Annotated in this window: 59 protein-coding genes and 1 tRNA gene (2 of these 60 running past the window's edge); 23 read left to right on the top strand and 37 right to left on the bottom strand. The window is 64.0% G+C overall.

Annotated elements, in window-relative coordinates:
- From B8446_RS03455 to purB, 9 genes are all read right to left on the bottom strand, one after another.
- On the bottom strand, positions 1-220 hold the 5' portion of the coding sequence (locus B8446_RS03455) for a hypothetical protein (RefSeq protein WP_148505825.1). 95 nt of this gene lie to the left of the window's left edge; the window shows 220 of its 315 coding nt (coding positions 1-220); it begins with the start codon at positions 218-220; the stop codon falls past the left edge of the window.
- Between the two features lie 152 nt (positions 221-372).
- On the bottom strand, positions 373-708 hold the full coding sequence (gene grxD / locus B8446_RS03450) for a Grx4 family monothiol glutaredoxin (RefSeq protein ID WP_048847411.1): 336 nt from the start codon (positions 706-708) through the stop codon (positions 373-375).
- A gap of 96 nt (positions 709-804) precedes the next feature.
- Entirely contained in the window at positions 805-1,035 is a 231-nt protein-coding gene (locus tag B8446_RS03445; protein WP_048847217.1) for a BolA family protein, read from the bottom strand.
- A gap of 27 nt (positions 1,036-1,062) precedes the next feature.
- The gene (gene purL, locus B8446_RS03440) at positions 1,063-3,264 is read right to left on the bottom strand and encodes a phosphoribosylformylglycinamidine synthase subunit PurL (RefSeq protein ID WP_048847215.1); all 2,202 of its coding nucleotides are present in this window, start codon (positions 3,262-3,264) and stop codon (positions 1,063-1,065) included.
- Positions 3,261-3,962 (bottom strand): phosphoribosylformylglycinamidine synthase subunit PurQ, encoded by a 702-nt coding sequence (purQ, locus tag B8446_RS03435; protein WP_048847212.1) that lies wholly within the window; start codon positions 3,960-3,962, stop codon positions 3,261-3,263. The genes purL and purQ overlap by 4 nt, the downstream gene beginning before the upstream one ends.
- On the bottom strand, positions 3,959-4,336 hold the full coding sequence (locus tag B8446_RS03430) for a Rap1a/Tai family immunity protein (protein WP_048847211.1): 378 nt from the start codon (positions 4,334-4,336) through the stop codon (positions 3,959-3,961). The genes purQ and B8446_RS03430 overlap by 4 nt, the downstream gene beginning before the upstream one ends.
- A complete protein-coding gene (gene purS, locus B8446_RS03425) occupies positions 4,333-4,575 on the bottom strand; it encodes a phosphoribosylformylglycinamidine synthase subunit PurS (RefSeq protein ID WP_048847209.1) in 243 nt (80 codons plus the stop codon). Before purS ends, B8446_RS03430 begins: the two co-directional genes overlap by 4 nt.
- A 109-nt stretch (positions 4,576-4,684) precedes the next feature.
- On the bottom strand, positions 4,685-5,449 hold the full coding sequence (purC, locus tag B8446_RS03420; protein WP_048847208.1) for a phosphoribosylaminoimidazolesuccinocarboxamide synthase: 765 nt from the start codon (positions 5,447-5,449) through the stop codon (positions 4,685-4,687).
- 212 nt (positions 5,450-5,661) lie between these two features.
- Complete coding sequence (gene purB / locus B8446_RS03415; protein ID WP_048847206.1) at positions 5,662-6,999, bottom strand: adenylosuccinate lyase; 1,338 nt, start codon at positions 6,997-6,999, stop codon at positions 5,662-5,664.
- Positions 7,000-7,151: 152 nt separating this feature from the next.
- Here purB and B8446_RS03410 point away from each other — a divergent pair, with 152 nt between their 5' ends.
- From B8446_RS03410 to B8446_RS03400, 3 genes are read left to right on the top strand one after another with little or no spacing between them, the layout of a single operon-like run.
- Positions 7,152-7,751, top strand: coding sequence for a YjbE family putative metal transport protein (locus B8446_RS03410; protein ID WP_048847409.1), 600 nt, complete (start codon positions 7,152-7,154; stop codon positions 7,749-7,751).
- A gap of 7 nt (positions 7,752-7,758) precedes the next feature.
- Complete coding sequence (locus B8446_RS03405; protein WP_048847204.1) at positions 7,759-9,699, top strand: lytic transglycosylase domain-containing protein; 1,941 nt, start codon at positions 7,759-7,761, stop codon at positions 9,697-9,699.
- A gap of 6 nt (positions 9,700-9,705) precedes the next feature.
- On the top strand, positions 9,706-10,197 hold the full coding sequence (locus tag B8446_RS03400) for a CinA family protein (RefSeq protein WP_048847203.1): 492 nt from the start codon (positions 9,706-9,708) through the stop codon (positions 10,195-10,197).
- 63 nt (positions 10,198-10,260) lie between these two features.
- Here the strand turns inward: B8446_RS03400 and B8446_RS03395 are convergent, their stop codons facing one another.
- From B8446_RS03395 to B8446_RS03335, 13 genes are all read right to left on the bottom strand, one after another.
- Entirely contained in the window at positions 10,261-10,629 is a 369-nt protein-coding gene (locus B8446_RS03395; RefSeq protein WP_048847201.1) for a hypothetical protein, read from the bottom strand.
- 163 nt (positions 10,630-10,792) lie between these two features.
- Positions 10,793-11,263 carry a type II toxin-antitoxin system RatA family toxin gene (locus B8446_RS03390; protein WP_048847199.1) on the bottom strand — a complete coding sequence of 157 codons (471 nt, stop codon included), beginning with the start codon at positions 11,261-11,263 and terminating at the stop codon, positions 10,793-10,795.
- Positions 11,263-12,252 carry a lipoyl synthase gene (lipA, locus tag B8446_RS03385; protein WP_048847197.1) on the bottom strand — a complete coding sequence of 330 codons (990 nt, stop codon included), beginning with the start codon at positions 12,250-12,252 and terminating at the stop codon, positions 11,263-11,265. The genes B8446_RS03390 and lipA overlap by 1 nt, the downstream gene beginning before the upstream one ends.
- 6 nt (positions 12,253-12,258) lie before the next feature.
- Positions 12,259-13,665 (bottom strand): dihydrolipoyl dehydrogenase, encoded by a 1,407-nt coding sequence (lpdA, locus tag B8446_RS03380; RefSeq protein ID WP_048847196.1) that lies wholly within the window; start codon positions 13,663-13,665, stop codon positions 12,259-12,261.
- A gap of 71 nt (positions 13,666-13,736) precedes the next feature.
- Positions 13,737-14,981, bottom strand: a complete 1,245-nt coding sequence (locus B8446_RS03375; protein ID WP_048847194.1) for a pyruvate dehydrogenase complex dihydrolipoamide acetyltransferase — start codon at positions 14,979-14,981, stop codon at positions 13,737-13,739.
- 16 nt (positions 14,982-14,997) lie between these two features.
- A complete protein-coding gene (locus B8446_RS03370) occupies positions 14,998-16,359 on the bottom strand; it encodes a pyruvate dehydrogenase complex E1 component subunit beta (protein WP_048847192.1) in 1,362 nt (453 codons plus the stop codon).
- 6 nt (positions 16,360-16,365) lie between these two features.
- A complete protein-coding gene (gene pdhA, locus B8446_RS03365) occupies positions 16,366-17,325 on the bottom strand; it encodes a pyruvate dehydrogenase (acetyl-transferring) E1 component subunit alpha (RefSeq protein WP_048847406.1) in 960 nt (319 codons plus the stop codon).
- Between the two features lie 145 nt (positions 17,326-17,470).
- The gene (gene moaC / locus B8446_RS03360; protein ID WP_048847189.1) at positions 17,471-17,974 is read right to left on the bottom strand and encodes a cyclic pyranopterin monophosphate synthase MoaC; all 504 of its coding nucleotides are present in this window, start codon (positions 17,972-17,974) and stop codon (positions 17,471-17,473) included.
- 8 nt (positions 17,975-17,982) lie between these two features.
- Positions 17,983-18,873, bottom strand: coding sequence for an indole-3-glycerol phosphate synthase TrpC (gene trpC / locus B8446_RS03355; protein ID WP_048847186.1), 891 nt, complete (start codon positions 18,871-18,873; stop codon positions 17,983-17,985).
- 55 nt (positions 18,874-18,928) lie between these two features.
- Positions 18,929-20,002 (bottom strand): anthranilate phosphoribosyltransferase, encoded by a 1,074-nt coding sequence (gene trpD / locus B8446_RS03350; RefSeq protein WP_048847183.1) that lies wholly within the window; start codon positions 20,000-20,002, stop codon positions 18,929-18,931.
- On the bottom strand, positions 19,999-20,613 hold the full coding sequence (locus B8446_RS03345) for an anthranilate synthase component II (RefSeq protein ID WP_048847182.1): 615 nt from the start codon (positions 20,611-20,613) through the stop codon (positions 19,999-20,001). Before B8446_RS03345 ends, trpD begins: the two co-directional genes overlap by 4 nt.
- A 91-nt stretch (positions 20,614-20,704) precedes the next feature.
- The gene (gene trpE / locus B8446_RS03340) at positions 20,705-22,225 is read right to left on the bottom strand and encodes an anthranilate synthase component I (RefSeq protein WP_053053664.1); all 1,521 of its coding nucleotides are present in this window, start codon (positions 22,223-22,225) and stop codon (positions 20,705-20,707) included.
- Entirely contained in the window at positions 22,222-24,159 is a 1,938-nt protein-coding gene (locus B8446_RS03335) for a peptidylprolyl isomerase (RefSeq protein ID WP_048847180.1), read from the bottom strand. Before B8446_RS03335 ends, trpE begins: the two co-directional genes overlap by 4 nt.
- Positions 24,160-24,365: 206 nt before the next feature.
- Here B8446_RS03335 and tpiA point away from each other — a divergent pair, with 206 nt between their 5' ends.
- The 4 genes from tpiA (at position 24,366) to kdsA (ending at position 28,096) form a co-directional block, all read left to right on the top strand.
- Entirely contained in the window at positions 24,366-25,175 is an 810-nt protein-coding gene (tpiA, locus tag B8446_RS03330; protein WP_048847176.1) for a triose-phosphate isomerase, read from the top strand.
- An 81-nt stretch (positions 25,176-25,256) separates the two neighbouring features.
- A complete protein-coding gene (gene secG / locus B8446_RS03325; RefSeq protein ID WP_048847174.1) occupies positions 25,257-25,589 on the top strand; it encodes a preprotein translocase subunit SecG in 333 nt (110 codons plus the stop codon).
- 54 nt (positions 25,590-25,643) lie between these two features.
- Complete coding sequence (locus B8446_RS03320) at positions 25,644-27,275, top strand: CTP synthase (protein WP_048847172.1); 1,632 nt, start codon at positions 25,644-25,646, stop codon at positions 27,273-27,275.
- Positions 27,272-28,096 carry a 3-deoxy-8-phosphooctulonate synthase gene (kdsA, locus tag B8446_RS03315; protein ID WP_048847169.1) on the top strand — a complete coding sequence of 275 codons (825 nt, stop codon included), beginning with the start codon at positions 27,272-27,274 and terminating at the stop codon, positions 28,094-28,096. The genes B8446_RS03320 and kdsA overlap by 4 nt, the downstream gene beginning before the upstream one ends.
- 234 nt (positions 28,097-28,330) lie before the next feature.
- On the opposite strand, the gene B8446_RS03310 is transcribed toward kdsA, so the two are convergent.
- On the bottom strand, positions 28,331-28,813 hold the full coding sequence (locus tag B8446_RS03310) for a DUF3429 domain-containing protein (RefSeq protein ID WP_053053681.1): 483 nt from the start codon (positions 28,811-28,813) through the stop codon (positions 28,331-28,333).
- A 191-nt stretch (positions 28,814-29,004) separates the two neighbouring features.
- Between B8446_RS03310 and eno the strand changes: the two genes are divergently transcribed.
- On the top strand, positions 29,005-30,285 hold the full coding sequence (eno, locus tag B8446_RS03305) for a phosphopyruvate hydratase (protein ID WP_048847165.1): 1,281 nt from the start codon (positions 29,005-29,007) through the stop codon (positions 30,283-30,285).
- A gap of 43 nt (positions 30,286-30,328) precedes the next feature.
- Here eno and B8446_RS03300 read toward each other — a convergent pair whose 3' ends face one another.
- On the bottom strand, positions 30,329-31,177 hold the full coding sequence (locus B8446_RS03300; RefSeq protein ID WP_048847162.1) for a dimethylarginine dimethylaminohydrolase family protein: 849 nt from the start codon (positions 31,175-31,177) through the stop codon (positions 30,329-30,331).
- A gap of 194 nt (positions 31,178-31,371) precedes the next feature.
- Between B8446_RS03300 and B8446_RS03295 the strand changes: the two genes are divergently transcribed.
- The gene (locus B8446_RS03295; RefSeq protein WP_048847402.1) at positions 31,372-31,701 is read left to right on the top strand and encodes an FtsB family cell division protein; all 330 of its coding nucleotides are present in this window, start codon (positions 31,372-31,374) and stop codon (positions 31,699-31,701) included.
- A gap of 55 nt (positions 31,702-31,756) precedes the next feature.
- Here the strand turns inward: B8446_RS03295 and rpmG are convergent, their stop codons facing one another.
- Entirely contained in the window at positions 31,757-31,924 is a 168-nt protein-coding gene (gene rpmG / locus B8446_RS03290; RefSeq protein WP_048847160.1) for a 50S ribosomal protein L33, read from the bottom strand.
- 247 nt (positions 31,925-32,171) lie between these two features.
- Between rpmG and lexA the strand changes: the two genes are divergently transcribed.
- Positions 32,172-32,873, top strand: coding sequence for a transcriptional repressor LexA (gene lexA / locus B8446_RS03285; protein WP_048847157.1), 702 nt, complete (start codon positions 32,172-32,174; stop codon positions 32,871-32,873).
- A gap of 76 nt (positions 32,874-32,949) precedes the next feature.
- On the opposite strand, the gene B8446_RS03280 is transcribed toward lexA, so the two are convergent.
- The 6 genes from B8446_RS03280 to B8446_RS03255 form a co-directional block, all read right to left on the bottom strand.
- On the bottom strand, positions 32,950-33,408 hold the full coding sequence (locus B8446_RS03280; protein WP_048847155.1) for a molybdenum cofactor biosynthesis protein MoaE: 459 nt from the start codon (positions 33,406-33,408) through the stop codon (positions 32,950-32,952).
- Between the two features lie 4 nt (positions 33,409-33,412).
- Positions 33,413-33,667, bottom strand: a complete 255-nt coding sequence (locus B8446_RS03275; protein ID WP_048847151.1) for a MoaD/ThiS family protein — start codon at positions 33,665-33,667, stop codon at positions 33,413-33,415.
- Between the two features lie 17 nt (positions 33,668-33,684).
- The gene (locus B8446_RS03270) at positions 33,685-34,266 is read right to left on the bottom strand and encodes a hypothetical protein (RefSeq protein ID WP_048847149.1); all 582 of its coding nucleotides are present in this window, start codon (positions 34,264-34,266) and stop codon (positions 33,685-33,687) included.
- A 198-nt stretch (positions 34,267-34,464) separates the two neighbouring features.
- Entirely contained in the window at positions 34,465-35,079 is a 615-nt protein-coding gene (gene pgsA, locus B8446_RS03265; protein ID WP_048847147.1) for a CDP-diacylglycerol--glycerol-3-phosphate 3-phosphatidyltransferase, read from the bottom strand.
- A 90-nt stretch (positions 35,080-35,169) separates the two neighbouring features.
- Complete coding sequence (uvrC, locus tag B8446_RS03260) at positions 35,170-37,071, bottom strand: excinuclease ABC subunit UvrC (protein WP_048847145.1); 1,902 nt, start codon at positions 37,069-37,071, stop codon at positions 35,170-35,172.
- Positions 37,072-37,400: 329 nt separating this feature from the next.
- Complete coding sequence (locus B8446_RS03255) at positions 37,401-38,423, bottom strand: dipeptidase (RefSeq protein ID WP_048847143.1); 1,023 nt, start codon at positions 38,421-38,423, stop codon at positions 37,401-37,403.
- A 93-nt stretch (positions 38,424-38,516) separates the two neighbouring features.
- On the opposite strand from B8446_RS03255, the gene B8446_RS03250 reads away from it, so the two are divergent.
- Complete coding sequence (locus B8446_RS03250; protein WP_048847140.1) at positions 38,517-39,311, top strand: exodeoxyribonuclease III; 795 nt, start codon at positions 38,517-38,519, stop codon at positions 39,309-39,311.
- A 40-nt stretch (positions 39,312-39,351) separates the two neighbouring features.
- Here the strand turns inward: B8446_RS03250 and B8446_RS03245 are convergent, their stop codons facing one another.
- A complete protein-coding gene (locus B8446_RS03245) occupies positions 39,352-40,086 on the bottom strand; it encodes a response regulator transcription factor (protein WP_048847138.1) in 735 nt (244 codons plus the stop codon).
- A gap of 167 nt (positions 40,087-40,253) precedes the next feature.
- Here B8446_RS03245 and B8446_RS03240 point away from each other — a divergent pair, with 167 nt between their 5' ends.
- The 3 genes from B8446_RS03240 (at position 40,254) to B8446_RS03230 (ending at position 41,548) form a co-directional block, all read left to right on the top strand.
- Positions 40,254-40,790, top strand: a complete 537-nt coding sequence (locus B8446_RS03240) for a L,D-transpeptidase family protein (protein WP_084712030.1) — start codon at positions 40,254-40,256, stop codon at positions 40,788-40,790.
- Between the two features lie 106 nt (positions 40,791-40,896).
- The gene (locus B8446_RS03235) at positions 40,897-41,088 is read left to right on the top strand and encodes a hypothetical protein (protein WP_199484038.1); all 192 of its coding nucleotides are present in this window, start codon (positions 40,897-40,899) and stop codon (positions 41,086-41,088) included.
- Between the two features lie 103 nt (positions 41,089-41,191).
- Positions 41,192-41,548: a hypothetical protein gene (locus B8446_RS03230; RefSeq protein WP_048847136.1), complete on the top strand. Its 357-nt coding sequence runs from the start codon at positions 41,192-41,194 to the stop codon at positions 41,546-41,548.
- A 26-nt stretch (positions 41,549-41,574) separates the two neighbouring features.
- Here the strand turns inward: B8446_RS03230 and B8446_RS03225 are convergent, their stop codons facing one another.
- Together B8446_RS03225 and B8446_RS03220 are read right to left on the bottom strand one after the other, a co-directional pair.
- Positions 41,575-43,371, bottom strand: coding sequence for a cation:proton antiporter (locus B8446_RS03225; RefSeq protein ID WP_048847133.1), 1,797 nt, complete (start codon positions 43,369-43,371; stop codon positions 41,575-41,577).
- A gap of 43 nt (positions 43,372-43,414) precedes the next feature.
- Positions 43,415-44,725, bottom strand: a complete 1,311-nt coding sequence (locus B8446_RS03220) for an RsmB/NOP family class I SAM-dependent RNA methyltransferase (RefSeq protein WP_048847131.1) — start codon at positions 44,723-44,725, stop codon at positions 43,415-43,417.
- Between B8446_RS03220 and B8446_RS16215 the strand changes: the two genes are divergently transcribed.
- Together B8446_RS16215 and B8446_RS03215 are read left to right on the top strand one after the other, a co-directional pair.
- Positions 44,724-45,017 carry a hypothetical protein gene (locus B8446_RS16215; protein WP_158507518.1) on the top strand — a complete coding sequence of 98 codons (294 nt, stop codon included), beginning with the start codon at positions 44,724-44,726 and terminating at the stop codon, positions 45,015-45,017. The genes B8446_RS03220 and B8446_RS16215 overlap by 2 nt on opposite strands.
- Positions 44,980-46,581: a porin family protein gene (locus B8446_RS03215; RefSeq protein ID WP_148505824.1), complete on the top strand. Its 1,602-nt coding sequence runs from the start codon at positions 44,980-44,982 to the stop codon at positions 46,579-46,581. Before B8446_RS16215 ends, B8446_RS03215 begins: the two co-directional genes overlap by 38 nt.
- A 106-nt stretch (positions 46,582-46,687) precedes the next feature.
- Here the strand turns inward: B8446_RS03215 and guaB are convergent, their stop codons facing one another.
- Positions 46,688-48,217: an IMP dehydrogenase gene (gene guaB, locus B8446_RS03210; RefSeq protein WP_084712029.1), complete on the bottom strand. Its 1,530-nt coding sequence runs from the start codon at positions 48,215-48,217 to the stop codon at positions 46,688-46,690.
- A 173-nt stretch (positions 48,218-48,390) separates the two neighbouring features.
- Between guaB and B8446_RS03205 the strand changes: the two genes are divergently transcribed.
- Positions 48,391-48,978: a nucleoside 2-deoxyribosyltransferase gene (locus tag B8446_RS03205; protein WP_048847393.1), complete on the top strand. Its 588-nt coding sequence runs from the start codon at positions 48,391-48,393 to the stop codon at positions 48,976-48,978.
- A 286-nt stretch (positions 48,979-49,264) separates the two neighbouring features.
- Here the strand turns inward: B8446_RS03205 and B8446_RS03200 are convergent.
- A tRNA-Gln gene (locus B8446_RS03200) sits at positions 49,265-49,338 on the bottom strand.
- A 182-nt stretch (positions 49,339-49,520) separates the two neighbouring features.
- Here B8446_RS03200 and B8446_RS03195 point away from each other — a divergent pair.
- Both B8446_RS03195 and B8446_RS03190 read left to right on the top strand, forming a co-directional pair.
- Positions 49,521-50,654, top strand: coding sequence for a Ppx/GppA phosphatase family protein (locus B8446_RS03195; protein WP_084712028.1), 1,134 nt, complete (start codon positions 49,521-49,523; stop codon positions 50,652-50,654).
- The gene (locus tag B8446_RS03190; protein WP_084712027.1) at positions 50,651-51,451 is read left to right on the top strand and encodes an RlmE family RNA methyltransferase; all 801 of its coding nucleotides are present in this window, start codon (positions 50,651-50,653) and stop codon (positions 51,449-51,451) included. The genes B8446_RS03195 and B8446_RS03190 overlap by 4 nt, the downstream gene beginning before the upstream one ends.
- A gap of 683 nt (positions 51,452-52,134) precedes the next feature.
- On the opposite strand, the gene B8446_RS03185 is transcribed toward B8446_RS03190, so the two are convergent.
- Positions 52,135-53,037 carry an ROK family protein gene (locus B8446_RS03185; RefSeq protein WP_048847127.1) on the bottom strand — a complete coding sequence of 301 codons (903 nt, stop codon included), beginning with the start codon at positions 53,035-53,037 and terminating at the stop codon, positions 52,135-52,137.
- Positions 53,038-53,274: 237 nt separating this feature from the next.
- On the opposite strand from B8446_RS03185, the gene B8446_RS03180 reads away from it, so the two are divergent.
- The 4 genes from B8446_RS03180 to dxs all read left to right on the top strand — a co-directional run.
- Positions 53,275-53,532, top strand: a complete 258-nt coding sequence (locus B8446_RS03180; protein WP_241767611.1) for a sulfurtransferase TusA family protein — start codon at positions 53,275-53,277, stop codon at positions 53,530-53,532.
- A gap of 246 nt (positions 53,533-53,778) precedes the next feature.
- On the top strand, positions 53,779-54,021 hold the full coding sequence (locus tag B8446_RS03175) for an exodeoxyribonuclease VII small subunit (protein ID WP_048847125.1): 243 nt from the start codon (positions 53,779-53,781) through the stop codon (positions 54,019-54,021).
- Positions 54,018-54,941: a polyprenyl synthetase family protein gene (locus B8446_RS03170; protein ID WP_241767610.1), complete on the top strand. Its 924-nt coding sequence runs from the start codon at positions 54,018-54,020 to the stop codon at positions 54,939-54,941. Before B8446_RS03175 ends, B8446_RS03170 begins: the two co-directional genes overlap by 4 nt.
- Positions 54,942-54,948: 7 nt before the next feature.
- A protein-coding gene (gene dxs, locus B8446_RS03165) for a 1-deoxy-D-xylulose-5-phosphate synthase (RefSeq protein ID WP_048847123.1) crosses the window boundary here: on the top strand, positions 54,949-55,640 show its beginning. It continues 1,294 nt past the right edge of the window; 692 of the gene's 1,986 nt are visible here — the first part of the coding sequence; its start codon is at positions 54,949-54,951; its stop codon lies off the right edge, out of view.

Raw genomic sequence — 55,640 nt, 5'->3', positions numbered from 1 at the left:
TGATCACAGCCTCATGGCTCGAAACGCCGTGCCGTGACGCAACGCGTGTCACCCGATGATAGGTCACGTGGTGAACCACCGGCACCGATGTCAGCGCATCAAGCGTCAGCTTGCTGGCTTCATAGTCGGAAATGACGCGCTGGGCATGAGCCGCAGGCGCTGTAAGGGCCGCAGCCCCGATCATTGCACCGAGAACCCCGCCCGTCAGACCAAGACGCATCCGCAACCACCCCTGATTTCATGCCGCTACGCGCGATAACCTGAGAGCAGCCTAGGCAGATAAACTGGCCGGAAACAAGGTGTTACGGCAGGTTCAGGCAAAATAAAATCCATGCGTGATGCAGATGCATCACGCATGGCCGGCCGAAAGCATCATGCCGCAGTCGCGGCGATGCCCTTCTCAGAGAACAGCGCCTCGAGTTCGCCGCTCTGGAACATAGCGGTCACGATATCGCACCCGCCGATGAATTCGCCCTTGACGTAAAGCTGCGGGACCGTCGGCCACTGCGAGAAATCCTTAATTCCCTGTCGCAGTTCCGCGCTTTCGAGCACGTTCGCGGTCTGATACGGGACGTGAAGATGATCGAGGATCTGCACGACGCGCTGCGAGAAACCGCATTGCGGGAACATGCGATCGCCCTTCATGAACAGCATGACGGGATTGGCGTCGATCTGCGCCTGAATCTTCGTGAAGATGGCATCACTCATGGACATGTCCTCCAGATGGGAACGTCGGATCATACGATGCTAGTGGGCCGCACGCGACGTGCGCAAGCCCGACAAGCAAAACAGGGTCCGCCCCGCTTACGGTGTCTTGGTCTGTAGTGCGAGTGCGTGCAGCTCGGTACCCATGGCCCCGCCGAACGCATCATAGACCATCTTGTGCTGGCGAACGCGCGACAGGCCGGCAAAGGCCTGCGACGTTACCGTACAGGCATAATGGTCGCCGTCTCCGGCAAGATCCTCGATCTCGATCCGGGCGTCCGGCAATGCGGTCCGGATAATGGTCTCGATCTGCTGTGCCGTCATCGGCATGAAAACATACTCCCTTGGACCGCTCGCTCAGCGGTCCATCATCGCAGGCAGCGTCGCCTCGTTCACCGACCGCAAACGCTCGATCGCAACCGACATTCCGTCCGACAGCTTCAACGCGTCACCACCCGAGCGCCCCAGGCGTCGGACCGGCACATGCGCCTTTTCAGCCGCCGCGATCAATGCCGCGCCGTCGGTCGTCGCCGCCACATAGCAGGCCTGATCCTCCGCATAATAGAAAGCGTGCAGGCTCAGACCATGCGCCGGCGGCAGAAGCGTCGCACCGATACCGCCGGCCATCGCCATCTCGGCCACGGCGATCAGAAGCCCGCCGTCCGACACGTCATGGCAGGCAATAATATGACCCGAAAGGATCTGCGCCCGCACGAAATCACCGTTGCGCCGCTCGGCATGGAGATCGAGCACCGGTGGCGCCCCGTCTTCACGATGCGCGATCTCTCGTAGCCAGAGCGACTGCCCGAGATCGCCCCGCTGTGTTCCGATCAGGATCAGATCGCAGGATTCCGGCATCGCATAGCCGATCGCCTTCGAGACGTCATCGATCACGCCCAAGCCGCCAATGGCCGGTGTCGGGAGGATATCGACTGCCATGCCGCTCGCATGCTTCGTCTGATTATAGAGCGACACGTTGCCGCTCACGACCGGGAAATCGAGCACACGGCACGCGTCTCCCATTCCGGCAATCGCGGCGGCAAACTGCGCCATCACCTCGGGGTGTTCCGGATTGCCGAAGTTGAGATTGTCGGTCACGGCAAGCGGCAGCGCGCCCGTTGCCGTGATGTTGCGCCAGGCCTCCGCCACCGCCTGCGCGCCGCCGACCTTCGGATCGGCCTTGCAGAAGCGTGGCGTGCAGTCCGTCGTCAGTGCCAGGGCGCGGTTCGTTCCTTCGACGCGGACGATCGCCGCATCCGCCGTGCCGGGGCGACGAACGGTCTGGCCGCCGAGCGTGCTGTCGTACTGGTTCCAGATCCACGCGCGCGACGCGAGGTCCGGACACGCCAGCAGGTGAAGCAGCGCATGCTCGATGCCCTCCGGATCCGCCACCGAGCCCAGATGAGCAGGCGGATGAAGCAGCGCCATCGGACGATGATAGACCGGGGCCGCGTCCGCCAGCGGTGCGAGCGGGATATCCGCCTCGACCCTGCCCTGATGCTTCACCGTGATCCGCGCCGTGTCGGTCAGGACGCCGACCACCGCGAAATCCAGTTCCCACTTCTCGAAGATCGCGCGTGCGGCCTCGGTATGCTCCGGCTTGAGCACCATGAGCATCCGCTCCTGGCTCTCCGACAGCATCATCTCATAGGCCGTCATCCCCGTCTCGCGCTGCGGCACGGCATCGAGATCGAGCTCGATGCCGACACCGCCCTTGCCCGCCATCTCGACGGCGGACGACGTCAGACCGGCCGCACCCATGTCCTGGATCGCGACGATCGCATCCGTCGCCATCAGCTCGAGACAGGCTTCGATCAGCAGTTTCTCGGTGAACGGATCGCCGACCTGCACGGTCGGGCGCTTGGCCTGCGCGTTCTCGTCGAAGCCCGCCGACGACATGGTCGCGCCATGAATACCGTCACGGCCGGTCTTGGAACCGACGTAGACGACCGGGTTGCCGATCCCTGCAGCCGCCGAGAGGAAGATACGGTCCTGGCGCGCGATCCCGACCGTCATGGCATTGACGAGCGGATTGCCGTCATAGGCCGGATGGAAGTTGACCTCGCCACCGACAGTGGGAACGCCCACGCAGTTGCCGTAGCCGCCGATCCCGCGCACCACGCCATCGACGATCCGGCGCGTGCCCGCATGTCTGGGATCGCCGAACCGTAGCGCGTTCAGGTTCGCGATCGGGCGCGCACCCATGGTGAAGACATCGCGAAGGATGCCGCCGACACCAGTTGCAGCCCCTTGATAAGGCTCGATGAACGACGGGTGGTTGTGGCTCTCCATCTTGAAGATGGCAGCCATTCCGTCGCCGATATCGACCACGCCCGCATTCTCGCCCGGTCCATGAATGATCCAGGGAGCCGTCGTGGGCAGGGTGCGCAGATGCACGCGCGAGGATTTGTAGGAGCAGTGTTCCGACCACATGACCGAGAAGATGCCGAGCTCCGTCAGCGTCGGCACCCGGCCCATGATGCCCAGCAGGGTCTGATATTCGTCGCCCGTCAGGCCGTAGCGCGCGGCCAGATCCGCGTCGATGACAACGTTGCTCATGCGGCCAGCGCCTCGATCAGTCCTGTGAAAAGCGGTGCGCCATCCGTCCCGCCGATCGCGGGATCGACCAGGTTTTCAGGATGCGGCATCAGGCCGCACACGCGCCCGTTCTCGCTCGCAATCCCGGCGATCGCGCGCGCGCTTCCGTTGGGGTTGCACGTCCGGTCCTGCGGCAGCACCGCACCGTCGGCCGTGGCGTAACGGAATACAACGCGCCCTTCCCCTTCCAGCCGGTCGAGCGTGTCTTCCGATGCCGTATAGTTGCCGTCGCCATGTGCCATGGGCGCACGAAAGACCGCGCCGCTTGTCCATCTCCGCGTGAAGGCCAGACCGTCACGCTCCACCTTGAGATGACAGTCCTGGGACAGGAACCGCATCCCCGCATTACGCAGCAGCGCGCCCGGCAGCAGATGCGCTTCCGTCAGGATCTGGAATCCGTTGCAGACGCCCAGCACATAGCCGCCGCGCTCCGCAAAGCGCCGGACCTCGGCCATGATCGGCGAATGAGCGGCCATGGCGCCCGAACGGAGATAGTCTCCATGAGAAAACCCGCCCGGCAGGACGACCAGATCCAGCGACGGCAGGCTCGTCTCGCGATGCCAGATCATCTGCGGCGCGACACCGGACGTCAGGCGCAAGGCCTGTGCCATGTCGCGTTCCCGGTTGGTCCCGGGAAAGACGACGATCCCCGCCTTCACGGCGCGGACCCATGGCAGGGATACGAATCATGCAGCGCGGCAAAGACACCCTCGCCGACCGGCTTGCCGAGCACGTCCGCATGCGCACGCAGCCAAGCCGTGACCAGTCCGCGCATCTGGGGGCCAGTCTGACTGTCCGGGACACAGAAGCCAGCCTTGGCCGACTTGTCGCCTTCGTGGCTGGCATCGACCTTGCCGAGGGCCACGGCGTCCGTCATGCCCGTGATGTAGGCGTCGCACGCACCGACCAGGGCCGGGGTCGAGCACATCTGCATGAAACGGCCCGCTTTCAGCGGCGAGACACGCTGGGCGTGTGCCGTCCCGCCAAGTCCTGCTGCCGCCAGCAGGGTTGCCGCCAGAATTGCCCGCTTCATGACAGCGCCTCCACCGAGAAGTCCTCGATCACGTCATTGGCCAGCAGCGCGCGTGCCATGGCCTCGCCCTGCGTGACAGCCGCGCCGGCATCGTTCGCCGGCACGTCAAGGTCGATCACCTTGCCACAGCGAACCTCGCCGAGTTCGGCAAAGCCCAACGTTCCCAACGCGTGGCCGATCGCCTTGCCCTGGGGGTCGAGCACGCCTTCCTTCAACATGACGGTGACGCGCACTTTCATTGCATGACTTCCTGTCTTGTCTGTTCGATCGGGGCCTGATCCGGCTTCCGGCCGGTCCCGACCCGCTTCTCTCTCCGGCAGGTCATGACACGACCCGGCGCCGGAGCTGTCACTGCATGACCTCGGGGCCCTTCATGTCGCCGTTGGCGGCTTCCGGAAGGATGCCAAGGCGCCGCGCCACTTCCTGATAGGCTTCCTCGACCCGGCCGAGGTCGCGGCGGAAACGGTCCTTGTCGAGCTTCTCGCTCGTCTTGGCATCCCACAGGCGGCAATTGTCCGGCGAGATCTCGTCGGCCACCACGATGCGCATCTCCTCGCCTTCCCATAGCCGACCGAATTCCAGCTTGAAGTCGACCAGCTGGATGCCGACGCCCAGGAACACGCCCGACAGGAAGTCGTTGGCACGGAGCGCCAGCGACGTCATGTCGTCGAGATCATGCGAATTCGCCCATCCGAACGCCGTGATGTGCTCCTCGGAGACCATCGGGTCGTTCAGGCTGTCGTTCTTGTAATAATACTCGAGAATCGAGCGCGGCAGCCGCGTTCCTTCGGGAATGCCCAGCCGCTTGGCCAGCGAGCCCGCGGCAATGTTGCGGACCACGACTTCGAGCGGAATGATCTCGACTTCCCGGATCAGCTGCTCGCGCATGTTCAGGCGGCGCACGAAATGCGTCGGAATACCCATGTCATGCAGGCGGAGCATCAGATATTCGGAGATGCGATTGTTCAGGACGCCCTTGCCGGTAATGACCCCTTTTTTCGCACCGTTTCCGGCCGAGGCATCATCCTTGAAATACTGCACGAGCGTGCCGGGTTCCGGCCCCTCGAACAGAATTTTGGCTTTTCCCTCATAGAGCTGACGACGGCGGGCCATACCATTCCTTAGAATTGTCTTCGAGGATCCGGAACCGGCATCAGGAGCCGCGTCGTCCGGATCGTGTTCAGGCATATCGAGGCGCACCCATAGCACCCTGCGCCGCAGCCCGCGAGGGCTTCCACGGCGAATGATGTCACGGGACGATGCGACGTCGGCGAACGCGGCCGGTGCCCGACGATCCGGTCACCCTGCCGCAGACAGGCGGGCTGTCAGGCGTCGGCGAATACGCGCGCGAAGATCCGTTCGACCGCGCCGAGATGGCGGCTGCTGTCGAGGGCCGCATCGAGCGCTTCCGGCGTCAGCTTCGCCGAGACCTCGGGGTCGGATGCGATGTTGTCGCGGAAGGTCCGGCCGTCCGGCTGACCCAGCTTCGTCCATGTCGCCATCGCATTGCGCTGGACGATCTTGTACGAATCCTCGCGGGAAATCCCTGCGCGCGCGAGTTCCAGAAGCACCTCGCCCGAATGGACGACGCCGCCCAGGCTTTCAACGATCTCCGCCATGCGCTCGGGATAGATCACGAGCTTCTCCATCATCGACGCCAACCGTGCGAGGGCAAAGTCCAGGCCGATTGTCGCATCGGGACAGATGTTGCGTTCGACCGATGAGTGGCTGATGTCGCGCTCGTGCCACAGCGCCACGTTCTCCAGCGCCGGAATGACGTGGGCCCGCACAAGACGCGCAAGACCCGTCAGGTTTTCCGACAGCACGGGGTTGCGCTTGTGGGGCATGGCCGAGCTGCCCTTCTGCCCGGGATGGAAGAATTCTTCCGCCTCCCGCAGCTCGGAGCGCTGCAGATGACGCACCTCGACCGCCAGACGCTCGATGCCCGATGCGATCACGCCCAGCGTGCAGAAGAATGCGGCATGACGATCGCGCGGGATAACCTGCGTCGAAACGTCCTCGGCATACAGCCCGAGCTTGTCCGCCACATATTCCTCGATACGCGGATCGATGTGGGCGTACGTGCCGACCGCTCCTGAAATCGCACAGACGGCAATCTCGCGCCGCGCGGTCAGCAGACGCGCCCGATTGCGCTTGAACTCGGCATAATGCCCCGCAAGCTTCAGGCCGAAGCTGGTCGGCTCGGCATGGATCGCGTGGCTGCGCCCGATGGTCACGGTATGCTTGTGCTCGAACGCGCGACGCTTCAGCGCCGCCATCACGGCGTCCACGTCCTTCAGCAGCAGGTCGCAGGCTTGCGTCAGCTGGACCGAAAGACACGTGTCCAGCACATCGGACGACGTCATGCCGAGATGCACGAAGCGGCTGTCCGGTCCGACCTTCTCCGCAAGCCAGGTCAGGAACGCAATGACGTCATGGCGCGTCTCGGCCTCGATCTCGTCGATGCGCGCCAGATCCGTATCGGAGAATGCCGCCATCGCCGCATCGCCACGTTCGCGGATGGTGATGGCCGCATCCTTCGGAATCGCGCCGTATTCCGCCATCGCCTCGCAGGCCAGAGCCTCGATCTCGAACCAGATCCGGTAACGGTTCGCGGGCGACCAGATGGCAGTCATCTCGGGACGGCTGTAGCGCGGGACCATGGGGCGTTCGTTTCCTCGTCTGAGCTGGGACGGTTGATGTTTCGGCCCATGTCGCGCGGATGGCGCGCCTGCGCAACATCTCTGTGGCCCGTGCTTGTAAGATACGCCGTTTCGTCCATGGTGCGGGCATCTTGTTCCATCGGGAGAATTTTGTGCCCTCACATGAGTTGATCGCGGGTCTAGGCGTTCTCCTGCAGGTCGTTCTGATCGACGTGACCCTGGCGGGCGACAACGCGGTGATGATCGGTCTGGCGATCCGCACGCTCGGCCCGAAAGAACGTCGTGTCGCATTGATGGTGGGCGTCCTCGGCAGTGCGGTCATCCGGCTGCTGCTGGCCTTGGTCGCGGTCCGGCTTCTGGCCATCGTCGGACTGACACTCGCGGGCGGCCTTCTGCTGGCCTGGGTCTGCTGGCGGATGATGCGCGAACTTCGTGCCGGCGCGCACGATGCGGACGGCAAGCCTGTTCAGGGCGGCCTGCGGGCCGCAATCCTGCGCATCATCGCGGCCGACCTGTCGATGAGCCTCGATAACGTGCTTGCCGTCGCAGGCGCCGCGATGTCCCATCCCTACATTCTCGTCGGCGGCCTCGTGCTATCCGTCGTGCTGATGGCGGTCGCAGCCAGTCTGGTGGCGCGCCTGCTCGAGCGCTATCGGTGGATCGCCTGGGTCGGATTGCTGGTCGTCGCAGCCGTCGCGATCGAGCTTATCGTCAAGGGATCTCACGAGGTCTGGCAGCATGTGGGCCACTAGAACCAGGATGACGCCGCGCGCAGCGGTCCGCCCGCTGATCGCCGTTCTTGCTCCTCTTCTGCTGCCGGGCTGCAGCGGTGCAGCCCCCCAGCAGGACGACGGCGGTGCCATTCCTCCCGCAGTGGAAACTCCAGGCACGCCGGTTGCGGCCAGTCCTGATGCCATCCGCGCACGTCTTGCCGATTGGCTCCGGCTGGTCAGCGACGACCGCACGATTCCGGCCGCCGACTACGCATCGTTTCTCGCCCAGACGCCTCGCTGGCCGGATCGCGGACTGATGCAGGCGCGTTTCGCACATGCACTCGCCGAACGCACCGACGACACGGGGCTCGCCTCCCTGTGCCCGACTGCGACGCTGACCTATGCGCCGGCCCTGCTGGCCTGTGCCCGCGTCACCGGCGCGCAGGCCGTGGGCGCGCGAGCCCGGACGGCCTGGATCGATGCCGTGGACCGGCCCGCTGACGAAGCCGCCTTCCTGCCGGTCTTCGGCCAGTATCTTACGGCCACCGATCAGTGGCGCCGTTTCCAGCGCCAGCTCTCGGCATTCTCGATCAGCGCCGCAGGCCGGCAGATTGATCGCCTGACACCGACCCGCCAGCCACTGGCGCGCGCCCTTCTGGCCTATCGAGCGCGGTCCGATGATGCGGATCGCCTGCTCGGCCTGCTGTCATCCGACGAGCAGTCCGACCCGCAACTCGTCCTCTACAGACTTCATGCCCTGCGGCGGGCGGGCGATTTCGATGGCGGTCTGACGCTGTGGCAGAGCCAGGGCCTCGCACTTCAGAAGGCCCATCCGGGTCACGACTGGACGGAAGAGCGTGCAGCCTTCGCCCGGGCCCTCATGCTGGCGGGCCGGAGCACCGATGCCGTGCTGCTGGCCGACGACGAGACGCTGCCATCGCAGGACACGGACAGGCTCGAGGCCGACTTCCTGACCGGCTGGCTCGCGCTGCGCACCGGCCACGACCCCGTCCGCGCGCAGGCCGCGTTTCGTCCGCTGACGTCCTGCCCGGCGCTCCTGACGCGTTCGCGCGGCTGGTACTGGCTGGCCCGCGCAAAGGCAGCCTCGGGTGATCAGGCCGGCGCGCGCAGCGCCTATCTCTCTGCCGCCGCCATGCCGACCACGTTCTACGGCCAGCTCGCGCTCGAACACCTCGGCCCGGGAACCACACCCACGCTCGACACGCCCGCGGCCCTGCTGGCGCCAGCCTTGGCACGCCTGCCGCAGATCGCAGCATTGCCAGTCGATCGGTTGCCGCGCCGTGATCTGGCGATGGCCGCGCAGATGCTGTCGTCGGACGGCGATCAGAACCATGCCCGCGACTTCCTGATGATGGCGCAGGCGGAAGCTCACACGGCGAGCGAACTTGCAGCGCTTGCGGACCTGTCGCATCGGCTGGGGCTGGCGGAACCGGCGATCTATGCCGCGCGCGCGGCCGGCCGGCGTGGAACCGCGCTCTATCCCGCCGGCTGGCCGGACGATCTGCCTGTGCCCGCGACCGCATTGCCGCCCGGCCTGACCCAGGCCGTCATCCGCCAGGAAAGCAGCTTCAATCCGACGATCACGAGTCCGGCCGGCGCGGTTGGCCTCCTGCAACTGCGTCCGGCTTCGGCCAGAGACATCGCCCGTTGGGCCGGCCTTGCCGGGCTCGATACCTCGGCTGCGTCCCTGCGGAACCCGGCCACCAACATCACGCTGGGTCAGGCATTCCTGAACCAGCTTGCACAGCGGTACGGATCGGTCGTGCCGTATATGCTGGCTGCCTACAATGCAGGTCCCCATCGCGCCGATCAGTGGATCCTGCCCGATGCCGCAACCGACCCAGACACGCTCATCGACTGGATCGAGCGCGTGCCATACGAGGAGACGCGCTCCTACATCGAGCGGATCGAGGAAAGTGCCGCGATCTATCGTGTCGAAGCGTCGCGCGCACAACAGGCGGGGTGATCGGGCATGGTCGACAACCAGGTCATGCGCGTGCTGGACGCATTCAGACGTCAGAGCCTTCGGATCGTTACCGCGGAGAGCTGCACGGGCGGCCTGATTGCCGCGGCTCTCACCGAAATCGGCGGATCATCCGATGCCGTGGAAGGCGGCTTCGTCACCTACTCGAACGCCCTCAAACAGAGCGCTCTGGGCGTGCAGGCGGCAACCCTGCAAATCCACGGCGCAGTTAGTGAAGCGACCGTTGCCGAGATGGCAGAAGGCGCGCTCAGATCCGCACCGGACGCTTCCGTCTCGATTGCCGTCAGCGGCGTCGCGGGCCCCGGCGGTGGAAGTCCCGACAAGCCTGTCGGCCTCGTCTGCTTTGGCTGGATGAGACGCGGTCATGCCGCTTTATCGGCGGCGCGCAACTTCCCGGGCGATCGCCGGGCGGTTCGTGCGGCGACGGTCGGCTATGCTCTGACCCTGCTGGAACAGATTGCCGCAGACGCTTCTGATTAAACAAAAAAGGCGGCTTCACCTTAGGTGAAGCCGCCTTGGCTCGCTTGAGATAAGTCGAGGAGCTTACTGGCTCTGCGGCGCCGTGGTCGTCGGAGCCGGCATCGTGGAGGACGGTGCGTTCGACGGCATGGTCATGCCATTCGGATTCGGGGCAGTCATGCCGTTCGCGTTCGGCATCGTCGGCGCTGCCGCAGGTGCCGTAGCCGGCACGGTCGTCGAAGGTGCCATGGAGCCACGTGCCTCCTGAAGGCTCTTCGCGTTCAGGTCTTCGGTGGTCTCGCCGTTGCCACCCTTCTTTTCCTTGGCGTTGCCAGCCTTCTCTGCCGAGCTCGAGCCATGCTTGCCGTGATGATGATGCGGCGCGGCAATAGCGGGCGCACCTGCAGACAGCAGAACGGCCAGCGCACCGGCACCCATCGCAAACTTCGACATCGGTCTTCCTTTCCTTGGCGCGGCTCGATTGCTCCGAAGAGGCAATTCTGGCCGCGGACATATCAATCCACGTACGCGCCGAAACTGACAGTTACGTCACAGTCGGGATGCGGACCGAACGCCGCGCCAAGGCGACAGTTCGTCACGATGTCAGAAAAAAATCTCAGCGAGACGCCGGAGCATTTGGCGTCGCGGCAATCACGGGCGGTCCATATGTTTCGCGTGCACGCTTGATGAATGCGGAGACCATGAGACGCACGCCTTCGTTGAAGACCATCCCGATCGCATTCTGCAAAAGTCGCGACCGGAACTCGAAATCGACGAAGAAATCGACGAGGCAACCACGCGGGTCCGGCGTGAACGTCCAGACGTTATTGAGATAACGGAACGGGCCCCGCTCGTAACGGACGCGGATACGGTCGGGTCGTTCCAGCGAGACCCTGCTCGTGAACGTCTCGCGGAACGGTCCAAAGCCGATCGTCAGGTCGGCGACAAGCTCGGTTTCCGTCCGCGACTTGACGACCGCGCGGGCGCACCAGGGGAGAAATTGCGGGTATTTGCCGACATCGGCCACGAGATCGAACAGCTGGTCCGGCCGATAGGCGATCAGGCGTTGTTCGGCATGGGTCGGCATCAGCGCCCCTCCTGATGTGTCGGTGTGCTGACATTGAGTGTTCTGGCCCGTGCGGCGCGCAGGCGCTCGAAATCCTCATCGGCGTGATAGGACGATCGGGTCAGCGGCGACGCACTGACCTGCAGGAAACCTTTGGCACGTGCGCGAGCCGCATATTCGTCGAACGCCGCCGGGGTAACGAACTCGGCGATCGCCGCATGTTTCGGTGTCGGTTGCAAATACTGCCCCAGTGTCAGGAAATCGACATCCGCCACCCGGAAATCGTCCATGACCTGATAAACCTCCGGGGCCGTTTCGCCTAACCCCAGCATCAGTCCCGACTTCGTGAAGATCGTCGGATCGAGGCGTTTGACGTCGTCAAGCAGACGCAGCGACTGATAATACCGGGCTCCCGGCCGAATAGGCTGGTATAGCCGCGGCACGGTCTCGAGATTGTGATTGAAGACGTCAGGTCGGGCTGCGACGACGATTTCCAGCGCGCCGGGCTTGCGCAGGAAATCGGGCGTCAGGATCTCGATCGTCGTGTCGGGGGCAGCAGCCCGGATCGCTCCGATCACGCGGGCGAAATGTCGCGCCCCCCCATCTGTCAGATCGTCACGATCCACGGATGTAATGACCACATGACGAAGGCCCAGTGTCGCCACGGCCTCCGCCACGCGCGCGGGCTCGTCATCGTCCAGCGGGTTCGGCTGCCCGGTCGTGACGTTGCAGAACGCGCAGGCCCGGGTGCAGATCTCGCCCATGATCATCATGGTCGCATGCCGCTGCGACCAGCATTCCCCGATATTGGGGCAGGCCGCCTCTTCGCAGACCGTCGTCAGCCGATGCTCCCGCATCAGCGCACGCGTCTCCTGATAGACGGGAGAATTGGGCGCACGCACCCGGATCCAGTCCGGCTTGCGCTGGATCGGGTTATCCGGGCGACGCGCCTTTTCAGGATGGCGAAGTGCGGCGTTCGCGCGATGATCGATCAGGAGACGGTGGGACATGGCGGCTCAGATATGCAGCGCCTCGCCGAACGCCGCCAGAGTGGATTCGTGCATCGTCTCGGAAATGGTCGGGTGCGGGAACACCGTCTCGCGCAGTTCGGCCTCTGTCAGCTCTCCGGTCCGCGCGATTACGAAGCCCTGGATCATCTCGGTCACTTCCGCGCCGATCATGTGCGCGCCCAGCAACTCGCCGGTCTTGGCATCGTAGATCGTCTTCACCAGTCCTTCACTTTCGCCCAGGGCCTGTGCGCGTCCGTTCGCCGAAAGCGGGAACCGCCCGACCTTGATTTCATGGCCGGCCGTCTTTGCGCGATCCTCGGTCAGGCCAACAGATGCGATCTGCGGCTGGCAATAGGTGCAGCCCGGAATATTCAGCGGATGCAGCGGCTGGGGATGATGGCCCGCGATCGCTTCGACGCAGATGATCCCCTCATGGCTTGCCTTGTGTGCAAGCCAGGGCGCTCCGGCCACGTCACCGATCGCATACACGCCCGCCTCGCCCGTACGCCCGAAACCATCGACCTTGATATGCCCGCGATCCAGCACGACAGCAGTGCCCTCGAGCCCGAGGTCTTCCGTGTTCGCCGTAATGCCGACTGCGGCAATCACCCGGTCGAATTCCAGTGTCTGCTTCGTGCCGCCGGCTTCGATATCGACCCGAACGATGCCGCCCGACTTGTGCAATGGGCCGACCTTAGCGCCCGTCAGGATCGTCATGCCCTGCTTTGCAAAGCTCTTGCGCGCGAGATCGCTGATCTCGGCATCCTCGACAGGCAGAATCCGATCGGCAACCTCGGCGATCGTTACCTCTGCGCCCATGTGACGATAGAACGAGGCAAATTCCACGCCGATCGCACCCGAGCCGATGACCAGAAGCCGCTTCGGAATGGCCTTCGGCACCATGGCCTCGCGATACGACCAGACCAGCTCGCCATCGGATTCGAGCCCCGGCAGCTGTCGCGCACGTGCGCCCGTCGCGATGATCACATGCTTGGCGAGCAGCGTCCTGACCGCGCCATCTTTCGTCACCTCGACGATACGACGCCCCGCCTCGGTTCCGGCGAGCCGTCCGCGCCCGTCGATCGCCTCGGCGCCTGCCTTGCGCAGCAGATGCGCAATGCCGCGCGAGAACTGGCGTGCGATCTGCCGGGATCGACCGACGACTTTGTCGAGGTCAAAGCGCGGATTGTCGGCTGCAAATCCGTAGCGGCCCAGATCGTGCAGCAGATGGTTGATTTCCGACGCCCGCAGCAGCGTCTTGGTCGGGATGCAGCCCCAGTTAAGGCAGATGCCGCCGAGGTGCGTGCTCTCGACCACCGCCGCCTTCATGCCAAGCTGTGCTGCGCGAATGGCGGCGACATATCCGCCGGGACCGCCCCCAATGACGATCAGATCGTACTGCATCTCGGACATGAGATCTCCTGTGCCCTGCGCTCAAAAAAACGCAAGATCAAGGCCTTGCGGCTAAATTCTGATATAATGTCTTAAACGACGAGACGGTATGGGTTCTCGACGATCTCGCGGAAGGCCGCCATCCACTCGGCACCGAGCGCGCCATCCACCACACGGTGATCGACCGATAGCGTCGCCGTCATGACAGTCGCGATCGCAAGCTGATCCCCTTTGACCACGGCACGCTTCTCACCAGCCGCAATCGCCAGGATAGCGGCCTGCGGCGGATTGACGATTGCGGCAAAGGAGCTGACGCCGAACATGCCCATGTTCGAGATCGAGAATGTGCCGCCTTGGAATTCGTGCGGCAGCAGCTTGCCGGCGCGTGCCCGCTTGATGAGGTCACGCGCTTCCGCGCTGATCTCGCGCAGCGATTTCGTATCGGCCTTCGTGACGATCGGCGTGATCAGGCCATCGGCGACCGAGACAGCAACCGAAATGTCGATGTCGTCGAACAGCAGCGTCTCGGCTTCGGTGTATCGCGCATTGACCTTCGGAACCTGACGCAGGGCAAGGGCCGCCGCCTTGATCAGCATGTCGTTGACCGACAACTTGAACTGTCCGTCACCCTCCGAAGGAGATGCCCCGTTCAGACGCTGACGCAGCGCCAGAAGCGCGTCGAGTTCGATATCGACCGAGACGTAGAAATGCGGAACCGTCTGCTTCGATTCGGACAGCCGGCGCGCAATGACCTTCCGCATGGTGCTGTTCGGCACACGCGTAACCCCTCCCGCAGATACGGGTGCTGACTGAGGTGCCGCGGGCCTGGCGGCCGCCGGCGCCGCGGGCTTTGCCTGCTCGACGTCACGACGCAGGATCCTGCCATTGGGGCCAGTGCCACGCACGTTCGCCAGATCCACGCCTTTTTCTGCGGCAATGCGACGGGCGAGCGGCGAAGAATTATGGCGCGGCGGAGGTGCGGACGCAGAGGCCGGCGCGGCGCTCGTCGACGTAGCCATTGTGCCGGACTGCGCAGGGACTGCCGGCTCCTTGCTTGCAAGCGTGGGCGACGACACGGTGTCCGGCACCGCCTCGCCTGGCTCCACCAGAATCGCGATCGGCGCGTTGACCGCGACATTCTCCGTTCCGTCCGGCACGACGATCCGGCCGAGAACGCCCTCTTCGACCGCTTCAACTTCCATGGTCGCCTTGTCGGTCTCGATTTCGGCAATCACATCGCCTGCCGTGATCGCATCGCCTTCGGCCTTGAGCCAGCGCGCGAGCTTGCCTTCGGTCATGGTCGGCGACAGCGCCGGCATCAGGATTTCAGTGGCCATGGCGCAGTCTCTGTCCTCAGAACATCTTCTTCACGGCATCCACCACCCAGTCGGGCTGCGGCAGAGCCAGCTTTTCAAGATTGGCGGCATAGGGTAGCGGCAGGTCGAGACCACAGACACGTGCCGGCGGTGCATCGAGCCAGTCGAACGCCTGCTCGATGGCCAGCGTGCAGATCTCGGCACCGATACCCGCGAACGGCCAGCCTTCCTCGACCGAGACAACACGCGACGTCTTCTTGATGCTGGCGACCACGGTTTCGGTATCAAGCGGGCGCAACGTGCGCAGATTGATGACCTCGGCCGAGATGCCCTGCTCTTCGAGTTTCGCCGCCGCATCCAGCGCCACGCCGACCATGATCGAGAATGCGACCAGGGTCACGTCGGCGCCTTCGCGCTCGATCTTTGCGCGGCCGATCGGTAGGATAAAATCCTCGTCCACCGGGCACGGAAATTTCTGCCCGTAGAGAATCTCGTTCTCCAGCACGATGACCGGGTTCGGATCGCGGATCGCGGCCCGAAGCAGTCCCTTGGCATCCGCCGCCGACCAGGGCGCGACCACCTTCAGGCCCGGCACATGGGCATACCAGCTGGCATAGCACTGCGAATGCTGTGCGCCGACCCGCGCCGCCGCACCGTTCGGACCGCGGAACACGATCGGGCAGCCCATCTGGCCGCCCGACATGTAGTTGGTCTTCGCGGCCGAATTGATGATGTGGTCGATGGCCTGCATTGCGAAGTTCATCGTCATGAACTCGACGATGGGGCGAAGTCCGGTCAGTGCAGCGCCGGTCGCCATGCCTGTGAAGCCGTGCTCCGTAATCGGCATGTCGATGACACGCTTTTCGCCGAACTCGTCCAGCAGGCCCTGGCTGATCTTGTAGGCACCCTGGTACTGCGCGACTTCCTCGCCCATCAGGAACACATCCTGATCGCGCCGCATTTCCGCAGCCATCGCGTCGCGCAGGGCTTCACGCACCGTGATCGAGGTCGTTTCGCCCCAGTCGCGTTCGGCACCGGGCTGCTTCAGCGTCTGCATCTGCGCCACGGCAGGCGCAGCCGTCGTTTCAATGGCGATCGTAGCCTGAGGAGCCGAGGTCGGCGCCTCGACGACAGCATCGACTGCGGATGCATCTTCCCCCGCATCAAGGAGCACGGCGATCGGCGTGTTCACGGCAACCGACTCGCTGCCTTCCGGCACGAGGATCTTGCCGATTACACCGGATTCGGTCGCCTCGACCTCCATGGTCGCCTTGTCGGTCTCGATCTCGGCAATCACGTCACCGGACTGAACGGCATCGCCCAAAGCGCGCACCCAGCGCGACAGCTTGCCCTCGGTCATCGTCGGCGACAGCGCCGGCATCAGGATCTGCTGTGCCATGGCGCGTCAGGCCTCCACCAGAATGTCAGTCCAGAGTTCGGAAGGATCGGGCTCCGGGCTTTCCTGCGCAAAGGTCGCGGAGTCGGTCACGACAGCCTTGACCTCGGTTTCGATCGCAGCGAGCGCATCGTCATCAACGCCTGCACGCGCGAGCTCGCGGCGCAGCGCGTCGATCGGATCACGTGTGCGACGCATCTCGTCCACTTCCGCGCGCTGACGATACTTCGCCGGGTCCGACATGGAGTGTCCGCGATACCGGTAGGTTTCCATCTCCAGCAGATACGGCCCCTTCCCGGCCCGGCAATGCGCCACGGCCTCGACCGCCGCGTCATGCACGGCGAACAGGTCCATGCCATCGACCTTGCGCGAGGCGATGCCCCAAGGCTCGGCGTTCCTCGACAGATCGCGTGAAGCAGACGAACGCTCGATGCTCGTGCCCATGCCGTAGCGGTTGTTTTCGATCACGAAGATGCATGGCAGCTTGTGAAGGGCTGCCAGATTGAAGCTCTCGAAGACCTGTCCCTGGCTCGAGGCGCCCTCGCCGAAATAGGTCACGGCGACTTCGTCCGTCCCGCGGTATTTGTTGGCGAACGCGAGCCCCGCGCCCAGAGCGACCTGCGCGCCTACGATTCCATGGCCGCCATAGAAGTTCTTCTCGCGCGAGAACATGTGCATCGAGCCACCCTTGCCGCGGGAATACCCGCCGGAGCGGCCGGTCAGTTCGGCCATCACGCCGCGCGCTTCCATGCCGGCCGCCAGCATATGTCCATGATCGCGATACGACGTGATCACCTTGTCGCCCGGCTTCATCGCGAGCTGCATGCCGACGACGACCGCTTCCTGTCCGATGTAGAGATGACAGAAGCCCCCGATCAGCCCCATGCCGTAGAGCTGGCCCGCCTTCTCCTCGAAGCGCCGGATCAGGAGCATGTCCCGGAACGCCTGTTTCATCAGTTCCGGTGTCATGGCGGGCCCGTTGCCGCCCGCAGCACCCGTCAGATCCGTTCCAGACACCAGACAGTTCCCTTTCCTTGACCGGCCCGCAGCCGGGCCAGCACGCTCTTAATCTCTGATCGCTTGGATCGCCAGCCCTGCCGGGTGGCATTGCCCGTCAGGCGTCGGCAGGCCGGTCGTAGACGCCCGACCGCCCGCCGCTTTTGTGGGCGAGACGGATATCGCCGATCACCATGCCGCGGTCCAGCGCCTTGCACATGTCGTAGAGCGTCAGCGCCGCGACTGATACGGCCGTCAGCGCCTCCATCTCGATCCCGGTCTGCCCGGTCGTGCGGGCACGGGCCGAAATGGCGATACCGCTTTTCTGGATATCCAGCGTCACCTTGACGGACGATAGCGGCAGCGGATGACACAACGGAATGAGATCACTGGTCCGCTTCGCACCCATGATGCCGGCAATCCGGGCAGTTGCGAGAACGTCACCCTTCGGTGTCTCGCCGGACGCGATCAGCGCCAGAACATCGGGTGCGATGGTAATGAAGGCTTCAGCCACAGCTTCACGGCGCGTGATGGCCTTCTCCGATACGTCCACCATGTGCGCATGACCCTGCGCATCGAGATGGGTCAGGCCCTGGGAGCCTGCCTGAGCGTCATCCGACATGACGGTGATCAGAGAAAGCCGAGAAGACGACGCGCGGCAATGCCGGGATCGACCTCACGCAGCAGGCTTTCGCCGACCAGCACACCGCTTGCCCCGACTTCGCCGACGCGGTGAACGTCGCCCTGGGTCTTGATCCCGCTTTCGGACACCACGATCCGGTCTGGCGGCACCAGCGGTGCCAACGCCATCGTGGTTTCGATGTCGGTCTTGAGCGTGCGCAGATTGCGGTTGTTGATCCCGATCAGGAACGTGTCCAACGCAAGCGCGCGGTTCAATTCCGTCTCGTCGTGGACCTCCAGCAGCACGTCCATGTCGAGCCCGCGCGCCAGCCCCAGCAGATCGGCCGCCTGCTCGTCCGAGAGCGCCGCCATGATCAGCAGGATGCAGTCGGCGCCCAGCAGGCGGCTTTCATGCACCTGCCAGGGATCGAGAATGAAATCCTTGCGCAGGATCGGCAGCGAGCACACAGCCCGCACGCGGGCTATGTCCTCGGTGCTGCCATGGAAACACGACCCTTCCGTCAGGACCGAGATGCACGAGGCGCCTGCGTTCTGATAGCTCTGGGCGATCGCTGCCGGATCGTAATCCGGACGCAGGATGCCTGCGGAGGGTGATGCCTTCTTCACTTCGGCGATCAGGCCGACCTGACGCTCGGCCGTCATCTGCTTCAGCGCCTGCCCGAAACCACGCGTCGGCGTCTCGACCTCGCGGGCCTTCGCAGTGATCTCGCGCAGCGGCATGATCTGCGAGCGTTGCTCGACATCGACGCGCACACGCGCACAGATCCGTTTCAGGACATCGGGCGTATCGGCAATCGGCCCCGCGATCCGGTCTGCGGGCGGAGTGGCTTGCGGCACATCCGTTTGCGGAACGTCCTGGTGAAGCATCGCGTCGGTCATGACCGTCCTGTGGGCTTTGATCTGTGTCTGGGCATATGGATAGGGCGCGTGCTGTTCATGCGCTGACGGATACGCCGCGTGCGCGCTCGAGGGCCGCCAGGGCGCGTCCGTCGTCGATGGCGCCTGCTGCGCGCGCGACCGTCTCAGCCAGTGCGCGGGGCTGAATGATGCCAACATGTGTTATCTGTCCATGTCCTGCGACGTGCAGCCCGATGGCTGCGTTGAGCAGAACGGTATCGCGATAGGCTCCACGAGCCCCGCCCAACATGGCGCGCAATGCCTGTGCATTGAACGCCGGATCGCCGCCGGATATGGCGTCGATCGGAGCGGGTTGCAAGCCCGCGTCGCGGGGGTCGATGGAAAACCGGGAGACGTGCCCGTTCTCGAGTGCGGCGACATGCGTAGGCCCGGCGAGCGTCGCCTCGTCGGCTCCCGAACTGCGTCCGTTGATCTCGCCATGGATCACCCAGGCATCGGTGGATCCGAGGCTTGCCAACGTCCGGGCAACGGGTTCGAGCCAGGCCGGATCGAAGACGCCGACCACCTGGCGTCGGACACGCGCGGGATTACAAAGCGGGCCGACGAGATTGAACAGCGTCCGGAACCCGAGGCCACGTCGCACGGTCGCGGCATGGCGCATGGCCGGATGATGTGCCGGCGCATTGAGGAAGACGAGGCCCCGCTCCCGAAGATGTCGGGCGAGATGATCGGGGGTGGCGTCGGATGCCACGCCCAGCTCGGCCAGAACATCGGTCGCGCCCGACCGGGACGACAGCGCACGATTGCCATGCTTTGCGACCGGAACGCCAAGACCTGCCAGCACGAAGGCAACTGCGGTGGAGACGTTGAGCGTGCCGAGACCATCGCCCCCCGTCCCGCATACGTCGATCGCATCCGGCAAGGGGGTCGGCAACGCCGCCATGCGCGCACGAACGGCACGAACTGCGCCCAGAAGTTCCGGGGCCGTCTCACCACGTACATGCAGCGCCGTCAGGAAGGCAGCGACCTGGATATCGGTCGCCGCACCTTCCATGATGAGCCCGAATGCCCGCTCCGCCGCATCCTCGCCGAGAGGGCGGCCCGAGACGGCATCCAGCAGCAGGGGATGAAACGCGTCGTCGGCTGTCATGCCGCGACGTCGGCCGTCTGGACTGCAACCCGACCGGTCGGCTCGACGCCGGCGATGCGGAGAAAATTGGCCAGGATCTCGGCGCCATGCTCCGACGCGATGCTCTCGGGATGAAACTGCACGCCATGGATCGGGCGATCGCGGTGGCGGACGCCCATGATGACGCCGTCTTCCGTACGTGCGTTGACAATGAGCGTGTCGGGAATGGAGGCCGGATCAAGCGTCAGGCTGTGATAACGGGTCGCGCCGAACGGATCCGGAAGACCTGCGAAAACGCCCGTGCCGTCATGATGGACAGGGCTGACCTTGCCATGCATCGGGCGTGGCGCGCGCACGACGCGGGCGCCGAACACCTGCCCGATCGCCTGATGACCGAGACATACGCCCAGCACCGGAATATCCGCATGCCCGGCAATCAGGTCGAGGCAGATGCCCGCACCGTCCGGTGCGCACGGGCCCGGCGAGATCACGATGGCTTCGGGCCGGCGCGCAACGGCATCCGCGACCGAAATCGCATCGTTGCGCACCACCTCGCACATGGCGCCAAGGGCGCCGAGATGATGCACGAGATTGAAGGTGAAGCTGTCGTAGTTGTCGATCAGCAAAATCATGGCGACACCATGGCGTCGGGACAGGTTCGCGTCAAACACTGAAATGAAACGTGTGCACTCGATTTTTTGCAATACTGCGCAACACGTTGATTCAGTGGTCGTTACGCCCCTGTCGACATGCCGCGATGGCAGCCTCGGCCGCACGGAACAGTGCTCGTGCCTTGTGCCGCGTCTCGAGATACTCGAGTTCGGGGACGCTGTCGGCCACAACCCCGCATCCGGCCTGGACGTGCATCTCGCCGTCCTTCACCACGGCCATGCGCAGGCCGATGCACGTGTCCATCTCGCCCGTTGCGCCGAAATAGCCGATGCAGCCGGCATAAGTCGCCCGTCTCGTCGGTTCGAGCTCGTCGATGATCTCCATCGCCCGGATCTTGGGCGCCCCGGTCAGCGTGCCGGCCGGAAAAGCGGCAACCAGAGCATCAATCGCGTCTCGTCCATCCTCGATCGTCCCTTCCACGGTGGACGAGATATGCATGACATGGCTGTAGCGTTCGACGACGAAGCGTTCAGGCACCCTGACGCTCCCCTGCCGCGACACGCGGCCTACGTCGTTGCGCCCGAGATCGATCAGCATGAGATGCTCCGCCCGCTCCTTCTCATCCGCCAGAAGCTCGGCTTCCAGTGCACGATCCTCTTCGGTCGTCGCCCCGCGCGGGCGCGTGCCGGCAAGCGGACGCACGGTGACAGTGCCGTCGCGCAGCCTCACCAGGATCTCCGGAGATGAACCGACGAGCGCGAATCCATCGAGTTCCAGCAGGAACAGGAAGGGCGCCGGGTTGACTCGACGCAGCGCGCGATACAGCGCCAGCGGCGGCAGCGGAAACGCTGTGGAGAAACGCTGGCTCGGCACGATCTGGAAAGCGTCGCCGGCCGCGATATATTCCTTCGCGCGCAGGACGACGTCCTCGAACTGCGCGCGCGTCATGGTGCTGCGCGGCGGCTCCAGCGTCGCCTCCGGTGCAAGAGGTGTCGTGTCGCGCGGAAGCGGAGCGTCGAGTGCGGTTTCGGCACGTGCGATCAGCGCTTCCGCCCGGGATCGCGCCAGTACGGGCGTATCGGCTTCGTCGCGACGGGACACTGGGGCCGCTAATACCAGTTCGTCACGCACTGAATCGAAGATCGCGAACAGGCCCGGACGCAACAGGACGCCTTCCGGCAGATCGAGATCGTCCGGCGGCATGTTCGGCAGATGCTCCATCTGCCGGACCATGTCATAGCCGAGATAGCCGAAGACGCCGCCCACCATCGGCGGGACGCCCTCGGGCAGCGTCATCCGCGCCGCCGCCATCATGTCGCGCAGTCGGTCCAATGGACGACCATCCTGCGCCACGAAACCGTTTCCGCCTTCGCGCTCGGGCGCATTGTCGACCGCGCTCGCGCCGTCGTGGCAACGCCAGACCATGTCGGGACACAGGGCGATCACGGAATACCGCCCGCGCGCAGCGCCGCCTTCCACGCTTTCAAACAGAAGACGATAGGACGGATGCGGAAACGCCGCCGCAAGACGCAGATAGGCCGAAACCGGCGTCAGCAGATCCGCCGCCGCCGTGACGTGAACCAGCCCGCGCTCGCCTCGCGCCCAGGCCTTGGCGATCTGGTCCGCGTTCACTGCGCGGCCCCTGCCGCCTGCGGGCCGGACTGCTGAACGACCGCGTCAAGCGCGTGGAAGTTGATGTCGGGACGCGTGGTCTGTTCCAGCCCCGCGACATAGGCCATCGGCACATCGGACTGAACGGACTGGTCGAGCGAATTGCCGATCTGCTGCCGGATCGCCGTCAGTTCGGCGGCAGGTGCATCCGAGTATGCGGTGACGGCCGCGACATAGAACGCACCGTCGGCTTCGACCATGGCGGCCTGCCCCGGCTTCATGGCGAGGATCGCACGAAGCACATTCTGCGACAGGTTGGGATCGGGACGCATCCGCGAAATCGTGAGGTCGCGTGAGATCGAGAGCCCGCTGCTGTCGCCGGTGGAGGCCGTATCCACGAGCCTGCCCTGCCGCCCCGCGAGCAGGAGAGCCGTCGCATGCCGGTTCGCGGCATCACGACGGGCATCTTCCTGCCAAGCCGAAAGGACGCGATCGCGCACCTGATCGAACGGCAGCAGCGTGCCGGGCGAAACCTCGTCGACCACGACGGCAAACGATGCATTGCCGGGTCCCTGCACGACGGTCGGCCGGGCATGCAGATCCTGCGAGAAGATCCGGCTGACGATGGCCTGCCGCAGCGCCGTATCGCCCGGGATAGGCGCGGGCGTGCCGTCATGGGTATTGCCGTTCGCATCGAGCGCACCGGCCGCCGCAACCGCGCCGAGATTGTCCGGAATGGCCTCGAGCGTGTCGGACCCGGCAACCGCATCCTCGAATTGCTGCGCCCGCGCATGCAGAAGACCCGGTGCCTGCTGCTTCACGATCTCGTCGTGCAGACCCTGTCTGGCGTCCTCGAAGCTGGTGTCGTGTGGTGCCGCAATGCTCGACACCTTGAACACGAGCCAGCCGGTCTCCGATTTGACGGGGCCTTGCACGGTACCGGCCTGCGCCTTGAATGCCGCGGCAGCCAACTCGGGGTTCGGGATGTCGGTCTGGCGGGCATTGGGGAAATCGACCGTGGCGCCGTCATGGGCATCGGCTTCGATCTTCGACCAGTCTGCTCCGCCCTGCCACTCGGCCGCGATCGCGCGGGCACGTGCCTCGCTCGGCATCGTTGCTACCTGAAGGCTGCGCGTCTCGGGTACGTGGAAACGGCGCGTCTGGAAATCATACAGCCGGCGGAGATCGGCATCAGGCGTCTCGATGCTGCGCGCAACCGAGTCCAGCGTCAGCGCAACGATCTTGGCATGACGATATTCGGTCGTACGGAACGCCCAGGGGTGATTGTCATAGAAACGGCGCAGCTGAGCATCGCTCGGCGTCGCCGTGATCGGCGTCTGGTCAGGGCTGACCTTCACCATGTCCACGTGGCGGATCCGCGTATTGAAGGCGATCAGCCTGTCGACCATCCCGGCCGGCGCGTGTGCCGCGTTCCCGATGCCATCCAGCAGGCCGCGGACTGTCAGATCGTCACGCACCTGCTCGATCAGCGTGCGTTCCGTCATGCCGATCTGGCTCAGACGCTGATTGAACAGGGCGCGGTCGAACTGGCCGTTCGGTCCCTTGAAGAAGGAATACGAGTAGATCTCGTCCCTCACCAGCGCGTCAGGTGCCTTCATCCCGGCCTTCTGGGCCGCGAGCAGCACCTCGTTCTGCGTCACGAACTGCTGAAGCACCTGGCGTGCCGCCTGCGCACGGGCCGCCTCAGGCAGTTGTGATGGGTCCGACAGGCCCATCTGCCGTGCAGTCTGTGGCAATTGATTGCGAAGCGCGCCGGCGATCTGCTCGGCCGTCACCTTGCGCTTGCCGATCTTTGCGACCGTATCGGGGTTGGAGCCGGAGAAATTCGTGAACACATCTCCCATGCCCCATCCCACGAGTGCCAGGAACAGAAGGAACGCGATGGCGCGGCCGGCACGGGAATCGACGAAGACGCGGCGCAGGTAGGAAATCATGGCGCTCCGGAAGCGGGCTGGATGAAGGACGTGAACAAGGCCGTGGAACCGGCGCTCAGGCGGCGCACCATATTGATCGGGCATGGCGCACACAAGCGCGGCACCGAGGCTCTGTGCCCCTACCCCGCATGCGGCCGGGAGGCTATCACAGGGCACGCTGAACGGATGATGTCGCCCGCGCCGGGCGTTCGGAGGAAAGGATGACGATGCGCAGGCGTCTCGTGGTCGGCAACTGGAAAATGCATGGGCTTTGCGCCCAGTCCGCGGCTCTTGCCCGGGGCGTGCGCGACGGTGCGCGTGCCTTGGCGCATGCCCAAGGGATGCGCGCGGCCGAAATCGTGCTGTGCCCACCATTCACGCAACTGACCAATGTTCACCGGTTGCTGGTGGATGCATCGGGTGATGCCCGATCACCGTCAAATGAGACGACCCTGGCTCCGGGCCAGGTCGGCCTTGGCGCGCAGGACTGCCATGTCGGCTCCTTCGGTGCCTACACCGGCGACGTGTCGGCCGCGATGCTTGCGGACGTCGGCGCGACGCACGTTATTCTCGGTCATTCCGAACGACGGCTGGGTCATGGCGAGATCGACAGCCTCGTCCGGGACAAGGCGGCATCGGCGATGGAAGCGGGCCTGACGCCAATCATCTGCCTGGGCGAGACCCAAAAGGAGCGCGAAGCGGGACAGGCCACGGCGCGCGTTTCGTCGCAGATCATGCGCTCGGTGCCGGACGGCTTTGCCGGTGTGATCGCCTACGAGCCGATCTGGGCGATCGGAACCGGGGCCGCGGCGACGCTGGACGACATCGCGGCGATCGCAGCACCGATCCGGACCGCCCTGCGCGAGCGCCTTGGCCCGGCCGGTGATGACGTCCGCCTGCTTTACGGCGGTTCGGTCACGCCCAAAGAGGCGCCCGGCATTCTGGGGCTCGGCGCCGTCGACGGCGTTCTCGTAGGCGGTGCGAGCCTTCAGATCGAGAAGTTCCTGGCCATTGCGGAGGCGGCCGGGCAGGCATGACGAATGCCATGATGACGCGCCGCGCTTGAAACGCCTCGGACGATCGGGCATACGCGAAGCCCCTTTCAACGGATCGATTTCATGACCACCGTCCTGCTCGTCATCAACCTGTTCGTCACCATCGCCCTGATCGGCGTCGTGCTGATCCAGCGCAGCGAAGGCGGCGGCCTCGGGATCGGCAGCAGTCAGGGCATGGGTGCCTTCATGGGCGGTCGCGGCACCGCGAACCTCCTGACGCGCACGACCTCCGTTCTGGCTGGCGTGTTCATGGTGCTGTGCCTGGTGCTCGCGGTCATGAACCGCGGCGCATCGTCGGGCGTCGGCGGTCACGACATCCTCGGAAGCCCGCCCCCGAGCCAGCCCGCAACACCTGCGACCCCGGCCCAGCCTGCCGCTCCCGCACAGCAGCACTAAGACACCACTCTTCATCGTTCCATCGGGCGGCGATCCGTTGTAGGAGAGCCGTCCATGACGCGGTTCGTATTCATCACCGGCGGTGTGGTCTCCTCTCTCGGCAAGGGCATTGCTTCGGCTGCCCTCGCTGCCCTCCTACAGGCGCGCGGCTATTCAATCCGCATGCGCAAGCTCGATCCCTATCTGAACGTCGATCCGGGCACGATGAGCCCGTATCAGCACGGCGAAGTCTTCGTCACCGACGACGGCGCGGAGACGGATCTCGATCTCGGACATTACGAGCGCTTCACGGGCGTTCACGCCAAACGGGCGGACAACGCGACGACCGGGCGCATCTATTCCGACGTGATTGCGCGTGAGCGTCGTGGCGACTATCTGGGCGCCACGGTCCAGGTCATTCCGCACATTACGGACGCCATCAAGGATGCGATCGTCGCCGGCACGGACAACTACGATTTCGTCCTCGTCGAGATCGGCGGCACGGTCGGCGACATCGAGAGCCTCCCGTTCCTCGAATCGATCAGGCAGCTGCGCAACGATCTCGGTCATGACCAGACGATGTGCGTCCACCTCACCCTGCTGCCCTATATCCCGGCCGCCGGTGAACTGAAGACGAAGCCGACACAGCATTCGGTCAAGGAACTGCAGAACGTCGGCATTCAGCCCCAGATGCTGGTCTGCCGTTGCGACCGACCGATCCCCGAGAACGAACGCCGCAAGATCGCGAGCTTCTGCAACGTCCGCCCGCAGGCCGTCATTGCGGCCCTGGACGTCGATACGATCTATGCCTGCCCGCTGTCCTATCATGCCGAAGGCATGGACAACGAGGTCCTGCGCCACTTCGGCCTGGACGCGAGCGGACCTGTCGACCTGTCCCGCTGGGAGCGGATCGTCAACACGCTGCGTCATCCGGAAGGCGAGGTGCGGATCGCCGTCGTCGGCAAGTACACGGCCCTGCTGGACAGCTACAAGTCGCTGACCGAAGCCCTGCTCCATGGCGGGATCGCCAACGGCGTCCGCGTAAAGCTCGACTGGGTCGAATCGGAAGTTTTCGAGAAATCCGAGACGGCGCTCGAACAGCTTGCCGATGCGCATGGCATTCTCGTGCCGGGCGGATTCGGAGAGCGTGGTTCGGAGGGCAAGATCGAGGCTGTCCGTTTCGCACGCGAGCGGCAGATCCCATTCCTCGGCATCTGCTTCGGCATGCAGATGGCCGTCATCGAATGCGCCCGCTCACTTGCCGGACTGCCGAAGGCATCGTCGACCGAGTTCGGTCCGACCGACGAACCGCTCGTCGGCCTGATGACGGAGTGGGCCCGCGGCAACGAGATGCTGCGTCGTCGTGAGAACGGCGAGCTGGGCGGTACAATGCGCCTCGGTGCATACCCCGCGAAGCTCGCCGAAGGATCGCGTGTCGCCGAGATCTATGGCTGCACGGAAATCCGCGAACGGCATCGCCATCGCTATGAGGTCAACGTCCACTATCGCGAGAAGCTTGAAGCAGTCGGCCTGAAGTTTTCCGGCATGTCACCGGACGGTGTGTTGCCCGAAATCGTGGAATATGCCGATCATCCATGGTTCGTGGGCGTGCAGTATCACCCCGAACTGATGTCCAAGCCGTTCGACCCGCACCCGCTGTTCGCGGGCTTCGTGGCGGCGGCGGTGCGCAAGGCGCGACTGGTATGAGCGAATTTTCAATCGGCGACCTCCGGATCGGGAACGCACTGCCGTTCACTCTGATTGCCGGACCCTGCCAGATCGAATCCGAAAGCCATGCGATCGAGATGGCTTCGGCTCTTCATGAGCTGTGCCAGGATCTCGGCATCGGGCTGATCTACAAGTCGTCCTACGACAAGGCGAACCGGACTTCGGTATCGGCCGCGCGCGGCGTCGGAATGGACCGTGGCCTCACCATTCTCGCGGGCATTCGCGAACGGTTCGGCATCCCTGTGCTGACCGACGTGCATGCGCCCGAACAGTGCCGGATCGCGGCCCAGGCGGTCGACGTTCTGCAGATCCCGGCATTCCTGTGTCGCCAGACGGACCTCCTGCTTGCAGCCGGTGAGACGGGCGCTGCCGTGAACGTCAAGAAGGGCCAGTTCCTGGCGCCTTGGGACATGAAGAACGTTGCCGAGAAGATCACCTCGACCGGCAACAAGCGCGTTATGCTGTGCGAGCGTGGCACAAGTTTTGGCTACAACACCCTGGTCAACGACATGCGCGGGCTGCCGATCATGGCATCCACTGGCCACCCTGTCGTCTTTGACGCGACGCATTCCGTGCAGCAGCCCGGCGGCCTTGGTGGTGCAACAGGCGGTCAGCGCGAGTTCGTGCCGGCACTGGCCCGCGCGGCGCTCGCGATCGGCATCGCAGCCCTCTTCGTCGAGACGCATCAGGATCCCGACCATGCGCCGAGCGATGGTCCGACCATGCTGCCGCTCGCGCAGATGCGTGGGCTTCTCAGCCGCCTCAAGCCGTTCGATGTGCTCGCGAAATCGGCGGACTGACCGTTTCATTTTCAGTGACTGGTGCGCTACCGGACGCGTGCAGACATGCAACGCGCCTCGGGCGCAATGCTGGCCGGAGCTGCATGAGGCGGTGGCCGTCTGACGGCCGCCGCCAGTGCGCCGGGCCGACTTTTCCAAGCCTACTGAACCTTTTCTGCAGATCCACGGTCAGCGCTCTTCGAGGCAGGAGAAGCTGGCCGGGACGTCTTGTTCCGACTTGCCCGGCGTTTCCTGTCAGCTGCCTAGTGGCGTGGGCGCGAGCAAAGACGCCGCAAGTGACAGGCAGACGATCGTCGTCAGCACCATGCGCAGCCGCAGATAGCCGGCCGGGAGCGCGCCGCTTTTCCCCGCCGTCCGCTCGACGGCGTAGGTCGCGATGAAGCCCATGATCTCGATGAGCACGCCGACACGAAAATCGTGTGTCGTTCCGATATAGACCGCAATCCAGGCAACGAGAGACGGACAGACGCCAAGCAGCAGCCGAAGCGAATCGATTCGGGCCGCGCCGGGCACGACGATCGCTTTCTGCTCGAGGGCCAGCCCCCAGTGCACGGCACCCAGAAACGACAGGATCGCACCGCCATAGGCCAGCATGGCTGCGCCCAGATGCGGCACGGGCTTGAACGAACCGAACAGAAGCATGGCAAGCGCGATCAGCACGAACGGGACGAGCCCGCCGAGACCGAGCACGTAGGCGAGAAGTGGCAGGCGCTTCATGAGGATGAGTGTCTCCAGGCGGACAGGCCGCAGCATGGCCGGGCAAAGCAATACGTTATCGCGAGGGCTTTACGTTTGGAAACGCCTTCGGGTTGACAGAACGCCCGCGCGGACGCCCTCTGTGCGCCGAAAAGGTGCCCGTTCGGGCTGCCGATCGCCTTGCCCCACACCTCCACGGCTGGAGACCCAACATGAGCGCCATCGTCGATATCACCGCCCGCGAAATTCTCGACAGTCGCGGCAATCCGACCGTCGAGGTCGAGGTCGAACTGTCTTCCGGTGCGGTCGGCCGCGCCGCCGTCCCGTCCGGTGCTTCTACCGGCGCGTATGAAGCGGTGGAACTGCGCGATGGTGACAAGTCGCGTTACGGTGGCAAGGGCGTTCTGAAGGCCGCGAGCTTCGTCGAAGGGGAAATCCTGGAGACGCTGCAGGGCGCGGAATCCGAAGACCAGATCGCCATCGACAACGCGATGATCGACCTCGACGGAACGCCCAACAAGTCCCGTCTCGGTGCCAATGCCATTCTCGGCGTGTCGCTAGCGGTCGCCAAGGCGACAGCGGAAGAGCTTGGCGTGCCGCTCTATCGGTATGTCGGCGGTGTCTTTGCCCACACCCTTCCGGTGCCGATGATGAATATCGTCAACGGCGGTCAGCACGCGGACAATCCGATCGACATCCAGGAATTCATGATCCAGCCGGTCGGCGCGCCGACGATCATGGACGCCGTCCGCATGGGCTCGGAGATCTTCGCACAGCTCAAGAAGGGTCTGGCCGCCGCCGGGCTCAACACGAATGTCGGTGACGAGGGCGGCTTCGCCCCTAACCTCGCGTCGGCAGACGAGGCGCTGGGCTTCATCATGAAGTCGGTCGAGGCCGCCGGCTATCGTCCGGGTGACGACGTGACGCTGGCGCTCGATTGCGCCGCGACCGAATACTACAAGGGCGGCCGCTACGTGATGGAAGGCGAAGGCAAGACCTACGACTCGTCCGAAATGGTCCGTTACCTCGAGGGGCTCACGCAGCGCTTCCCGATCGTGTCGATCGAGGATGGCCTTGCGGAAGATGATTGGGACGGCTGGGCCGAGCTGACGCAGGTTCTCGGCAAGAAGGTCCAGCTCGTCGGCGACGATCTGTTCGTGACCAACCCCGAGCGTCTGCGTCGCGGGATCAAGGCGGGCGTCGCCAATGCCCTTCTGGTCAAGGTCAACCAGATCGGCACCCTGACCGAGACGCTGGAAGCCGTCGAGACCGCTCACAAGGCGGGCTATGCCTGTGTCATGAGCCATCGTTCCGGCGAGACTGAGGATTCAACGATCGCCGATCTCGCGGTCGCGACGAACTGCGGCCAGATCAAGACCGGCTCGCTCTCGCGTTCGGATCGGACGGCCAAGTATAACCAGCTGATCCGCATCGAGAACCAGCTGGCGACGGCAGCACAGTATGCGGGCCGTACCATCCTGCGCGGTTCCTGACGCCAGGCCCCGCCGACTCGTGTCGGCGGGGCTCTTCCCGAACTCAGCGTGTCGTGCGGTCCAGGCGCAGCGTCATGCAGTACGCACCGCCACCTGACATCATGAAGGGCGTCAGCTCGACGCCGTGAACGGTGTAACCGCGCGCTTCCAGCCGTGCGCGCAACGATGCGGCCGGTTCTGCCATGATCACCTGATCGTCGAACGCGACCGCATTGACGCAGAAGCGCGCGGCATCCTCGTCAGTCGCGACGATGCGCATCGATTCCGGCACGATGGCAGCGATCCGCGCCTGTGTCGCATCATCGAAGGCGGGCGGATAATAAAGGATCTCGCCGCGCGGCAGGACGTGGAAGCAGGTGTCGAGATGGTAGAATCGCTCGGTATGCAGCCGGAGCGGTTCCACGCGTATCGAGAAGAGCCTGCTGACGGCTTCGATGCTGGCCTCGTCAGACCGCTGACCGAACCCACCCCAGGCACATCCGCGCGTCTGGTCCCAAAGGCAGTCCCCTGCCCCTTCCTGCAGAACATGGTCTGGAAGCTCCGCCACATTCCGCAGGACGCCGTCTTTCACAAGTCTGCGAAAGATCGTGCGGAAGCGTTCCGTCTCGCCCTGTCTCTGCGGAAAGCGGAAATGAGGCGGCACCGCCTTGCCGTCGAATACGATTCCGCCATTGGCCGGAAACACCATGTCAGGCAGCCCGGGCGCTCCATCTTCAACGATGATACGTGCGCCGGCGCGCTCCAGCGCCGCCTTCAGGTCGTTGAAAGACCGTCGGGCACGGTCGGCAAATCCATCTGGATCGCGTGCCCAGGCGTCAGGCTGCATCCATGGATTGATGGCATAGCTGACGTCGTAGTGCGTCGGGTCCACAAGCAGGAAGGTCGGCGCCATTGAGGATTCCTTTACCACAGACAGGCCATGAGCCCCTTGCTGGTGTCTTTGCACGCATGGCCGCGCCTCGCCACACAGCCGGGCATGAACTTCCTGCAACGCCATGATTGTTTCCGATGCACGAAATCGGTTACCAAGATTCAAACCTGATCAACTGGCCCGGGACTGTTCGGGCTGAACGGAGCCCTGATCCTGTGCGCGTGATCCGTTTCATTCGGCGTGCCGTCAAGGCAGCCATCCCGCCTGTCCTGTTTCTGACGCTGGCCGGCTATTTCGGCTGGAACGCAACCCAGGGCGCGCACGGCATGAATGCCTATCATCAGCAACTCGTCCTGAAGGATCAGGCCATACAGTCACAGAAGGATTCGCTGGCCGAGCGCGACGTATGGACGCGGAGGGTCACGTCCCTGAAAGAGCGTGCGCTTGACGGCGATACGCTCGACGAACGGTCCCGGGCGATGCTCAACTTGGCGCGCTCAGGAGATCTGGTGGTTCCCTACGGCCCGCACGACAAACTCTACTGACAAAAAAAGCGGCCCCTGAGGGCCGCTTTTTTCATTTCGCGTTGTAGCGAAGATCTTACTTGATCTTCGCTTCGCGGAACGCAACGTGCTTGCGCACGACGGGATCGTACTTGCGCACTTCCATCTTGCCCGTCGCCGAACGTGCGTTCTTCTTGGTGACGTAGAAATAGCCCGTATCCGCGGAGGACACGAGGCGGATCTGGATGACGTTGGTCTTTGCCATGATACCCTGCCTGCTGTCGCGACTGGCCGCCTCGTGAGTTCGCGACCGCCTTGCTCTGATCGGCGCGCAAAATGCTCATTCTGCGGAGAAACGTCAAGGTCTTTACGTTCCCTGCTCCTGAGGCCTTGAAAAACAACAATCTTCCCGGTGATTCCGCTTGCGGAGGCCTGGTTTGGAACCTATGTAGAACGCACGGATTTGATTTGTTCTATTGTTTCCGATTCGCCAAGATCTGAAAAGGATCGTCATGCTTACCAGAAAACAGCATCAGCTTCTGCTGTTCATCGACGATCACCTTCGCCGCACCGGATTCTCGCCGTCCTTCGACGAGATGAAGGATGCGCTGGATCTGCGCTCGAAGTCGGGTATCCATCGCCTGATCTCGGCTTTGGAAGAGCGCGGCTTCCTGCGCCGCCATCACCATCGTGCGCGAGCCCTGGAGGTCGTGCGCATGCCGAACCAGACCGGGCTCGCCACGCCATCGACGACGGCCGCAGATCCTTTTGTGCCGACGATCATTCCTGGCGGCCGTGCGGTTCCCGTGGCGGCACCGCGGGCGGATGCTCCGGCGACCTCGCTGCCCTTGTTCGGCAAGATCGCGGCAGGTCTGCCGATCGAGGCGCTGCGCGACGCGAACACGCATGTGCATGTGCCGACGGACATGCTGAGTGCGGGCGACCACTATGCCCTCGTCGTCTCTGGCGACTCCATGATTGAGGCTGGTATTCTAGATGGGGATATCGTCATCATCCGGCAGGACGACGTGGCCGAGACGGGTCAGATCGTGGTCGCGTTGATCGACGGTCAGGAAGTCACGCTCAAGCGGCTCCGACGCCGTGGCAGCACGATTGCCCTTGAGCCCGCGAATCCGAATTATGAAACACGTATCGTCCCGGCGGATCGCGTTCAGATCCAGGGACGGCTGGTGGGCCTGTTTCGCCAGTATTGATCCACGTGCTGGACATGTCCTGCCCTGTCAGGACAACGTTCGCATTCGTGCTGTAGATGTCACCTGACGTGCGGGCTCAGTTTTTCCACTTCGCCACGCGGGCGTCGTCCGACTCGTATGCCTCAACCCAGCGCACGGTGCCATCAAGGTAGCGTTCCCGCTTCCAGAACACGGCTTCGGTCTTGAGATGGTCGATCAGGAACGCGACGGCATCAAGGGCTGACTGGCGGTGCCGTGAGGCGGCGAGAACCAGAACAATGGCCTCTCCCGGCGTGAGCGTTCCATAGCGGTGTATGACCAGACCGCCTTGGAGAGGAAAACGCGCCTCGGCGTTGCGCGCCAGTTCGGCGATACCGGTCTCGGTCATGCCTGGATAGTGTTCGAGGGTCAGATCACGAAGGCCGCCCTCTCCTCTGACAATGCCGACGAATGAGGCAATGGCCCCCGCCTCGCCACAGCGCTCGGCCAGAAGCGCGCATTCCGCCGCCATGTCGAACGGCTCCGACTGTATGCGGGTCGTGATGACGTCTGTCACGGCATCAACCTCCCGTCACAGGAGGAAAGATCGCCAGTTCGTCCCCGTCTGCAAGCAGCGCTGTACGGGTCGCAAAACGCTGGTTTATCGCGTAGCGGGCACGTGGAAAGTCAAGGAGAGCGGATGCAAGTGTACTGTCCTGCTCCACGAGCGCATCGATCGCCGCGCCTGCCGTCGTGACGTCCGCGATGTCCCTGTCCTCGGCTTCACGTCCGAGTCGATCCCGGAGTGCTCCGAAATAGCGAAGGGTCAGACGCATGATATCGCGCTCGCTTCCTAATGCCCCGGTGCTGCAGGCGCATGATGAACGACCCGAACGCTACCATCCGGCGCGATCAATGTATCCGTGCCATCTCCGTTGGGAATCGTGATAGTGCCGGTACGAGGTTTCGCACCGTATTTCGCCGCGTTGTCTTCCTCGTGGTTCGGCAGAGCCGTGGAAGAACCACTATCCGAGAAGTCCCGGACGCCGTGGTGAACGCCATCCTGCTCGCCAGCACTCATCGAGCCGCCCTCTTCAAGCTGCGCTCCGCCGAGTTCTGCGCCGCCATAGAAAGTCGCCGGATTACCGATTTTGCCCGCCAGGCCGTGATCGCCTTCGACGTCACTCAGGCTCGGCAGTGCCTGAGGGGGGCCGGGCCAGATGTTTCCACCCACGGGCAGAATCGGCAGTGCCTGCACGTTGCCGCCAGTGGCGCGGACCATATTTTCGGCATCGCCTGTCGGAGCATTCGGATTGGCGCCGGGGAGCGTCAGCGTGTCATGCCAGAATTTTCCAAACCCCGAGCAGCCGCTCAGGGCCAGAACCGCGATCAGCTGAACAGCTCCGCGACCAGCCAAACGACAGGATCGTTTCATTCAATGCTCCCGTCTGCATGCGCAGGACGTCCATAGCCGGTCGCCCGCCAACGCACCACCTGCCCGGCAGGCCACGATTGCATGCGGGTCATCATTCATGTCCGAACTGTGCCCATCCTGTGACAGTGCCGCAAGAGGGCATGAAATCGGTTAAGCCTTTGCGAACGCCGGACCAATCTCGGGACACCAGGCTAGCGTTCAGGGAGCGGCCTTCGGCGTGCCGGGCGTTGCAGGCGCCGCATGGCTTGCCGTCATGCGGGTAACGCCCTTCACCAGATAATCCCAACCCGTCAGCACCGTCGGGATGGCCGAAATCCAGAGCAGAAGCACACCGAGGCCTGCGATCGGGAGCATCGGCAGCCTGATCAGGGCTGCCGTCCGGTCCCCGGCCAGCAGCATCCCGATGGCCACCATCTGAATACCGGTCTTCCACTTGGCGAGACGCGAAGACGGGAGTGTCGCATGCTGGGAGGCCATGTATTCGCGCAGGCCGCTGACCAGGATCTCGCGCAGCAGGATCACGATGGCGGCAAAAAGGGCGCCCCAGTGCAGGCGTCCGTAGCCGGCCAGCGTCAGTAGCAATGCGCCGACAAGCAGCTTGTCGGCAATCGGATCCATCATCCTGCCGAGGTCGGAATACTGATGCCAGCGGCGCGCAAGCATCCCATCCAGATAATCGGTGATGCAGGCGGCGGTATAGATGACGCAGGCCAGTGCATCGGTCTCGGCGTGGCCCACGGCGACAAGCCCGACCAGAAGCGGAATGGATCCGATCCGCATCAGTGTCAGCACGTTGGGCAGGTCCGTCAGCATGGGAGCGACCCTAAAGCAGTTGATCCATCTCCGATATGCGCAAGAACGCGACCCAGACGTGTTATTTCCATGACATGACGAAGGCGCGGGTCACTTTCCCGTCGTTTCACGGGCCCAGTCCGGATGAAACCGCCCGTAGATCGCCCTTGCGGTCTCGATGCTGATCCCCGGCACGTCCGCCAACTCCTGCAGACCTGCCTGCTTCACGCCGCGTGCGGACCCGAAATGATTGAGGAGCGCACGCTTGCGCGATGCCCCGATCCCCGGCACGTCGTCCAGCTCCGAACGCGTGATGGCTTTCGAGCGGCCTGCCCGGTGCGTCGTGATCGCGAAGCGATGCGCTTCGTCGCGCAGGCGCTGCAGGTAATACAGGACGGGATCGCGTGGCGGGAGCTGGAATGGCTCGCGGCCGTCGGTATGGAACCATTCACGGCCAGCGTTGCGATCGGGGCCCTTCGCGATCGCCACCAGCTTCACGTCCGTCACACCCAGATCGTCGAGAACGGCCCGCACCGCGTTGTATTGGCCAAGGCCGCCGTCGATCAGCAGCAGGTCGGGCCAGTCCTCCGGCCGCTCCGCATCGGGATCGTCGGCTCGGGCGCGGGCCATCTTGCCGAAACGGCGCTCCAGAACTTCCCGCATCATGCCGAAATCGTCTCCGGGCGTGATCCCCGAGCGAATGGCGAACTTGCGATATGCGCGTTTGACGAACCCCTCGGGCCCACCCACGACCATCACGCCATATGCGTTCGTCCCCATGATGTGGGAGTTATCGTACGTCTCGATCCGGGTCGGCACATCCGCCAAATCGAATACGGCAGCAATGCCTTCGAGGAGTTTGCGCTGGCCCGCACTTTCCGCGAGACGCCGCTCCAGGGCTTCCCGCGCGTTGAGGGCCGCGTGATCCACCACCTCGCGTTTCTCGCCACGTTGCGGACGCAGAATCTCCACCTTGCGTCCGCGCCGGATGGCCAGCGCCTCCTGAATCAGCTCCGCCTCGGTCGGGTCTTCGTTGACGAGAATCAACGGCGGAGGCGGCTTGTCGTCGTAAAACTGGCCGATATATGCCGACAGGATGTCTCCGGCCGTCTCCTCGTCAGTGTGATGCGGGAAAAAGGCGCGGTTGCCGTTGTTCCGCCCGCCCCGGATGAAGAAGACCTGAATGCAGGCCTGTCCGGCCTGCTGCCAGACTGCGATCACGTCCGCGTCGTCGATAGTGGCCGGATTGACCGTGTTGGAATTCTGCATGGACGCGAAGCCGCGGATGCGGTCGCGAATCACCGCCGCCCGTTCGAACTCTAGGGATTCAGATGCGCGCTCCATCTCGGCGGCGAGCTGCGTCTGCACTTCGGTATTCTTGCCGGACAGGAACAGGCGCGCCTGTTCGACGAGATGCGCGTAATCGCCTTTCGAAATTCGATCCACGCAGGGACCCGAGCAGCGGCGGATCTGATACAGCAGGCAAGGCCGTGTCCGGCTGCTGAAGACGGAGTCGGAGCATGAGCGAAGAAGAAAAGTCCGCTGCACCAGATTGAGCGTCTGGTTGACCGACCAGGCAGACGCGAACGGCCCCCAGTACGTCGCCCCTTTGACCGGCTTCCCACGCTGCTTTGTGATCTGCGGGAAGGCATGATTCTCGCTCAGCATCAGCCACGGATAGGTCTTGTCGTCGCGCAGCAGAATGTTGAAGCGCGGACGCATGCGCTTGATGTAGTTCGCCTCGAGCAGCAGGGCGTCGGCTTCAGTATGGGTCGTGACGATCTCGACCGACACCGTCAGCGACACCATCCGCCGCAGCCGCTCAGGCAGGCGTGAGACATGCGTGTAGGACGTGACGCGCTTCTTCAGGCTGCCGGCCTTGCCGACGTACAGAACGTCTCCCTTGGCACCGATCATGCGATAGACGCCCGGCGAGAACGGGATGACCTTCAGGGCTTCGCGGATCGCCTCGGCGCCGACAACCGATGGCGGATTTTGGTCATAATCCGTCATGACGATGCCCTCGAATGCGTCACCGTTTCATCCACCGAAGCTGTGGACAAGTCTGTGGGGTTTAAGGTGACAGATTGATGACGGGCGCTGTTTTCTTGCCTCGACATCAAGTTGCCTATTTTTTGAGCAGAATGATCCAACATACTGTTTTTATTTATCTTTGCCTTGGGCACCCAAACGACGTCTGACCGAATCGGCGCAAAACGCTGGAAACAAACGAAGTCAATCCCGCGGGCACCACACTGGTGGACAAAATTCCCGACAAACTTTGCCGTGTGGCTCGACGAACGCAGTCGGTGTGGTCGCGTTTCGTTCGTATGAGGGCGTTCCTATGCCTGCCCTGCATGCTCCTCGGCACGCTTCAGCCGGTCGAGGAAGTTGCCGCCGCAGATTGCCGCTAGTTCCGTGTCATCAAAGCCGTGAGCCCGCAATGCTTCCAGGACACGTGGTGTCTCCTGCGCATTGCGCCACCCGTCGATGCCGCCGCCGCCATCGAAATCGGACGAGATGCCGACATGATTAATGCCGATCCGGTCCGCGACGTAGGCAACGTGCCGGACAAAATCCACGAGCGTGCCGCCACCGCCCTTGCGCAAGAAACTCGGCATCGCCGTGATCTGGATCAGGCCGCCACTTTCGCGAAGCATGTCGAGCTGTCCGTCATCCAGATTGCGCGGGTGATCGCAAAGCGCACGTGCACACGAGTGGGATGCGACGATCGGCACGGCCGATGTTTCGACCGCCTGTACCATCGTGTCGCGTGACGCATGAGAGACGTCGACGAGAACGCCGTGCCGGTTCATCTGCAGGATCGTCTCGCGGCCCAGGACGGAGAGGCCCCGATGCAGGGTCGCGGCATCGCCCAGATCGGCTCGCGCGATTGCCGCATCGGCCAGTGCATTATGTCCGTTATGGGTCAGCGTCATGTAGCGAACGCCATATGTCCGCAATACCGCGACCCGTTCCGGCGCTTCGCCGATCGCATAGCCGTTTTCGACGGCCAGAATGATGGCGATTGCGCCCTGCGCACGGGCTGCGGCAATGGCGTTCGTACTGTCGCAGACGCTGACCGCGATCTGCGGTGCATCGGCAGGCCGGACTGCAATGTCACGGATCGTCGACAACATCGCCTGCACGCGCGCCCAGGCGGCCCGATGCCCATCCGCATCGCGCAATCCCTGCGGAATATAGGCGGCAAGACAGGCAGCCGAGACCGATCCTTGCGCAAGCTTCGGCAGATCGACCTGCCGCGCAGGCGTATCGCGCCACGCGTCACCGCGATCGGGCCAGGGAATGTCGATATGGCTGTCGAGAACGAAAGGCGCAGCGGCGTCCGGATGCAATGCGGTCATGACACCGGAGATTGGCGCAAATGCGTCCCGACACAAGGGGAACTCTGACCGAAGCGCCCTTGCACCACGAGCGTTCTGATTTCAAAACAGGCCATGCGCCTGATCACCTGGAACATCAATTCGCTTCGTCTGCGGCTGCCCCTGCTCGCGCGACTCGTCGAGGAACACGCGCCGGACATCGTCTGCCTGCAGGAGACGAAGGTGCCGGATAACCTTTTCCCGGAGGATGCGATCCGGTCGCTTGGGTTCACCCATCGGGTCTATCGCGGCATGAAGGGTTACAATGGCGTCGCCATCCTCTCGCGCCGCCCCATCCAGCCGCTCGACCATGCGCCCGACTGGTGCGGCCGCACCGATTCGCGCCACGTCGCCTGCGCAATCGAGGCGGACGGTGGGCCGGTCATCCTGCATGACTTCTATGTCCCGGCAGGCGGTGACGAGCCCGATCCCGCGCTCAATGACAAATACGCCCACAAGCTTGCCTTCGTGGACGAGACAACCGCGTGGTTCCGGAACCATCCGCCACAGCGCAGCATTCTCGTCGGGGATCTCAACATCGCACCTTTGGAAAACGATGTCTGGAGCCACAAGCAGCTTCTCGGCGTCATCAGCCACACGCCGCCGGAAACGACGCGGCTCGAAGCCTGGTGTGCGAACGGTTTCGTCGACGTGATGCGCAAGACGGTGCCGGCTTCCGAGAAGCTTTATACGTGGTGGTCCTACCGGAACCGGGACTGGAAGGCTTCCAATCGCGGGCGACGTCTGGATCATGTCTGGATGACGCCGGATCTGCTGCCGCAGTATCGCGGCATGCAGGTGCTCCGGGACATGCGTGACTGGGCCAGTCCGTCAGATCATGTCGGTGTTATTGCCGACATTGACATCTGAGAGGGCGAGGCAGCCGGAAACGGCCGCCGCGAAGTGCAGATCAGACGCGAACCGGCTGCGTCGTAGCCAGCGGTGTTCCGGCAGGATCAAGTCGATAGCCGCCACCTTCCGTGAGAAGCAGACAGGCGCTTGTCGGGTTCGGCTCGATCTTCTGGCGCAGACGATAGATGTGGGTTTCCAGCGTGTGCGTCGTGACGGCCGCGTTGTAGCCCCACACTTCGTTCAGCAGCACCTGACGCGGGACCGGCTGCTGCCCGGCGCGGTACAGGAACTTCAGGATCGCGGCTTCTTTCTCGGTCAGACGGATCCGGCGGTTGCGAGTCGGTTCCTGAAGCAGCTTGGCGGAGGGCCGGAACACATACGGGCCGATCGCGAAGACCGCGTCCTCGCTGTTCTCGAAGATCCGCATCTGTGCACGCAGGCGCGCCAGCAGCTCGGCGATCCGGAAAGGCTTCGCGACGTAATCATTAGCGCCCGCATCCAGGCCGCGCACCACGTCCGCTTCATCATCAGACCCGGTCAGGATGATGATTGGCATCCGAATGCCCCGGCGGCGCAGTTCGGCGCAAAAGTCGCGGCCGTCCCCGTCCGGTAGCGTCACGTCCAGAAGAATGGCGTCGAAATGGGCGTCGGCGTTGTCGACGAGCTTCGTTGCTTCGGCAACGGAGGACGCTTCAACCGGCTCGAACTCACCTTCAAGACGCAACTGCTCGACAAGCAGGGTGCGGAGGGTTTCGTCATCATCGACGATTAGAACTGGGCGTGAACCTGCCATCGGATCTTCTTCTCGCTTGCGATTCCCGGACACGACATATCGCGCTGCATTCACGATGCGTGCCGGATGGCTTTGCCTATCTTCTACACTTGTGAAGCCAATCGTCCAGCACGCACAATGCTACCCTGCCCTGTTCCTGTTGCCTGCAAGACGCCAACGGAGTTGTCATGTCGTCTTCACAATCAATTGACCATCACTATACGGCATTGATCCGCGCCGACGGTAATGGAGCCGCCACGCTGTTCTTTCGTGACCGCCGATATCCGGCGTCCATAGGGCCGGCTCCGGTGACGCGCCACAAGCGTGAGGGCGATCATGCGACCCCTGTAGGCACGCTGCCGATCCGGCGCGTGTTCTATCGCGCGGATCGCACCGCGCGACCCGAAACAAGACAAGACATGCCCGTCGAACCTCTGGGACCAAACGATGGCTGGTGTGACGATCCATCGCATGAGGACTACAACACGCTTGTCACATTGCCGCATCCGGCGCGATGCGAAACCTTTTGGCGCGACGATGCGAGCTACGACATCGTCGCGAGCCTCGGCTGGAATGACGACCCGGTCGTTCCCGGGAACGGCTCGGCGATTTTCCTGCATCTGCCCACACGGTCCGGCGTGACAGAGGGCTGCATAGCGCTCGCAGAACCGGACCTGCGCGCGGTTCTGGCTGCGGGCCTCGTCAAACTTGTCGTTCAGGACTGAACCGGCATGCCTGCGGCTGCGTAGCACCAGAAGCCACGGTGCCCGAGTCGGTCTCCGAGTCCGATCTGCCCTGGCTGTGATCCACCTGTCCAGAATGGAGCCGATCATGCCCCTGACCACTTCCGGAACCGCCGCCTGTTCAAGCTGCAAGTTCTTCGATGCCGAGGGCGGAAACACGGCACTTGGCCTGTGCCGCTACAATCCGCCGATCAGCCAGCCCACCGGCGAGACGGCAGGCGTATGGCCCAAGGTGAATGCCATGGACTGGTGCGGCCATTTCGAACCGGCGACGACCTGACCGGTCTTCCCTCCTCCCTTCGAGGGGTCTGCACGCGAAAGCGTTGACCGGGTCGCGCGCTGTCGTTACTGATAGTCATTCTCATTTAGAGAGTGACGCAACGATGTACGACCTGATCGACCGACCCGTCCGTGATCTGCCGCCTTTCGAGCGGACGGTTCTGCTTGCGACCCGTCGATGGACCCATGCGCTGTCGCTCGCCGGGTCGGCGCCTTTGCATATCGGCGGGTCCGCGTTCTCGGATGTCATGACGCGCTTGCATGACGCATCGAGGATGACTTTGGTTATCCGCGCGCCGTGTCACGACGCAGTCGACGATGCCGAAGCAATCATCGTCAATCTGTGGCGTCTGGTCCGGGATGGTCACACGATGCAGGCACGGCGCATTGCCGCAGATCTCATCGGAGACGCCTCCGACGGCATGCTCCGCGCCATCCGGCGCGCCATTCCCGCCCTGTAACTAACGTTCGATCCACGTCCTCGGTCTCACGCGGGCGCGTGCATCGAGATCTGCAGGTCGCCCGGCATGGGTTGCACAACGCCGTTGTCCTCGGCGGAGCGGAAAAAAATACCGACGCCCCGTCGCACGATCATGAAATCGAGGCGGTTCTGGTCCGATCCGAACGGCTGCGGCTCGTTTTCCACGGTCGCGTGGCTGACGAAGCGCCAGCCCTTGTCGAACAGCGTCTCGATCAGCGTGTAATTCCAGGCGGGTTCACCCAGCAGCTTGCCGCGCGCGTCACGCGTCAGGCCATGATAAAGGTCGAGCCGCGCGACACCGGGGCTGATCTGGAACACGCGCTGGCGCCCGAAATGCGGCGCCACATGGGCGCACACCATGCCGTTGTAGATACCGTCCGCAGTCGTCGCGATCAGATAGTCGGCGGGACGTTCCTCGAGCATCTCCTGCCCATGCTGCGACAACACCTCGGCCCGCAGGACCGGGAGCGAGCGACGCGTGGCGGCGATCAGTGAAGAAGCCTTCGCATCGACCATCACGACAGGCACGCCTTCTCCATACAGGCAGCTCCCGAGGTCGATCGACCAGGGAGAGGCTCCGACGATGGCGAGCGCCATTTCGTCGGACAGGGTGAGCTTGAGGTAGCGCGCGAGCGGCCGGAGCGAGAACCCGTGCACGATCATCGTGGTTGCGATGACCGCGAACACGGCAGGCGTGATGAGCTCGGCGCTCTTGAACCCAGCATCATAGAGCCGGATGCCCGCAACGCCCGCGACGGCCGCTGCCACAATACCGCGGGGCGCGATCCAGCCGACAAATACCCGCTCCTGCCAGGTCAGGCCGCTGCGCAGGGTCGCGAGATAGATCCCCAAAGGCCGGACGACGAACAGGACCGTCAGCGTCAGTAGCGCGATCGGGATCGAAAGCCGCTCCAGCACCGCGCGATGAAGATCGGCGGTCAAAAGGATGAACAGCATCGACACCAGAAGGACGACAAGCGATTCCTTCGTGCGGCGCAGTTCCGCCACACCCGGTACGTGCAGATTGGTCAGCGCCATGCCGAAGACGGTGGCGCCCATCAGGCCGGCGCCTTCCATGCCCAGATTGCAGATCGAGAAGATCGACAGCGCGAATGCGATCAGCACCGGCATCTTGAGGATCTCGGGCATGAGATCGCGCTCGAACAGATAGCGGATCAGATAGGCCGGCGCGATGCCGAGCGCCACGGCTTCGGCACTGCTGGCCAGCATCTGCGGCACGGCATGCAGCAGCGAGATGCCGGAGCCGAACTTGGCCTGCGCCGCCAGAACCTGCAGCACCACGGTTGCAAGAATCGCGCCGATCGGGTCGTTCGCGATGGCTTCCCATCGCAGGAACGACGCGACACGGGGCTTCAGTTTGGTGTGGCGCAGCAGCGGCAGGACTACGGTCGGTCCGGTCACGGTGATGATGGCGCCGAATAGCGCGGACGAACCCCACTCGAGATGGCCCACAAGATGGGCGGCCAGCGTGCCCAGCACCCAGCTGATCGGCAGCGCGACCAGCGTCAGACGCATCACCCCCTCGCCCGCCTCCCGCAACTGCCGGAAGTCGAGCGCCATGCCGCCCTCGAACACGATGATGGCGACCACCAGCGAGACCATCGGACGGAACATCGAGCCAAGGCTTGCCGAAGGATGCAGGATCCCGAGGCCGGGACCGAAAATCAGGCCTGCCGCAAACAGGAGAACGATGGCCGGCAGGCGAAAACGCCAGGCGACCCATTGCGCGAGCATGCCTGTGCCGAGCGTACTCAGCACGCCGATGACGATTGCTAATTCCATGTATTCAGAGTGCCCGGCTTGGTGGTGTCACGCCAGTCGCGCGTCATGCCGCTCGCTGAAGAACGCAGACGAAAAATCCATCCGTTTCATGCTGGGCCGGGGTCAGGGACACCATGCCGGCACCGTCGAGAGCCGCCGGCCAGTTCGGTCCGTCAACCGCCCCCATCGTGTAGTCAGGGCGCCGCGACAGGAACGCGCGTACCTGATCCGCATTTTCGGCGGCAAGCAGTGAACACGTTGCATAGACCAGTCGCCCGCCCGGACGGACGAGGCCTGCCGCGCGATCCAGAATCTCGGACTGCTTGACGCGCAGCTCCGCGAGATCGTTTTCGGAAAACCGGCGACGCGCATCGGGGTTACGCCGCCATGTGCCCGTGCCGGAGCAGGGCGCATCCACAAGCACCCGATCGAAGCTCCCTGCCCGCCGCTTGGCCCATTTGTCACCGGATACCAGCAGATGCCGCTCGGCATTGTGTACGCCCGCCCGACGCAGCCGCTTCACCGCGCCTTCGAGCCGCGCTTCTGACACGTCGCACGCGACGATATGCCCCCGATTGTCCATGCACATCGCAAGCGCCAGTGTCTTGCCGCCCGCGCCCGCGCAGTAATCCAGGACGCGCATGTCCGGTCCGGCACTGACCGCTGCCGCGATCAACTGGCTGCCCTCGTCCTGAATTTCGACGAGACCCGACTTGAACGCGGAAGCGGCAGTGATCGGCTGGCGTCCGGCAAGGCGGAGTCCCCAGGGCGACAGAGGGGTCGGCGTCGCCGCGAGCTTCTCCCGGCGAAGCGCGCGTGCCGCCTCGTCGCGTGTGCCGCGCAGCAGGTTGACCCGCAGGTCGAGCGGTGCGGGCTGTAGCAACGCGGCCATTTCGGTCTCGAACGCGTCCCCGAACTGCGCACCGAGCGCCGGTTCGAGCCACTCGGGGATCTCGAAGCGTATGGCGCGCGGCATGGCCGGGTCATCGAGCGTGCTGCGCGCAACCGACTGGAGCGCCAATGCCTCACGTGGGCTCAACGGATCGGGGGCGAAGCGCGATCCGTCAAACAGCGCCGATACCTCCGAAAAGCCTTGTTGAGGCACATCTCCGGCGGCATCGGCCAGCAGGATCGCGGCAGCGACCAGAAGCCTCGGCGAAGCACCTCCCGGCACATCCCGCAGGTGCCAGTTCAGCCGTCGCCATCCACGTAGTGTCGCCCAGGTCAGCGCGGAAATCGCGCGGCGATCCCCGCCGCCGATGAAGCGGCGGTCCCGGAAAAATGCGTTGGCAACCGCATCGGCCGGCCGCCGCGGGGCGGACTCGATGGCGCAGAGCAGTTCGATGGCAGCGGAGAGTCGGGCAGCAGGCGTCATGCGGCAGGTTCTTAGCCCACATCACGCCCGGTTGAAATCAGACAGCCATCATCACGAAAATGTGTCGGAACGTTTCACGGGTATCACGCAAAACCCATTTGTCATTCAGTGCCATTTGAGACACGAAACTGAATACAGGGAAGAGACCGCCATGCAGTCGGGCATTGCGGTAAAGATACATCCCGACATTGGTGTGCAAGATGTCACCGTCTTTATTCTGGCGACACCGGGTCGTTACATGTTGCGCCGTCGGCATGTCAGCGTTCATTTATGCATCGGAGGCGCGCGCTGACGACTATACCGATCTTCTGGATATTCTGAAGATCAAGGGCAGCCTGACCTCTGCCGAATATAACGGACTGCTCGCCAAACACCTGCGCCATCTACGCGAGGCTGAAGTGTCCGCCCGTCATGCGGATACGCCCCGAACACGTATCGCGGCCGCGGACAGGCCGCATGGGGTGCACGGCGGAAGTGTCCGGCATCTCCCGGCCGTATCCGAAGCACCCGACGACACGCAGGTTGCCCTCGCCCAGGCCCGCAGCGCGGCGGCCCAGGCCCAGGCAAGTGCTGCCGCGGCACAGCAAGCCCTGCTGTCCACGCGATCCGAGATGAACAGCCCAAGTATCGTGCGGGTCGCGAAATACGTTCCCGGCAAGGGCGTCACGTTTCAGGCCGGACCGATCGACATCAATTTCTCAGGCTTCGTGAACGGGTTCTACACGTTCAACAGCCCCGAAGGCGGCATGCCCGTGGCTGGCGGCGTATCGACTGGCAATTCCGGCTTCGATACGTCCGGTGTACGCAACGGCCTGCTACCGGCGGGGCTGCTGGTGAAGCTCAGCACGACGCAGGACGGGCTCGACCTGTCGGCGAATTTCGGATTTTATCCCGGTCTGAACAACAATGACCCGGGCGCCTTCAACGCCAATTCCGGCGGCAGTCCGGTCGGCCTTGGGACCGCCGGGCTCGATGTTCGTCAGGTGTTTGCGACCGTCGGCAACAAGGACATCGGCACGTTCAAGGTCGGTCGTGATCTGGGGCTGTTCGGATCCGACGCGATCCTGAACGATGCGACGCTGTTGAGCGTCGGCTCGACCGGCAGCAATGCCAATCCGGCCAATACGTCGCTTGGTCGAATCGGCGTCGGCTACGTCTATGCCGACTGGATTCCCCAGATCTCCTACATGTCGCCGAAGTATCACGGTGTTCAGGCAACGGTCGGCATCTTCACGCCGCTCGACGAATTCGACTACGCGGGGCTCAATCCTTCAGGCACGAGCTACTCGGCGCTGAACTCGCAACATTCGTCGCCCATGATTCAGGGCAAGGTCACCTACGATTTCACCATTGGCGCGCTCACGACCCGTATCTGGTCGAGCTTCCTTGTCCAGCATCAGCAGCACCTGACCAGCGGGAGCATCGCCGCCAGCACGAACCGCAGCGCGACCGTCGAGGCCGGTGACATCGGCACCAAGATCACGCTCGGACGGTTCGAAGGCGTCGCCTACTATTATTATGGCAGCGGCCTTGGCACGACGGGCCTGTTCTTCGACGGGATCAACGCGTCCGGGCGCAAGCGCGCGTCGGAAGGTTATTATGTACAGGGTGCCTACAAGATCCTGCCGCGCCTGAAGCTGGTCGGAAGCTATGGCACCAGCAACCTGTATCAGGTGCCTGGCGAGAACGACCCGCTGCTCGTACGCCGAAACGAGTCCGAGGTCGGCGCACTTTACTACAACCTGACGGACTGGCTGACATTGCTGGGCGAATATGCCCATACGCGGTCTGCGGCTCACGGGCCGAACCATGAAGCGGACGACACGATGTCGCTCGGCGCCGCGCTGTTCTTCTGACGCAATACACCGGGGCGCGGACATCGCGCTCTGTATTCGATCTGGCGATATGACCGCTACATAACGAGGCGGCCCGGTCGTTCAGTGACCGGGCCGGTACCGGACGTCAGTCCTGACGATAGTTCGGGGCTTCGCGGGTGATCGTCACGTCATGGACGTGGCTCTCGCGCAGGCCCGCATTGGTGATGCGGCGGAAGCGTGTCCGGACCTGCAGGTCGGCGATCGTGGCCGACCCCGTATAGCCCATGCCAGCACGCAGTCCGCCCACAAGCTGATGCACGACCGCTGCCATCCCGCCCTTGTACGGCACCTGCCCCTCGATACCTTCCGGCACCATCTTCAGCGTTTCCTTCACTTCCTGCTGGAAGTAACGATCCGCCGAACCGCGCGCCATGGCGCCGAGGCTGCCCATGCCGCGATAGGCCTTGTACGACCGCCCCTGATAGAGAAAGACCTCGCCTGGGCTTTCCTCGCAACCCGCCAGCAGCGAGCCGACCATCACCACGTCGGCACCCGCGCCGATCGCCTTGACGATGTCGCCCGACGTGCGGATGCCGCCGTCGGCAATCGCGGACACGCCGCGCTCGTGGCTTGCGGCCGAGGTTTCCATGACGGCCGAGAACTGCGGCACGCCCACGCCTGCCACGACGCGCGTCGTGCAGATCGAACCCGGCCCGATGCCGATCTTCACGCAGTCCGCACCGGCCTCGATCAACGCAAGCGCCGCCTCAGGGGTCGCGACATTGCCTGCGATCACCTGAACCTCGCCCGAAAGCGCCTTGATGCGGGAGACCGCATCAAGCACGCCGCGCGAGTGGCCATGTGCCGTGTCGATCACGACAACGTCGACGCCCGCCTCGATCAGTGCCCGGGCGCGCGTCATGCCGTCTTCACCGACGCCGGTCGCCGCCGCGCAGCGCAGGCGACCGAGCCCGTCCTTGATGGCCAGCGGATGTGCGACGGCCTTGTCCATGTCCTTGACCGTGATGAGGCCAACGCAACGATGGCCTTCATCCACAACGAGAAGCTTCTCGATCCGGTGCTTGTGCAGAAGTTCACGTGCCTCGTCCGGGCTTGCGCCGCCCTGAACGGTGACGAGGCCGTCATGCGTCATCATGTCGCGCACGCGCGTGTCGGGATCGAGGGTGAAGCGCATGTCGCGGTTGGTCAGGATGCCGACCAGACGGCCGCTGCCGGGCTCGACCACCGGCAGGCCCGATACGCCGTGGCGGCCCATGATGGCGTGCACTTCGGCCAGCGTCTGGTCCGGCCCGACCGTGACCGGGTTCACCACCATGCCCGATTCGAAACGCTTCACGCGGCGGACATGCTCCGCCTGTTCCTCGATCGACAGATTCTTGTGGATGACGCCCATGCCGCCCTGCTGGGCCATGGCGATCGCCATCGCATCTTCCGTGACGGTATCCATCGCGGACGACATCAGGGGAATCGACAGTTCGATGGAGCGCGTCAGCTTCGTGCGCGTAGACGTCTGGCTGGGCAGCACATTCGATTCGGCGGGCTCGACCAGCACGTCGTCGAATGCCAGGGCCTCGCGGATTCGATCATGCGTGAAACGCCGGGACGCACTCAGGCTCGAATCCGTCTCGCCGGTCAGGGAATAGGGAGCTGTCATGGCCAACCGTCTCTCTCGCTCGCATCAAGGATTGGGCGGGAGAGCCGAGCAACGTCGGCACCCGACCGTTGGCGGCTCTCCTTAGAGCAAATGGACGGCAAAAGGAAACAGGATTGTGAGTTGGCGCGCACCGCGCGATCTTCATGCCTTTCAAACTGCCGGATATGCCTTTCATGACCGCACCTCTCGTCTACCTCGCCGGCGATCTCGTCTTTCGTCCCGATGCCTTGGGACTGTTCGCGCGTTTGAAGGCGATCTGCGCACGTCACGGCCTCGAGGGATGCGCGCCGTTCGATGGTCAGGATGCGGTGCGCGGTCTGGCGCCATCCCGCGAGACGACGATGAAAATCATCGAGGCCGATCGCGACCTGATGGATCGCTGCGTGGCCGGCCTGTTCTGCATCGATCCCTTTCGACGCGCGGCCGACATGGACCCGGGCACGGCCGTCGAGATCGGCTACATGCATGCACAGCGCAAGCCGCTCGAAGGATATACCGCCGATCCGCGCCCCTATGGCGCCAAGGTCGAAAGCTACTGGCGCGAGGCGTGGGGATTTGAGCTTCGTCCGCGCGAGAATGCGGGCGACATCGGTTCCGGCTCGCTGGAGGACCCTGACGGAATCCTCGTCCATTCCGACGGCATGGCCCAGAACGGGATGGTCGATGGGTTCATCACCCTGTCAGGCGGCAGGATCTCAGGTGCCCCCACGCTGGAAGAGGCGTTCGAGAAGGCGGCCATGACGCTTGCAGCGCGGCTGTAGCGCCATCCGGAAAGACGTCGCGAGGCGGCCCTGTGCGTCCGGGCACAAAAAAAACTGACTGGATCGGGTTATGTGTAGAGCGACACGAAACATAGCACGGGCAGTCGTCTGCCTGACATGCCTGGGCACGCTGGCATGTCAGATCGGCTGCAGCGCGACGCGGGAACCGGATGCGACGGGACTGGGCCAGACGGCCCCCCGGCATCACGGTGGCTTTTACATGCAGGGCGGCGGCGGAGGCAGTTAGCCTCGCGCTGGCCGCCGCAACATCGCATTATTTAATGAATGGCTGGGAGACCTGGATTCGAACCAGGGCTGACCGGGTCAGAGCCGGTAGTTCTACCGCTAAACTATCTCCCAAGCGGTGCGCCGTGTGGCGTGGTCGGGGGATTACCAAAGTGCATGCGGGCTGGCAAGCGTCCGATCGCCGAAAACATCACCGCCGCACGTTTTACCAAACTGTCATAATTATCTTGCGACCCCGACCCGCTGGCCGCAAAGTCGATGACGAGGGTCGTTGCGCGCCCTCCGGGAGCCGCCCAATGAACACCACCATGCGTCAGGGAACCCACCCCTCCTCCGGCCGCTCGCCGGACCGTGACGCGCAAGGTGCGTTCTTCGGGGCGCTGGATCTGGGCACCAACAACTGCCGCATGATGATTGCAACGCGCGCCGGCCGTGGATTCCGCGTTGTCGACAGTTTCAACCGCACGGTACGCCTCGGCGAAGGCCTGCAGAGCACTGGCCGCCTGTCCGACAACGCCATGGAGCGCACGATCGAGGCACTGCGTGCCTGCGCAGGACGCGTGCGGCACTGGAAGCTGCGCACCCTTCGCGGCGTTGCGACCGAGGCTTGCCGGCGGGCCGAGAACGGGCCGGCCTTCCTCGACCGCGTGCGCGAGGAGACCGGTCTGCGGATCGACGTCATTTCCGCGCGCGAGGAAGCCGAGCTTGCCATCGAGAGCTGCGCGTCGCTGCTGCATGCGCCCGACCGATCAGAGGCGCGTGGCGTTCTGTTCGATATTGGCGGCGGCTCGACTGAAATCGCCTGGGTGCGGATCGATCAGCAGCGTCGCCGCCATGATCTGATCGGCTACATCAGCGTCCCGATCGGCGTGATCACCCTTTCGGAATTATTTGGTGGCCGATCGGCCGACGACGGCGGGGCGCGTCATTATCGCCGTATGGTCGATCTCGTCAGCGATCATCTGCGCGAGTTCGAGAGCATTCATCGCATCAGCCGGGAGATCGGCCAGGGCAATGTCCGTCTGCTGGGCACGAGCGGTACGGTTACGACGCTGGCCGGCATTGCCTTGGGCCTTCCGCGATACAGCCGCAGCGCAGTCGACGGCACGACGATTCCAAGCCAGTCGGCGATCGGTGCGATCGAACTGCTCCGCGCCCTGCCCGCCGGTGGCCTTGCGGCTCATCCGTTCGTCGGGCCGGAACGGGAAACCTACGTTCTGCCTGGCTGCGCCATCTTCGAGGCGGTCCATCGGCGCTGGCCGGTTGCGGACGTGACGATCGCGGACCGCGGACTGCGTGATGGGATGCTGCTGCGCATGGCGCGTGACCGCCCCCCTGGTCGGGCCCCCGTGGCGCGGATGCCGGAAAGTGGCTACCGCGGCAGACGATCGTTGCCACCGGGCGCCGGGGCCGCCATATCGGCGCCATGACCGAGAAAGACACGCAGAAGCCCGGACCGGGGAAATCGTCGAAGGCTGGCGCGAAGATCGCTCGCGTTCCGGGCAAGGCACTGAAAAGCTCCAGTGCGCCCGGCGGAAGTGACAGCGCGACCGACGGCGCGGCCGTTCACACGCGCGGCGCCAAATCCGTGTCGCTCAAGACGGCGCGCGGTCGTACCACGGCACAGCAGCGCTGGCTGGCCCGTCAGCTCAACGACCCTTACGTTGCCGCGGCCCGCCGCGAGGGCTGGCGGTCGCGTGCGGCCTTCAAGCTGATCGAAATCGACGACCGGTTTCACCTGATCCGGCCCGGCATGCGAATCATCGATCTGGGCGCAGCTCCGGGTGGTTGGGCTCAGGTCGCGGTCAAGCGTGGCGCGGCGCAGGTCGCGGGTGTGGACCTCCTGCCGGTTGATCCCGTATCGGGTGCGACACTGGTCGAGGGAGATTTTACCGATCCCGAGATGCCGCAGCGGCTGATCGATCTGCTCGGTGGTCCGGCGGACCTCGTCATGTCCGACATGGCGCCGAATACCACCGGCCATTCCGCAACCGACCACATGCGGATCATGGGGCTGGCCGAAGGTGCGCTTGATTTCGCGACCGAGGTTCTGGCCGAAGGCGGCAGTTTCATCGCCAAGGTGTTCCAGGGTGGGTCCGAGCGACAGATGCTCGATTCCATGAAGCGGGCCTTTGCAACGGTCCGCCATGTGAAGCCGCCGGCGTCACGCAAGGAATCCAGCGAGCTCTACGTGGTTGCCACCGGATTTCGCCCCGAGCGTCTCTGACCGGCGTCCCTTACAAGCCCGCCCGGAAACCGCATCTGGCTCGGGCGTGACGAGACGTCGCTATATTTGCCGACGGATCGTTGAGTGGCTGCCGAGGAAAAAGCACGACGGGCCGTAAACGGTCGATGGCTCGACCATGAATCCTCCGTCCGCGCGCGTCGATCGGATTGCAGGCTTTTTGTCGTGGGCTGCGTGTTCTGGGTCCCCCCAGAATAGCGTTCGAGCGGATGTGTCGTCATGCCTACGCATTTGACCTCGCAGGCCGTGTTCATCATGCGCGGACGCGTCCAAGGCGGAACCGCATCTTGAATCCCGCAATCCAAAAAACGGCTGTTCGCCCGGTGATGATTTGCCGTCGGTTGAAACAAGGAACGCAGAGCCGCTCCGCTATCCAGCCGAGGCCTGCGTCCATATGTCGCGCCGCTCCGCAATTGTGGCTGATGCGATGCCGCTTGTGCAGCACGGCCGCAGCACTTGATCGAAAGTTCACGCCGCCTGCCGCACATGCTGCGCCACCGGATCCGATGCGGGGCGGCAGGGTGCCGCAAGACGATCATGCGAACGAGGCGGAGCAGCATGCCCAATTCCGCAGATGGCCGGCTCGAAATTGCCTGACCGGCTTGCGATCCATTCAGTTGTCAGCGGTTGTCGAACTTTGGGGCACGTTCTCCTGCCCCGGCGCACTATTCGGCGGGTTCGCTCCACAACCATGCAGCGCCGCGAACGCCCGAGCTGTCGCCGTGCTTGTTCTTGACGATCGGCGTGTTGCATTTCGGAGTGATCACGTAGCGCGGCAGCAGGAGCGGCACGCGCTCATAGATCGACGCCAGGTTCGAGACGCCGCCGCCCAGAACGATGGCATCCGGATCGAGGAAATTGATGGCCAGTGCGCAGGCGCGCGCCATGCGGTCCATGTAGCGATCGAGCGCGCCCGATGCAGCAAGATCTCCGTTTGCGGCAGCGTCCTCGATTCCGGCGGTGCTGCGGTTGCCGGAGCCTTTCCAGTCCTGAGCCAGAGCGGATCCGCTGAGGTAGCGCTCGAGACATCCTTCATTGCCGCAGAAGCACTTCGGCATCGGGAATTCTTCGAGGCGCGGCCAAGGCAACGGCACGTGTCCCCACTCGCCCGCGATCCGATGCAGGCCTTCCAGCAGCTTGCCGTTCGCCACGATCCCGGCCCCCATTCCGGTTCCGACGATCACGCCGAACACCACGGCCTTTCCAGCACCTGCGCCGTCCACCGCTTCGGACAGCGCAAAACAGTTCGCATCGTTGTCCACGCGCACGGTCCGATCGAGCGCGCTATCCAGATCACGACCGAAGGGCTGGTTGTTCAGCCATGTGGCATTTGCGTTCTTGATCAGTCCGGTATCGGGTGAGATCGCGCCGGGGATACCGATGCCGACCGTGCAGGTCCCCAGACGGGCCTCCACACTCGCGACAAGGTCGCGAATGGCGACGATCGCCGCATCGTACGTGCCCGGATTGGCAACGCGCTCACGCAGGATCATCTCGCCCGACGGATCCAGAACCGCGATTTCGATCTTGGTCCCCCCGAAATCGATGCCGATGCGATTTTTCGCCATGCCTGAACCCCTGCTCCCGCGATAACATGTTGATGGTCGGATACGCGACGTCGTCGCGGACCACGAATTGGCGCGCATGATGCGCAAGCCCACGCGCCCGTGCAAATCTGGCCCGGCAGGCGAAGCGGATGTGACTTTTGCGGCTTTTGACACGAACGCGAAAGCTGCGCCATGCGTGCGGTTGCGGCATCGCGGTTCACCCGTGCTCCGCACCATAACAGGAAGGATGTCGGCCAGATGGCCATGGACGCCAAGGCTGCAGCCAGTCGCGATCTTGTGTTGGACGCGCGTGATCTCGCCTGTCCCCTCCCGGTCTTGAAGGCCAACCGGATCCTGCGCGAGATGTCGCCGGGCGAGCGGCTGCGCATTCTGGCGACCGACCGCGCCAGTGTCGCTGATTTCCAGGCATTCTGCCGGGAGACCGGACATGCTCTGGTCGCTTTTTCGGAAGCGGACGGCGGTGCCTTGTCGTTCGTCGTGCGGCGGGGCCCCTGACGAAATCCATAATCGTCCGGCATGGCGATTCGGACACGGCCTGTAGCGAAAAAGACATGAATTGCGGTGCGCACTTGGCAGGACGCGTAGCGAGAGGCTATCCCTGCGCCAGATTAGGTATTGGTTACTGATGCTGCGGCGATGCGGCTCCGGGATACGCAAGTCCTCCACGAGATGTCGGACTTTCGGCAGGTCGGGCCGCTCGTTTCAAGGCAGAGACAGACGTTAGAGGATATCGGGCGGAGCATGACGGCAGACATCTCGCGGCTTTCATTCGAGGACGCCCTGTCCGAGCTGGAAAGGATCGTGCGCGATCTTGAAGGCGGCCAGATGAAGCTTGAAGACGCGATCTCGTCCTATGAGCAGGGTGCGGCCCTGCGTCAGCATTGCGAGGCCAAGCTCGGCGAAGCCGACATGCGGGTCCGTGCGATCATGGAGCGTGCGGACGGCACGGTTGCATCCGAGACACTGGAAGACGCCGGTCGATGAGCGCAGCCATGGCAGAAGCAGTCGGGATCTCGCCCGCGGCCCTGAAGCAGTCCCTCTCCGATGCAGCAGCACGGATCGAGGCGACGCTCGATGCGGTGCTCGTCGTTCCGGGCGGAAGCGAGGCGATCCTGTTCGAGGCGATGCGCTATGCGGTCCTCGGCGGGGGCAAGCGGCTGCGCGGTTATCTCGTGCTGCAGACGGCGTCGCTGTTCGGGGTCTCCGAAGAGGCCGCCCTGCGCGTTGCGGCATCCGTCGAGATGCTGCACGCCTACAGCCTCGTTCATGATGACCTTCCTGCGATGGACGATGATGATCTGCGGCGCGGTCAGCCATCGACTCATCGTCGCTTCGACGAAGCCACCGCCATCCTTGCGGGCGATGCGCTGCAGACCATGGCGTTCGAACTGCTCGTCGATCCTGCGCTGCACGAGGATGCGTCCATTCGTGCCGAACTCGCGCTTGCTCTCGCGCGGGCATCGGGCGCGCATGGGATGGTCGGGGGTCAGGTGATCGACATGCAGGGCGAAGGCAAGTCGCTGGCACTGGATGCCGTGCGACGTCTTCATGCCCTCAAGACCGGCGCGCTCATTCGCTACGCGGCGGAAGCCGGCGCCATTCTCGGACGGGCCGACCCCGATGCGCGGGCACGAATCGCGGCTTATGGCCGCGATATCGGCACGGCGTTCCAGGTCGCCGACGATGTGCTCGATGCCACGGCGTCGGATGCGGAACTCGGCAAGACCGCGGGCAAGGATCTTGCCGCCGGGAAATCAACCTATGTCTCGCTGCTCGGGATCGAGGGCGCAGGCGCGGAGGCTCAGCGTCTCTGCGTGCAAGCCCAGGACCACCTGAAGCCGTTCGGCCACTCGGCCGATTATCTGAAGGCGCTGGCGCAGTTCGTCGTCGAGCGCAGGAATTAAGAAGATCATGTCCCAGAGCGACAACGCGACCCCGAATTCCGGCATTCCGACCATGGGCCGTTACCCGGTTCTCGATCGGGTGCGCGGTCCTGACGACATGCGCAATCTCTCGGCCGATCAGCTGAAGCAGCTGGCCGACGAGCTGCGTTCGGAAACCGTGGATGCCGTCTCGACCACCGGCGGTCACCTCGGCGCGTCACTGGGCGTCGTCGAGCTGACCGTGGCACTTCATGCGGTCTTCGATACGCCTGACGATCGCGTCGTGTGGGACGTGGGCCACCAGGCTTATCCGCACAAGATCCTGACGGGCCGTCGCGACCGGATTCGCACCCTTCGACAGCCGGGCGGGCTCTCGGGTTTCACCCGGCGCGCCGAGAGCGAGTTCGACCCGTTCGGCGCGGCGCACTCGTCGACATCGATCTCCGCGGGCCTCGGCATGGCGGTTGCCCATCACCTGCGCGCGGAAGACGATCCGAGCTATCGCGAGCGCAACGTGATCGCGGTCATCGGTGACGGATCGATTTCGGCGGGCATGGCCTACGAGGCGATGAACAATGCCGCCGTCGCCGGTCCGGGCGCCGGTCGACTGATCGTCATCCTGAACGACAACGAGATGTCGATCGCGCCGCCCGTCGGCTCGATGTCGAATTACCTGTCGCGCCTGATGTCGTCGCGCCAGTTCCTCGGATTGCGCGATCT

This window comes from Tanticharoenia sakaeratensis NBRC 103193 (assembly GCF_000963885.1).
GTDB lineage: Bacteria > Pseudomonadota > Alphaproteobacteria > Acetobacterales > Acetobacteraceae > Tanticharoenia > Tanticharoenia sakaeratensis.
The sequence above is the reverse complement of the archived record's forward strand: the minus strand, read 5'-3'. Positions and strand labels throughout refer to the sequence as shown.

Coding starts and splice junctions, on each gene's coding strand:
- lpdA (WP_048847196.1), bottom strand. CDS start 13,665: ATGTCCGAGATGCAGTACGATCTGATCGTCATTGGGGGCGGTCCCGGC.
- purB (WP_048847206.1), bottom strand. CDS start 6,999: ATGGTCCCGCGCTACAGCCGTCCCGAGATGACTGCCATCTGGTCGCCC.
- B8446_RS03375 (WP_048847194.1), bottom strand. CDS start 14,981: ATGGCCACTGAAATCCTGATGCCGGCGCTGTCGCCGACCATGACCGAA.
- tpiA (WP_048847176.1), top strand. CDS start 24,366: ATGCGCAGGCGTCTCGTGGTCGGCAACTGGAAAATGCATGGGCTTTGC.
- B8446_RS03390 (WP_048847199.1), bottom strand. CDS start 11,263: ATGCCGACCCATGCCGAACAACGCCTGATCGCCTATCGGCCGGACCAG.
- lexA (WP_048847157.1), top strand. CDS start 32,172: ATGCTTACCAGAAAACAGCATCAGCTTCTGCTGTTCATCGACGATCAC.
- moaC (WP_048847189.1), bottom strand. CDS start 17,974: ATGTCGGATGACGCTCAGGCAGGCTCCCAGGGCCTGACCCATCTCGAT.
- B8446_RS16215 (WP_158507518.1), top strand. CDS start 44,724: ATGCGGCAGGTTCTTAGCCCACATCACGCCCGGTTGAAATCAGACAGC.
- B8446_RS03310 (WP_053053681.1), bottom strand. CDS start 28,813: ATGAAGCGCCTGCCACTTCTCGCCTACGTGCTCGGTCTCGGCGGGCTC.
- B8446_RS03245 (WP_048847138.1), bottom strand. CDS start 40,086: ATGGCAGGTTCACGCCCAGTTCTAATCGTCGATGATGACGAAACCCTC.
- B8446_RS03445 (WP_048847217.1), bottom strand. CDS start 1,035: ATGCCGATGACGGCACAGCAGATCGAGACCATTATCCGGACCGCATTG.
- B8446_RS03255 (WP_048847143.1), bottom strand. CDS start 38,423: ATGACCGCATTGCATCCGGACGCCGCTGCGCCTTTCGTTCTCGACAGC.
- B8446_RS03230 (WP_048847136.1), top strand. CDS start 41,192: ATGTACGACCTGATCGACCGACCCGTCCGTGATCTGCCGCCTTTCGAG.
- B8446_RS03190 (WP_084712027.1), top strand. CDS start 50,651: ATGACCGAGAAAGACACGCAGAAGCCCGGACCGGGGAAATCGTCGAAG.
- B8446_RS03400 (WP_048847203.1), top strand. CDS start 9,706: ATGGTCGACAACCAGGTCATGCGCGTGCTGGACGCATTCAGACGTCAG.
- B8446_RS03240 (WP_084712030.1), top strand. CDS start 40,254: ATGTCGTCTTCACAATCAATTGACCATCACTATACGGCATTGATCCGC.
- pgsA (WP_048847147.1), bottom strand. CDS start 35,079: ATGCTGACGGACCTGCCCAACGTGCTGACACTGATGCGGATCGGATCC.
- B8446_RS03395 (WP_048847201.1), bottom strand. CDS start 10,629: ATGTCGAAGTTTGCGATGGGTGCCGGTGCGCTGGCCGTTCTGCTGTCT.
- trpD (WP_048847183.1), bottom strand. CDS start 20,002: ATGACAGCCGACGACGCGTTTCATCCCCTGCTGCTGGATGCCGTCTCG.
- secG (WP_048847174.1), top strand. CDS start 25,257: ATGACCACCGTCCTGCTCGTCATCAACCTGTTCGTCACCATCGCCCTG.
- purS (WP_048847209.1), bottom strand. CDS start 4,575: ATGAAAGTGCGCGTCACCGTCATGTTGAAGGAAGGCGTGCTCGACCCC.
- rpmG (WP_048847160.1), bottom strand. CDS start 31,924: ATGGCAAAGACCAACGTCATCCAGATCCGCCTCGTGTCCTCCGCGGAT.
- lipA (WP_048847197.1), bottom strand. CDS start 12,252: ATGTCCCACCGTCTCCTGATCGATCATCGCGCGAACGCCGCACTTCGC.
- B8446_RS03250 (WP_048847140.1), top strand. CDS start 38,517: ATGCGCCTGATCACCTGGAACATCAATTCGCTTCGTCTGCGGCTGCCC.
- guaB (WP_084712029.1), bottom strand. CDS start 48,217: ATGACAGCTCCCTATTCCCTGACCGGCGAGACGGATTCGAGCCTGAGT.
- purL (WP_048847215.1), bottom strand. CDS start 3,264: ATGAGCAACGTTGTCATCGACGCGGATCTGGCCGCGCGCTACGGCCTG.
- eno (WP_048847165.1), top strand. CDS start 29,005: ATGAGCGCCATCGTCGATATCACCGCCCGCGAAATTCTCGACAGTCGC.
- B8446_RS03235 (WP_199484038.1), top strand. CDS start 40,897: ATGCCCCTGACCACTTCCGGAACCGCCGCCTGTTCAAGCTGCAAGTTC.
- B8446_RS03370 (WP_048847192.1), bottom strand. CDS start 16,359: ATGGCACAGCAGATCCTGATGCCGGCGCTGTCGCCGACGATGACCGAG.
- B8446_RS03180 (WP_241767611.1), top strand. CDS start 53,275: ATGGCCATGGACGCCAAGGCTGCAGCCAGTCGCGATCTTGTGTTGGAC.
- B8446_RS03405 (WP_048847204.1), top strand. CDS start 7,759: ATGACGCCGCGCGCAGCGGTCCGCCCGCTGATCGCCGTTCTTGCTCCT.
- B8446_RS03335 (WP_048847180.1), bottom strand. CDS start 24,159: ATGATTTCCTACCTGCGCCGCGTCTTCGTCGATTCCCGTGCCGGCCGC.
- grxD (WP_048847411.1), bottom strand. CDS start 708: ATGAGTGATGCCATCTTCACGAAGATTCAGGCGCAGATCGACGCCAAT.
- B8446_RS03185 (WP_048847127.1), bottom strand. CDS start 53,037: ATGGCGAAAAATCGCATCGGCATCGATTTCGGGGGGACCAAGATCGAA.
- B8446_RS03225 (WP_048847133.1), bottom strand. CDS start 43,371: ATGGAATTAGCAATCGTCATCGGCGTGCTGAGTACGCTCGGCACAGGC.
- B8446_RS03345 (WP_048847182.1), bottom strand. CDS start 20,613: ATGATTTTGCTGATCGACAACTACGACAGCTTCACCTTCAATCTCGTG.
- B8446_RS03175 (WP_048847125.1), top strand. CDS start 53,779: ATGACGGCAGACATCTCGCGGCTTTCATTCGAGGACGCCCTGTCCGAG.
- pdhA (WP_048847406.1), bottom strand. CDS start 17,325: ATGACACCGGAACTGATGAAACAGGCGTTCCGGGACATGCTCCTGATC.
- B8446_RS03430 (WP_048847211.1), bottom strand. CDS start 4,336: ATGAAGCGGGCAATTCTGGCGGCAACCCTGCTGGCGGCAGCAGGACTT.
- B8446_RS03300 (WP_048847162.1), bottom strand. CDS start 31,177: ATGGCGCCGACCTTCCTGCTTGTGGACCCGACGCACTACGACGTCAGC.
- trpC (WP_048847186.1), bottom strand. CDS start 18,873: ATGACCGACGCGATGCTTCACCAGGACGTTCCGCAAACGGATGTGCCG.
- B8446_RS03270 (WP_048847149.1), bottom strand. CDS start 34,266: ATGAAACGATCCTGTCGTTTGGCTGGTCGCGGAGCTGTTCAGCTGATC.
- uvrC (WP_048847145.1), bottom strand. CDS start 37,071: ATGACGGATTATGACCAAAATCCGCCATCGGTTGTCGGCGCCGAGGCG.
- B8446_RS03215 (WP_148505824.1), top strand. CDS start 44,980: ATGTCAGCGTTCATTTATGCATCGGAGGCGCGCGCTGACGACTATACC.
- B8446_RS03205 (WP_048847393.1), top strand. CDS start 48,391: ATGACCGCACCTCTCGTCTACCTCGCCGGCGATCTCGTCTTTCGTCCC.
- B8446_RS03320 (WP_048847172.1), top strand. CDS start 25,644: ATGACGCGGTTCGTATTCATCACCGGCGGTGTGGTCTCCTCTCTCGGC.
- kdsA (WP_048847169.1), top strand. CDS start 27,272: ATGAGCGAATTTTCAATCGGCGACCTCCGGATCGGGAACGCACTGCCG.
- B8446_RS03170 (WP_241767610.1), top strand. CDS start 54,018: ATGAGCGCAGCCATGGCAGAAGCAGTCGGGATCTCGCCCGCGGCCCTG.
- B8446_RS03220 (WP_048847131.1), bottom strand. CDS start 44,725: ATGACGCCTGCTGCCCGACTCTCCGCTGCCATCGAACTGCTCTGCGCC.
- B8446_RS03275 (WP_048847151.1), bottom strand. CDS start 33,667: ATGCGTCTGACCCTTCGCTATTTCGGAGCACTCCGGGATCGACTCGGA.
- B8446_RS03195 (WP_084712028.1), top strand. CDS start 49,521: ATGAACACCACCATGCGTCAGGGAACCCACCCCTCCTCCGGCCGCTCG.
- purC (WP_048847208.1), bottom strand. CDS start 5,449: ATGGCCCGCCGTCGTCAGCTCTATGAGGGAAAAGCCAAAATTCTGTTC.